Genomic DNA, 54,063 nt, shown 5'->3' with positions numbered 1-54,063 from the left:
CCGCTGCGCACTTCGTGCGGCGGGGGTCCTGCCGTCCTGCGGAAAGATTTGGGGGCAAAGCCCCTGGCCTCCCCTATGTTAACTTCACTGGCGGCGGCTACAGGAACCTACGCTCTGGAAAGTCGCCGGGCTGATTTTTTGGCTTCTATTTGACAAAGGCGCACTTCCCAGCATCTCATTCGCCCTATAGCTCTGTTTTAATTTCTAATTGATGATCGATGCGTGGCGTCATCTAATTATCTCCGCTACTCAAAACAGCCCCAAGTTTACGTACTAGCGTCTCAACAGTAATTCCGAGTGCATCCGCATAGACAAACTGCTCATAAACCCTAAGGCTGCGTTCCCCGGTCTCGACCTTTGAGATGAACGACTGAGGTACCCCCAGCTTCTTTGCAAGTTCAACCTGAGTGATACCTTGCTCCCGACGAATCTGGGAAAGGCATTTTCCGCATGTCCTGTTAGCATCAACGTTCATGCCGTTTACGCTATATTCCATTTTGATATATCCCAAACTGGGATATATTTATGTCACCAGCCATTCCGCTTATCAAAAATGCCCATCGCAGATTCATAGCTAGGAAGGAGCCTCGATAAACATGAATGACGAGATGAAGGAGCCCGACGAGGAAAAGGCACTCAGCGAGTCCGACGAGCGGAAGCCAGATTTCAAAGCCGAGCAGTTTTCTGATGGTGCTAGCGACATCCCCTCCTCTGAAATTCCGCCATCAAACGAAGATGACGGCGCACGCAAAAATGAAGAAAACGACTCACTTCTAACGCGGGCCATTCATAAATTAGGCAATAAAAAACGAGCGGCAATCGCAGCTGCCGTGGCAGTTGTCATCATCTTCAGTTTGCCCATGCTGTTTCCTCAATTGTTTTGTAGCCACAAGCTATGGGCCAATGCAACCTGCACTAGCCCCCGTGTATGCAAAAGTTGCGGCAAAACCGAGGGAGAGCCTCTCGGGCACGAATGGGAAGAAGCAACTTGTACGACACCGAAGACCTGCCAGCGTTGCGGCGAAACGAAAGGGGAGCCACTCGGACACCAACCGGGCTCGTGGACTACCGAAGTTGACTACGTAGACGCCACCTCAAAGGAAATACGAGAATGCGAAAAATGCGGAGAGGTCGTTGACACCCGCAACGAAAAGGAAATTACTTCCTTTCTTGGCGACGGATCGTTTTCAATTTCACCTGAAGGCTTTATTGAACGACTTAACGAGGAATTCTCCGATATTCCCAATTGCAGCAGTATGAAGGCGAGTTACGAGTTAGACGATAGCGGCACGGGACTCGAGCTTCAGATAAAAAATGGCTCTACGCTTGCCGGTATTGGAGGTTTTTTCTCGGACTCGAGCAGTCAACTACTATTCAGCTATCTTGGATCAGAAAACTGCTTCAAAAACATAGTCATGTACTTCGAAAATTCAGATTATGCCGCGGCGACAGCATTAGCAACCATACAAGCAATTGATCCAACACTCTCATTTTCCGACGCTAAGGAGATTGGCGCTGCCTGCGTAGGTACGCCAACTGTCAAAAATGGAATTACGTACGCAATCTTAGCTTCAAATGGAGAATACTGGCTGAGCACCCGAATTGAATAATTTACTTTAATTGCTAAATGCAGGCGCCTCTTACTCGCGGCATATTAAAGTTCAACCCCTGCTAGCATCGTCAATCGAAATATGCCCCGCCGAGCACTTTAGCTTGGCGGGGCATTTCAATACGTAGGCGGATTTTGATACCTAGAAGGCCCACATGCCCCCACTAGGCAGCCGGCTTCGCTGCTCAAATTGCTCGAACTGCAACTTGAGCAATCAGCGGCCAGCATCTCTTTTAGGCTGCGCTAGTTTCTTTGTATTCAAAGACTGGCTCTAAGATGTCTTCGATGCTGCAGTGCAGGACTTTCGCCATATCCCTTACGGTTGTTACCGATGCTTCGTTGATGTTTCTCTGGCGCTGTTCGTACATTTGGATTGAGCGGAGTGATACGCCCGATTCGTATGCCAGGTCTTGTTGGGTTTTCTTGAGCCTCTTTCTTGCTTGCGCCAGTTTAGTTTGACGAGGTGTTTTCTTCGCCATATCGCAAATAAGACGCGCCACACGTTCCTCTGAGGCTTCATGCCAGGGATAGTACAGACCGCGCAGCGCATCAAATGGAACGACATGCAGCAGATCTTCGAAAGACTCCCCTAAACGCCACTGCAGGTATGCCAGCATCCAGCCCGCCCAATATTCCGGCGTCTTCTCAAATCGATAGGTGCAGTCCGGTATAGGCCTGTTTTGATAGCCCGATCTTTCAGCGATAAGCGCGAACAGCTCAACGCCCGATTTTCCCGATACGACCCATGCGTTGCCGCGTTCGAACTCGCGAGCTACGCCGCTGAGGCAAAAGAGTTCAGCAACTTCCGATCCCTCTGCTCCATAATCATTAACGGCATAGTCAAAGCAGTCGCCTAGGTTGTTCATTGCGTCCTCGAGGTAATAGACGGGATATGTCCTACTCGGCCCACAATCCGTTAACTCTTGGATCATTTAAATCAACCCTCCCTGCCATCAAATCCCTAATGTCGACACCCTCGGTGTCAAATCCGTTTATCGTATCCAGATACTTACGTCGAGCATTCTGTTCTCGCTCAAATCGTTTGGGATAAAACTCAGCTCCCGAGGCCTGCTTCCAATCGCGGAACCTGATCGCCGAGAACGCGCGCTCACTCATAAGAGCGTATTGGATGCCCAAATCGCCCAAACGCATAATGAGTTGCAGTTGCCTGAGCGAGATCATGCCGTTAACGAACTGTCTTGCAAACGAAAAGTAGGAATCGTCGGCGCGATAGCCTCGAATAACATCATAGGGAGAAATATCAATCAGGCAGTTATCCAGCAGATAGCGAAGTCCTTCGCGTGCCAGCGGCGTCGAGACATTAAACTCCCGGTTGTCGGCCAAAATCGCAAGCCAATTAAGAATTGAAAACTCCCCGGACTCCAAATCCAAGACCGCGAGACCATCCATATCGAGCTCATATCGATTCGCGATACCATCGGACTCGGTCCGGCATGCCCATTCCATCGCCATTTCCTCATGTGGCGTGCAATAAAACCCACGTCCATAGTCGTTGAACTGCTTACATCTATCCAGCGACGGATGCTCGACAACAACCTCCGACCCGTGCCACAGCTCCATATCGGCCTCCTAAAAAATATCACCACAGTGATAGTTTACCAATAACTATCACTGAGGTGATATAGATAAGAGCTTTTGAGGGGTTGCAGCTCGATTAGAGGCAGGCCTCGGCGATGCGGCGCTTGAGTTCGTCGATGCCGGTGCCGGTCTGGGAGCTCGTGATGATTACGTTCTCAGCCGGGACGTTGAGCTGCTTTTTGATGGCTGCCGCTTGGCGGGCCTGCTGGGTGCGGCTGAGCTTGTCGGCTTTGGTGAGGCAGACGATAAAGTTGAACTCGTTGCCCTGCAGGTAGTCGATCATGTCATGGTCGAGCTTACTGGGGTCGTGGCGAATGTCCACCAGCGACACAACCAGGTTAAAGCTGCGCTCGGAGTCGAAAAAGTCGCCGATAAGCTCGGCCCAGCGGTCGCGCTCGGCCTTAGAACGACGGGCGAAACCATAGCCCGGCAGGTCGACGAAGTGCACGTCGTCGGCCTCGAAGAAATTGATGTTGCTTGTCTTGCCCGGTGTGCTCGAAACCTTGACCAGGTTCTTGCGGCCAAAGAGCTTGTTCATAATCGACGACTTGCCCACATTGGAGCGGCCGACAAAGCTCACTTCGGGGCAGGTGGACTCGGGAATCTGCGAAACCTTGCCGTAGCTGGCGACGAACTTGGCAAGCTGGTAGTTAATGGAATCGGCCATGGACACTCCTTGGTCGTAGGTTCTTACAAAAGAGCGCGCTATTGCGCAGCGGCAATGCGGCGGACGATATCGAGCGTGATGTTACTTGCGACACGCGCGTACTCGAACAGATCGAACTCTCGGTCGCAAATTGCATCGTACGCCTCGTCACAATTATCGCTGATAGCGCGCAACACCAGGCAATCGACACCATTTTTGGTTGCGACATGGGCAATCGCCGCGCCCTCCATGCCGACACAATCGGCATGCGTCGCTTCGATAGCGTCGTTACGCATGGCGGCGCCCGTCACAAAGCGGTTACCCGTGGCAATCGTGCCGACCAGGAACTGTTTGGTGCCCTCGTTCGAAGCGACTGCATTTGTCGAAGCGTCAACGAACCCACGCTCAGCAAGCACGTCGACGGCAATATCGACCAGCGCGGGCGTCGAACCAAACTCCTCAAGCCCCGGTGCGGACTCGGCGATAAGCGCGGTATCGGTATCCAGATAGCGTAGGCGTTTGCCAATGACCACGTCGTCGATATGGAGCTTGGGGTTCAAACCGCCCGCAATGCCCGAAAACACAACAGCCTGCGGAGCATACTTGCTAATGAGGTGCTGTGTTGCAGCGGCGGCGTTCACCGTGCCCATGCCCGCCGTTGTGGCGACAACTGTCAGGCCGTCGAGCTCGCCGCTCACAACGGTCAAGCCTGCCTCCCGTGCCTCGCAAACGTCGCTCAGCTCTTCCTTAATCTGCATGATCTCTTTTTCGAGCGCACCGATAATCGCGATGGTAGCCATACCATTCCCCAAACCTATACGAAATTCTCAACCACGGTATGGTACCAGCATTTTGTTTGACCTCGCCAAACGAACACGCTAAGCCAGTGCAGCTCGCGTATCAAACAGCGCCTTTGCAATCGCGGCCGTAACCTCACTCGAGCGGTCGCTCCACGGCATCGATGTCATGACGCTCATGACATAGGTACGGCCATCGATGTCGATAGCAGGCATTTCTTTCCAAAGATATTCAGTCGCGTTTAAGGTGTCTCTAAACAATAAACAGGCGTTTCTATGCAAAAACACCGATTCTGTTGCGCATCTCTGCCCAAAACGCAGTTGCGATGAAATAGTTCCTGTTTGGGCGGTATTAGCCGATAAACAAGAACTATTCCACCGCAACTTGACGGGGCTCTTTAGCAATCAACTAGGTGCCCGGGGGCACTCATTTAAGTCTGTCCCCAATGAGTGCCGCTAGCCGATGGCGTTTTTGAGTTCCGTGCGGCGCTTTTTCATGCCGGTCATAACGGCATTGCGCAGCTCGGGCATGCGCGCGGTATTCATCTGAGGCACGCCCTCAAGCTTATAGGGAATCCCCAGCTGCTCGTACTTGACGACACCCATCGTGTGATACGGCAGCATCTCCAGGCCCACCACGTTATGCCACGGGGCAATCAGGCGGCCGAGCGCCTCACACTCCTCCACCGTGTCGGTAATGCCCGGCACCACCACGTGGCGGATAACGACTTTAATCTTGCGACGCGCGAGTTCATCACCAAACGCCAGAATGCGTGCGGGGTCGCAACCGGTCAGCTTTTTATGCTCGACGGGATCGGCATGTTTAATATCGAGCAGCACCATGTCGGTCTCGTTGAGCACAGCATCGAACTTCTCGGGATGGTTGGGGTCAAACGCATATCCGCAGCTGTCAAGGCAGGTATGCACGCGGCCATCGGGGTTGTTGTGCATTGCACAGAACAGGTCGGCCAAAAACTCGGGCTGCAGGAGCGGCTCGCCGCCCGAAACCGTAATTCCGCCGCTGCGGTAAAACTCATGGTTGCTCTGGAACTCGTCCATCAGGTGCTCGACGGTCACCATGGTGCCGCCGTTAACCGACCAGGTATCGGGGTTATGGCAATACGCACAGCGCATGGGACAGCCCTGAACAAACACCACAAAGCGGATGCCGGGACCGTCGACCGTTCCCATCGTCTCGATCGAATGCACGCGACCCAGGGCATACGCAGAGTCCTCGGGATGAGCGTCCACACCCTCAAGCGTCATCTCAGCCATTCCCGCAACCTTGCCTCTCTTTGGTTATTGTCAATTAAAATGCCAGAGTCATTCTAGCCCATACGCATGATGGTGAAACGGTTTAGCGATCGATTGGGTTGTCCTATTTGGCCCCACGCAAGAGCGGCGGGAAGGTTGTCGCAACCCGCCCGCCGCCGTGGCAATAGATATCGATTACGCCAGCCCTTACGCCTTGAGCGTCAGCACCGCACCAAAGGCGGTCGGGCCACAATGGCTCGAGATGACGCCGCCGACCTGAGTCCAGGTGATGTCCTTAAAGCCGAGTTCATGCGCGTAGACCTCCATATCATCGCGCAGCTCCTCGGAAAGGCCTACCGAATACGCCAGGCCAATGTGCGAGTAGTCAATCTCGCCCTTGGCAACCATGTGGTCAATAAAGGCACGGGCGCATTTGAGCATAGAGCCGCGGAATTTCTTGGTTGCCACAAACTTGCCGCCCGTCACTTCAATGCAGGGCTTGATCTTGAGCAGATGAGCGCCCAGGAACGCAACGTTGGACAAGCGACCGCCCGCCTTGAGGAAGGCAAGATCGGTAGGAACAAAGACCAGCAGCACGCGGTCCATGACGGAATTAGTGAAGGCGAAAATCTCGTCGACGGTGGCATCGGGGTGAGCCTCGATGTATTTGGCAGTCTCGACGGCAACAAGCGACTGGCCTACCGAGACAAAGCGCGTGTCCATGGAGAACACGTAGTCGCGGCCCTTAGCTGCAATCTTGGAGGACTGATGCGAACAGGTCGTGACTTCGGAGTACGCAAGATGCAGGATGGTCGCGTCGGGCTTCTCGGCATGGATACGGTCGTACACATGAGCAAAATCCGCAGGCGCGCAGCCGCTGGTCTTGGGCATCACGCCAAACTCGTTGCAACGCGAATATATTTCGAGCGGATCGATCGAACCGTCCTCGACGGTCTCGTCACCAATCGTGACATGCATAGGCACGCGCACGATGCCGTAGCGCTCGCAGAGCTCCGGCGTCACATCCGAACCAGACTCAACCACGATTACGTACTTGCCCATTATCATCACGACCCATCTCGACGTTGATTATTTATTACGCGCGCACGCCCGTCGCCCAATTGAACAACGACTCCCAAGCACCAGAGAGACGCCGCCCTTCGCCACAACAAAGGACAGCGTCTCCCTGAAATACTCCGTGCTTGCATGAGATTCTACACGGTTTAGTAATGAGTGTTACTTACTCCGCAAACGGTAGCTATATGCGATAAACGGTAGCCACCAAGAAAGCCCGTGTATCCAAAACGCCATGGTCACTCACAATGCGGCTAGCGAGCCAGACGGTAAAACTCCATCGAGGCGTCGCCCTCGGCGCGCAACTGCATCGCAGGCGCCGCAGACGAATAGGTGCGGCTCGTAAGCGCAACCTCGCCGTCGTTGACAAATACCTCGAGCATCGTGGCATCCGAAAGGACTCGCAGGCAGTAAAGCTCGTCGAGCTCAACCGACCTCTTGTCGCGTCCATAGCCCTCATCGCCCATATCAAGTGTGATCATTCCGTTGGCAAAGCACACGACAACACCCTCACGAACCTCCAGCTCAATGGACTTCGTCCCCCGGCACGACACGACGGCATCAAACAGTCGACCAGGAGAGTCGACGGTCTCTCCGGCGGTCACCGAAACACGCTCCTTGCGCAGTTGCTCAACCTCGCGCGCGGGCCACTGGCAGAGCTTACCGTCGCGCATATTCAGCACCCTCGGCACGGTAAGCGCGCACTGCCATCCGCGTTCCACCGTCGGGTTTTGAGCCGTTGCATCGGGGCAGCCGGCCCAACCGATCATAATCCGTCGACCGTCGGCATCTGCAAATGATTGAGGGGCATAGAAGTCAAAACCTGCATCGACCATCTGGGGCTTGCCCGATTCGACAATGGCAAAGCAAGGCTTTTCCCAATCGGCCTTGATGCGGAACCACACGCACTGATGCGGGTTTCGGTAACGCCAACCATCGACGGGCACGCCCTGTGGGCAGCAAACGAGGATTAACTCGCCATCGAGCTCAAACAGATCCGGGCACTCCCACATAAAACCGAACTTCTCGCCGAGTTCAATACGCGTCGCATATTGCCAGCACTCAAGATCGCGCGAGGTATAGACAAGCACGCAACCGCGGTCGTCTTTTGTACGAGCACCGAGAACCATGTAGTAGATACCGTCGTGCTCCAGGATCTTGGGGTCGCGCACGTGCGTACCGATATCGTCGGGGTAATCGAGCGGCCCAACAGCCATACGTTTCTCGCCCAATTCGTCGGGGTTCTCGGCGACCATGTGAATCTGATTTTGCTCGCGCCCTGTCAGCACATAGTCGTAATCGTCGCGATCAAAATGCTTGACGTTGCCGGTATAGAAGTAGTGAATCTTGCCGTCGTGTACAAAGGCAGAACCAGAATACACTCCGCTCGAATCCAAATCGGAATCGGGGAACAGCACAGGGCCACGATTCTCGTACGTCACAAAATCCTTTGTTGTCAGATGATTCCAAAGCACTGGACCGCCATGCGCAGCATCGAATGGATCGTATTGGTGATAGATGTGATACGTATCACCAATCTGCACCAAACCGTTGGGGTCGTTGAGCCAGCCAAGCTCAGGCTCCACATGGAACAGGAGCCTATCGGGGTCGGACGCGATGCGACCCGCCGTCTCATCCTGTCCGGCACGCCACTGCTCATAGTCCGCGCGCGTCACCTTATTTTTTTGATTTAACATCGCCGTTGACTTTCTCGTCTATGGGGAAGGACGCTCGACTCACACGAGCCGAACGCCCTTCCTCAAATGGACTTATCCGCACATTACGCTGAACGGCTCAACTAGAAGCTAACGTCGAAGCCAGCGCCAGCGCCCTCTTCATCGGTGGTCGGCACGCCCTTTGCCTTGTTGTAGGCAAAGATCAGGATGATCGGGACGAAGAAAGCGATCAGATTGCCAGCCACATACCACACGAGGGTCTCGGGCGTGACGATGAGCAGGCCAAGTACGCCGGTCAGACCCTGGCCGATAGCGCGCACCTCAAAGAGCTTCACGAAGGCACCGCCGCAGCCTGCACCGATGCAAGCGCAGATGAACGGAATGATCGAGTAGCGCATGTTTGCAGCAAAGATAGCGGGCTCGGAGATTCCGACCAGCGTCGGGATAAAGGACGACATGCAGATGTTGCGCTCTTTGGAATGCTTCTTGTGAATGAGATACATGCCGATGGCGCCGCCGCCCTGGGCGATGATGGAAACGGACCAGATGGCCTGAATGTAGTTGAAGCCAGTCGTGGCAACGAGATTAGCCTCGATACCCTGAATGAACTGGTGCGTACCGGTAACGACGAGCGGCTGCAGGAACGCGGCGAAGACAAAGGCACCAAAGACGCCCATCCTGTTGTACAGGACGTCGATCACGCCAGCGAGAACATCGCCGATCAGGTTGCCGAGCGGGCCAAACACGGTGAACAGGGCGACGTTGGCAAGAATCAGGGTGACGGTCGGGACAAAGACGAACGAGACGACCTCGGGGATGTACTTCTGGGCAATCTTCTCGACCTTGGCCATGAACCAGGCGGTCAGGATTGCGGGGAACACGCCGCCCTGGAAAGCAACCATGGGAATGGAGAGCGGGCCGAAGTTCCAGTACTCAGCGCCCGTCGGATCCATAACGAACGTGTTGCGGTTCATAAGGCTCGGGTGAACCATGACGATACCGACGAGGATGCCCAGAATCGGGTTACCGCCAAAACGCTTCACCGCGCTGTACATAACCAGGACAGGCAGGTAATCGAAGGTGGTGGCGATAATGGCAAAGAAGCTTGCGAGGTTCTTGAGGAACTCGCTGTGGTCGGCAAGGCTGCCCTCCATGCCAAAGAGGCCGTTGGCAACGATCAGCGACTTAAGGCCGATGATGATAGCAGCGCCGACGAAAGCGGGAATGATGGGGATAAAGATGTCCGAGAATACCTTGAGGACCGAGAAGAACTTGCCCTTCTTGTCCGCCTCGGCGCCCTTGACCTCGGAAGCGCTGATCTCCTTGACGCCCGTCAGAGCCATAAACTCATCGTAGACCTTGTTAACGGTACCGGTACCAAAGATGATCATGAGCTGGCCGCTGTTGTACAGCACGCCCTTGACGCCATCGATGTTCTCGAGCTCGGCCTTGTTGTACTTGCTCGTATCCTTGAGCACCAGACGCAGACGCGTAACGCAATGCGTGGCACCCTCGATGTTCTCCAGACCGCCGACGTTATCGACGACTTGCTGAGACACTACTTTGTAGTCCATGTTCCTCTCCATTCCCTTACGAAATCATAAGACGTTTTGTGGCCATTACAGAGATGCGATCGTTGCATTTGCGCACTTGAGCGTACCGTCGGTGACCGTCAGCGCCACACCCTGGCCCTGCTTATTGCAAAAGCGAGCGTTAAGCGCAACATCATCGACAAAGATGGTCGCGATATCGTCGTCAACGACCAGGCGCACATGATGAGTGCCCTCGCCCTTGAAGAACAACGGACGCTCGAGGCCCATGTTGTTGACCTGGAACCACGGATACTGGGGGGCCGCCGTAAACTCGAGCTTGCCCTCACGCAGGTTGGCGCGGAACTCATAGGCTAGACCGGACTCGGCGTTCTCGGCGAGCTTTACCGAGAAGCCGGCAGCGTCACCGGCGAGCTCGATGTCGGCGTCGAGCATATAGGTGGAACCGGCATCCGCAGCGAGCACCTGCTCGACCTTGCCCGACTCGCAGGAAAGCTTAAAGGCCTCGACTGCCTTAGCCTCGCCAAAGGCGCCAAGCATGCTGTCGGGGAGTTTGGTGCCAAGCGTTCCGTCGGCACGCTGAACGATCTCGAGGGGCATAAAGGTGCCACCCCACAGGTAAGAGCTGGGGTCGCCGCCCTCGTCACGCGTAGGAACCCAACCAAAGAGAACGCGGCGCTCGCCATCAAATGCGGTACGTGCGGCATAGTACGCGCGGCCATCGAAGGAATCGTCCGCAGGAGTGATCCAGGGACCGTTGATAGAGCGAGACATGCGGTAACGGGTCTTGTTGCCATCACTGTACTCAGAGAACACCAGATACCACCAGTCGCCCATCTTAAAGAGATCGGGCATCTCGAACATGGTGTACAGGCCCGGATTCCACCAGTCGCCTTGGAACTCCCAGGTATCCAGGTCCTTGGAGGTGAACTTGACCAGACGACCGGTCATCAGACGCTTGTCCTCGCCCACACGCGTGCCGAGGATGAGCATGTACTCTTCGTTCTCCTCATCCCAAAGCACAAAGGGATCGCGCCAGTTGCGGTCATCGTAACCCTCCTGGGGCGGAAGCAGCGTCTCGGCGATGTTCTTCTCCCACTTGACGGCGTCGTCACTCGTTGCGTGAAGAAGAACCTGCTTCATCAAACGTGCGCGGACCTTATCGCGATTGCAACCAGTGTAGAGCGCATGGTACTTGTCGCCCACCTTAAACACCGTGCCGGCATAAACGTACTGGTCGACCTCCTCGTCGCCGCCACGCTCAAGGCTCTCGCCAAAGTCCTTGTAGTTGACGAAATCCTTGGTCGTCGCGAGTGCCCAGCCAAACGGCTCTCCGAAAGGTTCGGGGTTACGCGTGTCACGCTGATGATAGAGATAGAACGTGCCATCCTCGCCGTACGGCATGATGTCGCCTACCCAAATTCCCTCAGGCTGGTAATACACCTTATGCATCCGAGACTTCCTTTCCGTCGAGATACTAACTCGGTACATCTGCAAGATATGTCAATCGTTTTCATATGTCAAACGTTTTCATATCCATACGTCTTTTCGCAGTTCCAGTCGTCGGCAAACGGTTGACATATGCCGGCGAACGGTTATCGGTGGCGTTTGAGGGATTCTTTTAGCACGGGATGAACTACGCGGTTTTGCCCTCAATAAGTTCAACGGGGAGTTTTATATTCGATTCGGGCTTATCGCCGTTAATCAGAGCGATGATGGATTGCGCCGCGAGCTCTCCGATGCGATCGATATCTTGGCGTACGGTTGTTAGGTCAGGCATAAACGTCATGGTGCGGCGGGCACCATCCGCGCCCACGACCTTAATATCGTCCGGAGCACTCAAGCCGCGCTGCTTCATCATGTTGAGGCAGATGGCCGCCATCGTGTCGTCTCCCGCAAAGATGCCGTCAATATCGGGGTTCTCATCGAGGATCTTCGCGACGACCGCGCCCTTTTCGTCGTCGGGCTTAACGAACTCGACCTCACGAACAAGCGCGGACAAACCGGCCTGCTCAACAACATCGAGGTAGGCATCGGTACGCTTATTGGCAGGCATGCGCATGCGGCTATTGCTGCGCAGGCACAGGATACGCCTGCAGCCGTCATCAATCAGACGGCGCGTGGCGAGCTCGCCGATGCCATAGCTGTCACTTGCAATCTGGACAGAGCCCTCGCCAAGATCGCAGTCGATGCCAACCAGGCTCAAGCCCATCTCGGCATATGCTTCGGCACCGATATTGAGGGAGTTGACGATTACGCCGTCGACCATATTGCGGCGGAGCATGTCAATATAGGAACGCTCAAGATCGGGTCGATTGGCGCTGTTGCACAGCAACATCTTAAAGCCGTTTCCCGCCAACGTGCGCTCGACCGCCTGGACAACCTGAGCATGGAACGGGCTGCTCACAAAGGGAACGATCATGCCGATAAGGTTCAGGCGACCGTTGAGCATGGCACGGGCGATATCGTTGGGCGTGTAATTGATGCGCTCCATCGCCGCATGGACTTTATCGCGGGTTTCCTGACTAATGTAGCCGCGATTATTAAGCACGCGAGATACCGTAGTAGGCGAAACCCCCGCCACCGCTGCAACTTCCTTGATGCCAGGCTTAGCAGAATCCTTAGAACGAGCGCCCTCGCGAGCCATAGCACCCTCCCCTCATCAACATGTCATACGTTTACATACGAACAAAGCATACCCCAACAACAGTGGGAAGACGGTAACAGTACAAGTAAGTAAACGACTCATCCAAATAATTAGGAGAGTTCCGCCTAAAGGGTGACTACACAGGACCCCGCCGGGGCTGTTTGGGCTACCTCCCAAAATATTCCGCAGGACGCAAGAAGCCCTCGCCGCACGAAGTGCGCAGCGAGGGCTTCTTGCATGTCCGAGGACGTTTTGGGAGGTAGCCCAAACAGCCCCGGCGATCCTGCGGGAGTTAAACCCCTTTAGAACTTGTTGTGGAAGGTACGCGAAATGACCTCGTCCTGCTGCTCCTTGGTGAGCGTGTGGAAGTTCACGGCGTAGCCGGAAACGCGAATGGTCAGCTGCGGGTACTTCTCGGGGTGAGCCTGAGCGTCGAGCAGCGTCTCACGGTTGAAGACGTTGATGTTCAGGTGGTGGCCACCCTTCTCGGCGTAAGCGTCGAGCATGTGGACCAGGTTATCGGCCTGAGTCTCGGAAACTTCAGAAACCTTCATAATGTGTCTCCTTCGATCGATAGGCGCCGGCCGAAACCGGCGCACTAATCAGTAATCGTTATTGTTAGTATAGCACTAACAATAGTTACTCGCCCAGCTGATCAAGGTCGATATCGCCAAAGAACACCTGGTCCTCCTTGCCGAGCGCACCCGGGATGATGGAGAAGGTGTTGGAGATGCCGTCCTGAGCATCGCGGAACGGGAGCTTGGAAACCGAAGACAGCGAAGCGATGGCGCCGTGGCTATCGCGCTTGTGCATGGGGTTAGCACCCGGGGCGAAGGGCTGGCCAGCCTTGCGGCCATCAGGCGTAGAACCGGTCTTCTTGCCGTACACGACGTTGGAGGTGATGGTCAGAACCGAGGTCGTGGGCACGGAGTTGCGGTAGGTGTCGTTCATGCGGATGTACTCCATGAACTGGTGCACAACGTCGTGAGCGATCTGGTCGACGCGGTCGTCGTCGTTACCGTACTTGGGGAACTCGCCCTCGGTCTCGAAGTCGACGATGATGCCGTTCTCGTCACGGACGGGGTGGACCTTGGCGTATTTGATGGCGGACAGGGAGTCGGCCACGACGGAAAGGCCAGCGATGCCCGTAGCGAACCAACGGTGCACGTGCTTGTCGTGCAGAGCCATCTGGATACGCTCGTAGCAATACTTGTCGTGCATGTAGTGAATGATGTTCAGCGAGTTGACGTACACGCCAGCGAGCCACTTCATCATGTCGTTGTACTTGGCCACAACGTCGTCGTAATCGAGCGTGTCGCCCTCGACGGCGCGATACTTGGGGCCGACCTGCTTCTTGGAGACCTCGTCAACACCGCCGTTGAGTGCGTACAGCAGGCACTTGGCCAGGTTGGCGCGGGCGCCGAAGAACTGCATCTCCTTGCCAATGCGCATGGAGGACACGCAGCAGGCAATGCCGTAGTCGTCGCCGTGATAGACGCGCATGAGGTCATCGTTCTCGTACTGGATCGAGGAGCTGGCGACAGAAGTCTTGGCGCAGAACTTCTTGAAGTTCTCGGGCAGACGGGTCGACCACAGAACGGTCATGTTGGGCTCGGGGCTGGTGCCCATGTTCTCGAGCGTGTGCAGGTAGCGGTAGCTCATCTTGGTAACGAGCGTACGGCCGTCAACACCCATACCGCCGATGGACTCGGTGACCCACTGCGGATCGCCGGTAAACAGGGCCTGGTACTCGGGGGTACGGGCAAACTTGACCATGCGGAGCTTCATGATGAAGTGATCCACGAACTCCTGGATCTGCTCCTCGGTGAAGGTACCGTTGGCAAGGTCGCGCTCAGCGTAGATGTCGATGAACGTAGAGGTGCGGCCGATGGACATAGCGGCGCCGTTCTGCTCCTTAACGGAAGCGAGGTAGGCGAAGTACATCCACTGGATGGCCTCCTGCGTGTTGGTAGCAGGGTTGGAAATGTCGAAACCATAGGTCTCGGCCATCATCTTGAGCTCGCCGAGGGCGCGGATCTGCTCCTGCAGCTCCTCACGATCGCGGATGTTGTCGGCGGTCATGACCGTCGGGGTGGAAGCCTTCTGGGCCTCCTTGTCCTTGATCAGGTAGTCGACGCCGTACAGGGCGACACGACGGTAGTCGCCGATGATGCGGCCGCGGCCATAGCCATCGGGCAGACCGGTGATGATGTGGGCCGAACGGCAGGCACGCATCTCGGGGGTGTAGACATCGAAGACGCCGGCGTTGTGAGTCTTGCGCTCGAAGGTGTAGCGCTCGACAACGTTCTCGTCGATCTTGTAGCCGTGCTGGCTGGCAGCCTGGCAAGCGATGCGGATACCGCCGTTGACGTGCAGCGCGCGCTTGAGCGGCTTGTCGGTCTGGAGGCCGACGATGGTCTCCATCTCGCGGTGGGCGTTATCGATGTAGCCAGCGGGGTGGCTCACGATACCTGTGACGGTCTTGGTGTCCATATCGAGGACGCCGCCCTGCTCGCGCTCCTTGAGCAGCAGGTCGAGAACCTCGCCCCACAGCTCCTTGGTACGCTCGGTCGGGCCGGCGAGGAACGACTCGTCGCCCTCGTAGGGGGTGTAGTTCTTCTGGATGAAGTCTCGGACGTCAACCTCTCCCGTCCAGATGCCTTCCTTGAAGCCTTCCCATGCCTCCTGCATTGTGTAACCACGCTCCTAGTTACGTGTAATGCGGCGCTCTCTCACACCGCTGCTTATTGAATTCTTGAATTATCGGCTTGCACTACCGGCTTCTTCCGTTCTTCACCACACGTTGGTACAGGGAAAAACGTTTGTCCACCTTGGAACTGCAACCCAAAACCCAAGATTTCACCCGTTTGAGAAGGATAACATAGCCACCCCCTTCATCAGGGCTGTTATATGTTTCTTTTTTTATACCATAAGGTTGTTTTTAACAAATCCGCAGGAAACGCTCCCACCATCAGCTACCGTTCACCGATTCGCTTGATATTTCCCCTTGCCTTTATACGTCCTTCACTCTAGCTGTTATGCCAGCTTTAGCAGAGTAAAGTGCCCCAGAGACCCCACAGAAACTACAGGGCGGCCACGGGATTTCCCCCGGGGCCGCCCTGTGGCATGGCTAGTTATTTAGCTTTGATTGCCGCTTGGCATTAGGCGGCTGCGGCGGCCTTGTCGGTCGTTGCCTTGCTGTGGCCCTGGCCCTCAAAATGCTTGTAGCACCAGCTGGTGACCAGCGGGGTCAAAATGGCCGTCACGATAGCACATGCTGCGACCTGCGCCGTAGCCGTCGCGAGCACCGCGCCGCCGTACATGGCCTCGTTGACGCTTGCCATGGCAGCAGGCGTGGCCACATTGGCTCCGGCGCAGCTCGAAATGGCCGCACCTGCGACACCCGTACCGCCCGTGAGCTTATCGACCGCGATGACGGGAATTGCAAAGACCACCGAGCAGATCACGCCGAGCAGGATGCCGGGAAGACCACCGTTGATAAGCTGGCCAAAGGTCATGGTCGATCCCATGGCAAAGAAGACGAGCACGATGATGGCGGAAAGTGCCGGTGCCATCATCTTCTTAAAGCTGGGGAAGAGGTTACCCAGGATAATGCCGACGACGATCGGCAGGATGGCGCCCACGAGCGACCAGCCGATCGGAGCCTGACCGGCAGCGCCGAGCACGATCATCGTGACCGGAGGGCCGACAACCAGCGTGGTGATTGCGACGGCACCACGTTCGGCCTCATTGCCCATGGTGCCCATCAGTCCAGCGTACATAGCGTTGTTCGCACCCGTGCAAGCGGCCAGCATCACCATGGCCGAGATACCAAACAGGTTGTCGTTGAACACATAAAGGATGAGCAGCGACACGGCAACGACCACGATCTGCTTGACGGCGATGATGATGGCGCCGCGGGCAGCGGCGGCAGGAGCGCTCTTAAACGAAATCGTCGTACCGACGATGAGCAAAAAAGCGCCAACAAGCGGGCCTGCGCCCTGCTGAGTCATGCCAAGCGTAAAACTGCCGAGCGTTTTGAATAGGTCGGGGAACAGCGTGTTGAGCAGGCAGCCCAACAAAAGCGGCACCAAAATATTGGCACCCGGGATGGAGGACATCTTAAAGAACGGCTCCTTTGCCGCCGGCGCCTCCACCGCAGTCGATTCACTCATTTATATCTCCTTTTGATGCGTGCGACACGCGGTCACACGCTCCTGTGCCAGAAAGAAGGCGACGGTCCCGAGTCGCAGGAGCCGTCGCCGAATTAACGTCGCGGGGTATTACCCGTCCAGAACGATGCCACCGTCGCAGTCACCGATCTCGCCGTTCACGAAGCTGGCAAGGTCGGAGGCAAAGAAGAGCACCATCTGCGCGGGCTCGCTTGCCTGGGCGGCACGGCCCAGAGGAATACCGTTGATGATGCGCTGAGAGTTCTCGTCAGAGAGAATCGAGGTCATATCGGTAAGGGTGAGCGACGGGCACACGGCGTTGCAGCGGACGCCAAACTTGCCGCCTTCCTTGGCGACTGCCTTGGTTAGACCGTTAACACCGGCCTTGGAGCTCGCGTAAGCCGCGGTGCCGAGCAGGCCGCCACCGATCTTGCCCGCAACGGAACTCACGTTGACGATAGTGCCGGCATGGGCCGCCTTAAAGTGCGGGTACACAGCATTCATCATAGTGAAGGTACCGTTGAGGTTGATGTCGATGGTACGACGCCACTCGGTGTCATCGATCTCGTCGAACTTCTTGGTGCTGATGACGCCAGCACAGTTGATCAGGATGTTGGTTTGCGGCAGGTCCGTAAAAATCTGCTCGACGGTCTCACGCGCCTTGGGCGCATCGGCAACATCGAGCTGATAGAACTTGTTGCCCTCGCCAAGCTCGACCACAGCGGCCTCGCCCTTGGCAGCGTTCCTTGCGATGAGCGCGACGTGTCCGCCGCCCGCGACGATGCCCTTGGCGATCTCGAGGCCAATGCCCTGAGTGCCGCCGGTAACGATCGCGGTTTTGCCCGTGAAGTCAAATGCCATGACTCCAACCCCCTTGATTCAGGTGTCTCCTTGCGGGAAGTTGGAGCATCGCACGTGGCGATAAATGAGTCCCAGTCGTCATGGTGGTGACAACCCCTCGCCTAACCGCGGGCATAGTAGTTCTTTGAAACGCTTCAGCAATTGAATTTTTTAACTCTTTATGCGCTCTTTATATTGCCCACTGCATGAGGCCCGAATATGCGGGTATCATCTTTCACCGAAAATAGTTTCTAGTGTTAGGGGTTTTCGGTGGAAGATACCGATTTCCATGAGCTTGGGCGTCAACTCTTAACTGAGTTTGGCAGCATGCATCAGCGCATTTCGCACTTTGCGGACAAAGCTCTCGGCGGCGAGATGGCCGTCATGCGCGCTCTCATGCTCGCTGGCGGCTCGCTCACGCCGAGCGAACTCGCCAATCGTGCCTGGGTCTCGAGCGCCCGCATCGCCAATATCCTACGCGCTCTCGAAGCCAAGGGCTGGGTTGAGCGTGAGCACTCAAAGACCGACCGTCGTCGCGTACACGTCACGGTGACCGACAAGGGATTCCATGATCTCGAGATCAAGCGTCGGGAATTCGAGGACCGCACCGCGGCCTTCCTTGAGCAGTTCGGCGAAACAGATACCCAAGAGATGGTGCGCCTTCTAAGACGTGCCAACGAAATTATCGACCGCAACCAAGAAAGGAGAGATGCCGAGTGAGGATTCTCAAGCTCTTTAAAAAGCATGTCCTGGCACTGTTCGCAGCTATCGTACTTATCGTAATCAGCTGCAACGCCGATCTGGCGCTGCCTACCTATATGAGCGACATCGTCGACGTGGGCGTGCAGCAAGGCGGCATCGCCTCGCCCGTGCCCGACACCATCCGCTCCGAATCGCTCGACGACCTCGAACTCTTTATGAGCGCCAAAGACGCCAAGACGGTAGAGGCTGCGTTTGGCAAGGCAGACAAAAACGGGATTCGCACGTACAAGGGCACCGAGGACGAGCGCGCCGACGGCAGCAAGCTCGCCGACATTATGAGCCTGCCCGAGACCGTCGTCCTTTCGCTCAACCAAGGCATCGACGCCGACTCCATGGGCGACATGACCGGCACGTCCAGCGAGAAAGACAGCGACGCCGCTCAGGCCATGCCCACGCCCGAGCAAATGGCGGCGATGACGCCCGAGCAGCTCGCCGAGATGCAGCAGAAGGCCACGGCGGCCCAGAACATGCAAAAGCAGATTGATGCAGACGGCGGTAAGATCACCATGAAGAGCCTGCGTCTGGGCATCGAAGGCGGTCTGGTAGACCAAAGCAAGCTCGTCGAAAGCGCCAACGAAATGGCAGATAAAATGGGCTCCATGTCGGGGTCCATCGTCACCCAGCGCGCCGTGACCTACGTACAAGAAGAGTACAAAGCGCAAGGCATCGACCCCGCCGACGTGCAGAACGCCTACCTGGGCCGCATGGCGACCACGATGTTTGGGCTGTGCCTCGTGTCGCTCGTCGCCACCATCCTGACCGGCGCCGTGGCTTCGCGCACCGCCTGCTCCATCGCCCGCGACCTGCGCCGCGAGACCTTCAACAAGGTTATGCACTTCTCGCCGGCCGAGGTGGGCAAGTTTAGCCAGGCCTCGCTCATCACCCGCTGCACCAACGACATTCAGCAGATCCAGATGGCCGCAACCCTGTTTATCCGCATGTGTCTGATGGCCCCCGTCATGGGCATCGTCGCCGTCACGCGCGTCCTGGCCAACCATACCGGCCTGGAGTGGACCATCGCCGTGGCCATCATCGCGGTCTCGGCCGTCGTCGGCGTGCTTATGGGTCTCACCATGCCCAAGTTCAAAAAGATGCAGAGCTTTGTGGACCGGGTGAACCTTACCGCCCGCGAGCTGCTCGACGGTCTTATGCCCATCCGCTCGTTCAACCGCGAGGAACATGAGCTCGAGCGCTTTGACCAGGCGTCCCTCGACCTGATGACCACGCAGCTCTACACCAACCGCGCCATGAGCTTTATGATGCCGCTCATGATGCTCGTCATGAACTGCATCACCGTGCTTATCGTCTGGTTTGGCGCGCAGGGCGTGTCCGACGGCGTGATGCAGGTCGGCAACATGATGGCGTTTATCTCCTACACCATGCAAATCGTCATGGCGTTTATGATCCTCACCATGGTTTCGGTCATCCTGCCCCGCGCCGAGGTCGCGGTCGAGCGCGTGGAAGAGGTCATCACTTGCCCCACGAGCATCAACGACCCTGCCTCGCCCAAACTGCCTGCTGCCAGCGCGCCGCGCGGTGAGCTCACCTTCCGTGACGTGAGCTTCCAGTATCCCGCTGCCCGCGCCGACGTCATCAGCGGCGTGAACTTCACCACGCACGCCGGTCAGATGCTCGGCATCATTGGCTCCACGGGCTCGGGCAAGTCCACGCTCGTGCAGCTGATTCCGCGCCTGTACGACGTCACGGGTGGCAGCATTTCGCTCGATGGTATCGACGTGCGTGACATGACCCTTTCCGAGCTGCGCCGCCGCATTGGTTACATCCCGCAGCAGGGTCGCCTGTTCTCGGGCACCGTCGAGAGCAACCTTAAATTTGCCGGCGACATGGTGAGCGATGATGACATGCACCGGGCGGCACGCATCGCCCAAGCCGAGGACTTTATCGCCGAGCGCGAGGGCGGCTACGACTCCCCCATCAGTCAGGGCGGCTCCAATGTCTCGGGCGGTCAGCGCCAGCGTCTGGCCATCGCCCGCGCGTTGGCCAAAAAGCCCGAGGTCGTGGTGTTCGATGACTCGTTTAGCGCACTCGACTACAAGACCGACGCTCGCCTGCGCGAGGAGCTGGCAAAAAACGTTACCGACGCCGCACTCGTGGTCGTGGCCCAGCGCATCGCGACCATCATGCACGCCGACCAGATCATCGTGCTCGACGACGGCCACGTGGTGGGCACCGGTACGCACGAGGAGCTGCTGCACAGCTGCCCGGCGTACCTGGAGATCGCACAGTCACAGCTTTCCGCCGAGGAGCTGGGGCTTACCCAAGAAGAGATTGAAGCCGTTATGGAAGGAGGCGAGCGCTAATGGCAGACGAAACCAAGACTCAGATTCCCAAGCCCACCCGCCAGCGTGGACCCATGGGCCGCATGGGCGGCATGCGTCGCGGCGAAAAGGCCAAGGACTTTAAGGGCACCATGAGGCAGCTGCTCGGCTATATCGGCCAGCACAAGATTGCCGTGTTTGCCGCCGTCGCCTTTGCCGTGTGCTCGGTCGTCTTTAATATCGTGGGACCCAAGGTACTCGGCCAGGTCACCACCAAGCTATTCGAGGGTCTGGTTGCCAAGGTCAACGGCACCGGCGACGTTGACTTTGACTGGATCGCCAAGACGCTCGGCTTTTTGCTCTGCCTGTATCTGGCGAGCTCTGTTTGCAGCCTGATCCAAGGCTGGCTCATGACCGGCGTCACGCAAAAGATCTGCTATCGCATGCGCAAGGAGATCGCCGCCAAGATCGCCGTCGTTCCGATGAGCTACTTTAACGGACACAGCAAGGGCGACGTGCTCAGCCGCATCACTAACGACGTCGATACGCTGGGCCAGTCGCTCAACCAGAGCGTGACGCAGCTCATCACGTCGGTGACGCAGATTATCGGCGTCCTCGTCATGATGCTGTCGATCAGCCTGCCGCTCACCGGCGTCACCGTGCTCACGCTGCCGGCCGCCGCGATAATCCTGGTCGTGATGATTCACTTCTCGCAGCCGTACTTCCGCGAGCAACAGCAGGTTCTGGGCGCCGTCAACGGCATTATCGAGGAGGACTTTGCCGGCCAGAACGTCATTCAGGTGTTCGACCGCGCCGAGGCCTCGATCGAGGAGTTCGACCGTCAAAACGACCGACTCTTTATTAGCGGCTGGCGTTCGCAGTTCCTGTCGGGCCTGATGATGCCGCTTATGAGCCTGGTGGGCAACATGGGCTATGTGGGCGTCGTCGTGGTGGGCGCACAGCTCGCGTTGACCGGCAATGCCACGCCCGGCGACATCCAGAGCTTTATCCAGTACGTTCGCAACTTTACGCAACCCGTACAGCAACTGGGCAACGTGAGCAATACGATGCAGTCGATGGCCGCTGCCACCGAGCGCGTCTTTGAGTTCCTGGCCGCGCCCGAGGAGGAGCAAAAGGCCGACGCGCAGATTCCCGAAAAGCGCCCCGGCCACGTGGAGTTCGACCATGTCAAGTTTGGCTACACGCCCGACAAGACCATCATCCACGACTTTAGCTGCGAGGCGCAGCCCGGCCAAACCATTGCCATCGTCGGCCCCACCGGCGCCGGCAAGACCACGCTCATTAAGCTGCTGCAGCGCTTTTACGACGTGGACGGCGGTTCGCTGCGCGTCGAAGGCGTCGACGTGCGCGACTGGGACCGCGCGGCGCTGCGCGGCGAGTTTGCCATGGTGCTGCAGGACACCTGGCTGTTTAACGGCACCATCCGCGAGAACATCCGCTACGGACGCCCCGATGCGACCGACGCCGAGGTCGAGGCCGCCGCACGCGCCGCACGCTGCGACCACTTTATCCATACGCTCGCCGGTGGCTACGACTTTATGATCAACGAGGAGGGCACTAACCTGTCGCAGGGTCAGCGCCAGCTCGTGACCATCGCCCGTGCCATTTTGGCCGACCGCCCGGCGCTGATTCTAGACGAGGCGACTTCCAACGTGGACACCCGCACCGAGGAGCTTATTCAGCGCGCCATGGATGCGCTGATGCAGGGCCGCACGAGCTTTGTCATCGCGCACCGCCTGTCCACAATCCGCAACGCCGACGTAATCTTGGTGATTCGCGACGGCGACATCGTCGAGAAGGGCACACACGACGAACTGCTCGCCCAGGGCGGCTTCTACGCCGACCTGTACAACTCGCAGTTCGACGAGGCGGCGTAAAACCGGCGGCAAACAACCGCAATACCCAAAGAATGGGGGCGCAGGACAACCAGCGCCCCCATTTTTCGTTCTGCGGCCCTTGGGCCGCATCCCCTGGAGCCGAATTGACGGTCCTTTCCAGCCCCTGTGGGCAAAAAATGGCAAATATGAGTACTGTTACCTTTTTAGTAACAGCCAAAACAGCCCCATATGCTGCCCGCACGGCTTGCAAGCGCCCCTAAATTACTCAAATAGTTCTATAGCGGGCTTATATGTGTTAAGGTTAATGAACATATTTTCTGTTATGTCTATTATCTTATGCCGGCAATATGACACTACGATAGCAACAGTACTCATATTTGCCATTTTTTGCCCACAGGGCCTGGAAAAGGCCAACAGGGTAGTCATTGGGGACGTTCTTAAACGACCAGTCAAACAAGAACGTCCAACGACTACTTAAAAACGGGAGATTATCCACTCTCATTCTGCGAGCACTCATTTAAGTCTGTCCCCAATGAGTGCCCGGCAGCAACGGGACCGCCGATGTCTTGGCAGAGTCAGCGAAAACCCGCGTAACTAAACCCGCTCCGCGATCTCGTGAATGAGGTAGTCGGTCTTTTCCCAGCCCAGGCACGGATCGGTGATCGACTTGCCAAAGACACCGCCGTCGACCGGCTGGTTGCCGTCCTCAAGGTAGGACTCGATCATAAAGCCCTTGACCAGCCTTGAAATGGCTTCGTTGCGGCGGCAGCTGTCGAGCACCTCCTTGCAAATGCGATACTGCTCCAGCGGACGCTTGCCCGAGTTGTCGTGGTTGCAGTCGATGACCGCTGCCGGATTGGCATAGCCGGCGTGCTCGGTATAGCGCTCGGCCAGGCGCTCGAGGTGCTCGTAGTGGTAGTTGGGGTAGGTGCGCCCATCGAGACCGATGTAGCCACGCATAACGGCGTGCGCGAGCGGATTGCCGTCGCACTCGACCTCCCAGTTGCGGAAGATAAAGCTCTGATGCGCCTGGGCGGCGTAGATGGAATTGAGCATGACGGTGGTGGAACCGGCAGTGGGGTTCTTCATACCCACCGGCACCGAAATGCCACTCGACACCAGGCGATGCTCCTGGTTCTCGACCGAGCGCGCGCCCACAGCGACGTAGCTCAGCAGATCGACAAGGTACTGATAGTTAGAGGGGTAGAGCATCTCGTCGGCGGTAAAGAAGCCGGTCTCCTCGATGACGCGCAGGTGCATGTGGCGAATGGCCTTGACGCCCTCGAGCAGGTCATCGGGCGCCTCGGGGTCGGGATTGTGCAGTAGACCCTTGTAGCCGGTACCCTTGGTGCGCGGCTTGTTGGTGTAGACACGCGGGATGATGATGAGCTTGTCCTTGACCTCCTCGGCGGTTTTGGCCAGGCGGTTCATGTACTCGAGGACCGAATCCTCCCGATCGGCAGAGCATGGGCCGATGATGAGCACCTTGCGCGCGTCCTCGCCGGTAAAGACCTTGGCGACCTCGGCGTCGAATGCCTGCTTCTTAGCGGTAAGCTCGGCGGAAAGCGGCATTTCCTCGCGGATCTCCATGGGGATCGGCAGCCTGCGTTTGAAATCCATGGCCATAGGGGCCTCCTCAATCTATAGAGAGAGCAAAAAGCGTATTGTCGAGTGCTCGGCATTATCCGCTGTCGCACGCTAAAGTGCAAGCACAGCCTACTAAAAAGGGAATGAATCGACACAAGGGCCCGCTCACCACGAGAGTGGATAATCTCCCGTTTTTGGCCCATGTTCGCGCTCAAAGTGGGAGATTATCCACTCTCGTCGGGCAAGCGTCCGAAAATCCTCACTCGTGACCCCTTTTCCTCCGTCCCCGAGGGATCGGGGCTCGCCTGCCGAATGATTGATGCGGCCGCCCTGCGTCCATGTCACACTCAGAGGTGGCCTGACCCAACTTGGAAGGAGCCTTCATGAGCCTTGACAACGTAACCCTGCGCGCCGCCACGCTCGACGACCTGACCGGCATCGCCGCCATCTACAACCAGCTGTGGTGCAACACGCTGCGCAACCGCGGCGACGTCGAAGCTGCCGATTTCTGCGCGCGCTTTAACATCGCTATGCAGCTGCAACGCTCACCTATCGCGCTTGTCGCCGAGGCCGAGGGCCGCATTATCGCCGCCTGCTGCATCGGCATCTTCGAGGACGGCAAGCCGCGCACCAACCCCACGTGGGAGTCCTGCTACAACGAGATGCTCGCCCAGGCAACCGAAATGGCAAAGGCTGCCGACGCCAAGCTCGAGGGCTCGCTCTTCGGCGACAGTCGCGAAAAGGCCACGGCGGATCGCTTTGCCGCCACAGGCAACGAGTATGCCCAGGGCCAGCTCAACCTGACCATCATCGTGCCCGAGTGGCAGGGCAAGGGGCTCGGCCGCGCGCTTATCGACCTTGCGCGCGCCGAGCTCGCCAAGGCAGGCTGCACCAAGTTCTTCCTGATGAGCGACTGCAACTCCGACTGGCAGTTCTACGAGCACCTCAACATGAAGCGCATCCTGGAGGATCACAGTCAAGACACCGGCGACGGTTTTATCGTCTACATGTACGGAGGCGACACGCAGGGCTAACCCGCTAAGCAAGTACCAAAACCACCACAAAAGGCGCCCATCCCCCTTGTGGTGACAGGTTTTATCTGGGCGAACGTTAAGACCGCCGCGGGGGAGCTGCTTTCCCTCGCGGCGGTTTACTAACCGTGAAAACCAAGTGAGTAGGCTTTTGGCGGGATCCCGAGCACACCCCAAAACGCCGCAGCTCTGGCCTGCGGTTTTATCGAGCGTTTGTCGCGATGTGCTCGGCAGATCCCAAAAAGTCTACTCACTTGCATCCGAGACGCACCAGGCAGGCAAAAAACCGCCGCGAAAGGGGCCCGTCCCCCTTCGCGGCGGTTGTTCATCGCGGTTTTGCGACGGCTTTGCGGTGGTTTTGCCCGCCTGCTACTCGCTGTAGCGAGTGGCGATGGCAACTCGCACCATGCCGGCGCTCATGAGGTACGTTGCCATAGGCTGTAGTAGCGCATGTCATAATCCTACAGCAGCATTCGCCATAATCTGACAATAGAGTTTTCCACAATCTATAAGTAGCCCAGGTCGGGACCCTATTTAACAAACCAAATTCTCGCCCAACGCCATTTCCTCTCCTGGTGACCGGTTCATTTTGGCGGGTTTCATCTGGGCAAACGCCAAAACCACCACAAAGGTGCCTGTCCCCTTTGTGGTGGTTTGAAGCTCTCCTGGGCGGGATGCTAGACTTGCGGCATATACATTCGCGCCAAAGCACGGGTCGCATACAGGAAAGGAGATGCCATGGCGCCTATCGCACCGCTCAAGATGCTCGTCGCTCCTGCCGCCAAGGCCATCGCCCACCTGAGCGACTCACTTACTTACGATGAGGTCCCCTGCATCGCCGAGGAGCGTTCGGACAGCCGCCCGTACCTGGGCCACGTCCCCTACTTTGCGCCTAAGCTCGTTTCCGATCCCGAGCACCGCGAACAGTAATCCAAGATGCACCAAGCGCTGCGTAACTCGCGGCGCTACTGTTTTGGTGCAAAATAACCTGACCCCTATGCGCCAACGCCGGGATTGTCGATGCTGCGGCCGCGGCGCGATATGAGGCGCGAAACCTCGCCCAGCAACACGCCGATCACCACACCCATGAGGATCGGCAACTTTGACATCTCGGCGGGCGAGCTGTTAAGCGGCACGATTGTCGCAACAATGGAAAGCACGAGCTCTACCACCGGCATCGCAAGCGCCACCGCGAGCACCTTGCCCTCGAAAGGCGCACGGAACACACGCGAACGATTATCGTGCTTGCGCAGACGCCAAAACGCTGGGAACATGGGGATATAGCTCATGAGCAGAAAGACGACGTTCATCGAGAAGAAAACCCAAAAGACGTCGGAACCCTCACCCAGCGGAATCTGGAGCAGCAGCATCAGACTGGCAAAACAGCCGTTAATGAGCGCCGAGCCGTTGGGCATGCCGGTCTTTTTGGACACCAACGCAAAGGGACGCGGCATGTTGCCATGGCGCGCGGCATAGCTCGCTACGTTGTTGACGCCAAAGCTCCAGCAGATCATATTGGCGAACAGCGTCACCAAAAAGGCCACGCCCACGACCATCGTCAGCGGGTGGGTGCGCCCCACCATAGCGGCGACTGCGTCCACAATGCCCGAATCGAGTGAAAGCTGCTCGGTGGGAACCGCGGCTCCAATGCCAATGCCACAGATGATGTAGATCGCCGCAATGGCCACGCCACCGGCAATAACCGCCTTGGGGATATCACGCGACGGGTTCTTCATCGTGCTGGCAAAGGTCGCGACCACTTCGAAGCCCATAAAGTTGAACAGGATAATCGATAGGTACGTCAACGAATTGGTGTCGCCCAGATCTGGAATGAAGGTCTTAAACGACATGTCGTTGGCAAAGCCGTTATTGCAGGCAAACCAAATGCCGACGATTCCCACCACAGCGGTAATGAGCACCTTGATGACGGCACCGCCGTCCATGACCCAATCTGCCTCGGCCACCGGCTGCATTGCCATGACCGTGACGCCCCACACAAAGACAATCTCGATGGCGATTCGGATCCCGAGTGAAAACTCGATACCCCACACCGCATTAATGACACTGGGGAACATGCAGGCGATACTTGCCACCCACAGCGGAAAGTTAACCCAGTAGCACCAAGAGCAGCGGGCGCCCCAACGGTCGCCCAAGCCCAGGCGAACCCAATCGTACAGGCCGCCCTCGGAATCAAACGCCGTACCGAGCTCGGCCACCACCAGGCCATAGGGAAGCAAAAACGTAATGATGAGGAAGATCCACCAGAAGAACTGCACGTTACCCATGGCAGATGCCGGAGCGGCCGCCTCGATGGTAAAGACAACGCAGATAACCGAGAGGATGACCTCGAACAGGGAGAACTTTTTACCTGCCACGACACGCTCCCCCTACAGCAAAAAGGATGGCATCTGTACCGAAGGCGCAGCCCAAGGTAGGGTTGCAGGCCGCGTCACCGGTGCAGGTGCCATCCCAAAGAGAAGAGAGGATGCAATTGTTGGACCAACGCTCGCGGAACAGGCGCGTGTAGATAACGATACGCTGGTACATAGATACTCCGATCAAAACGGTCGCGTTCACGACCGATAACTTTCGGCAATTGAAGACGCGTCTGACCTGGGAAATTCAAGCGAACAATTGGCCTAACCCGCAAAAAATCCCAGGCCAGACGCGTACTCAATCAAAGAAAAGGGCACTCCGAAGTGGAGGCAACGGAGTGCCCAAAGAAAACCCAACCGACCAAGACATCGGGCAAGCCGACCATCAATGCCCCAAGATGGTTCGATTCGCCGATTGTCCGATTGATCGGCTGGGTTTTCGAGGTGCCCCAGGTCGCCGCGAAAGAGGAGCGAAGCGTACTTTGGTACGCGAGCGACGGTTTGAGCGGCGAGATGGGGTGCCTCGGAAAGTCAGACGATTAAGCGGACGGCTCCTGCTGAGTAATGCAGTGGATGTTGCCGCCACCGAAGACGACCTGCTCGGACTGAACGCCGACGCACTTGTAGACACCCTCGCCCCAGACCTCGTCGTAGATCTTCTGGAGCGTGTCGACGGCCAGCTGGTCGTTCTCGTCGCCGTACTGCGGGACGATAACGCCGTGGTTGGTCACGAGGTAGTTCATGTAGGAGGCGATCAGCGGCTCGTCGGGGACGCGCGGCTCGGCGTTCTCGTCGGCGTCGATGGTGTCGCAGGAAGCCTGGTCCATGAACAGCGGGTTCACGGGCATGCAGAGCTTGTAGACCTTCATCTTGCGGCCCTTGGCGTCGACGGCGTTGGAGAGGGTCTCGTAGGCAGCGTGGCACTGCTCGTAGAACGGATACTCGGGATCGTCGATCCAAATGCAGGCCATGACGCCCGGCGCGATGAACGTGGCGACGTCGTCGATGTGGCCGTTGGTCTCCTCGGGGTCGATGCCCTCCTTGACCCAGATGACCTTCTCGACACCCAGGTAATCCTTGAGGTGCTCGTCCATGTAGGCGCGAAGCTCCTCGCTCCAGGGCTCAAACTTCTTGCGGTACTTGGGCCAGATGGACTCGGGATCCTCTTCCTCCTCCAGAACCGCAGAGCAGGTGCGGCCCGGGGAAAGCAGGCACTGGTCGGTCACGACAAGGGTGCCCTCGCCGTCGACGGTGATGGAGCCGCCCTCGAGGATCATGTCGTCGGGACGATAGCGGCGGCAGCCGGAGAGCTCAGCCATCTTGAGGGCGATCTGCTCGTCCTTGTCCCACGGGAAGTACAGGCCGTCGACGAGGCCGCCGTAGGCGTTGAAGTGCCAGTGGTTGGCGCGCTTCTCGCCCTTGCCGTTGATGACGTAGGTGGCGGCAGTGTCGCGGAACCAGGCGTCGTCGGTGGTCATCTCGATGACGGTGACGTTCTCGTCGTTCTCGAAGACGGCCTTGCAGTTGGCGTAGTCGACCTGGTTGGCGCACATATAGACCGGGGTGAACTCGGAGATGGCGCGGGCGATGGCGGCATACTGCTTCTGGGCCGGCTTGGCGCCGTGGGCCCAGGTGTCGGTGCGGTGGGGCCAGCCCATCCACACGCGATCCTGCGGGGCGAACTCGGCGGGCATGAAGAAGCCGTCGGCCTTGGGGGTGGACTCGGACTCGGTGATCGTACGCATAAGATTTCCTCCAAATCGAACGATCGCTTGCTGCGGGCGGGTTACCCGCAGCCTAAAACCAAGAGATGGTAGGCGCCCGTTCCCCGGCAAAGGTCGGGGCGCCCGGTGCCGGTTTTCACGGAATCGCACCGGCAAGCGACGACGTAACCAAGTGCGCGGAGACAAAACGCACGAAGGATACGGAAGAGAGATTGGGGTGGGCGGTGGTTACCGGAGCTATCGCTCACACCCACCCCGGGGGAATGGTTAGCAAACCTGTCGCTTGGACACGCCTCCGAAGAGGCTAGAGTGCCCGGAGTCGGGAGCGACAAGCCCGACGAAGCGCGCGTTGGTACACGAGGAGGGTTGGAGCCCCAGAACCGGGTGCTCTAGTTCTCCTCGGCCTCGGCGGCCTCCTCAGCGAGACGCTGGGCTGCGAGCTCAGGGGTCAGACCCTTGTACTCGGTCTCGCGGCCCTTAGCGCTGACGACGCGGACGACCTCGCCGATGAGCACGAGCACGATGAAGATAACGATCATCGGGACCTTGTCGCCAATTTCAGCAGCGGAGAACGGGATCAGCGTGGCAACGATGGCAAGAACCAGCTCGATGCAGGGGATGGCCAGCATGACCTTCATCATGGCGCCCTTAAACGGGAACGTGAAGATGCGCTCACGGTTGGGGTCGTTCTTACGAAGGTTGAGGAACGCCGGGAACATCGGGATGTAGGTCAACAGCAGGAAGACGACAGAGGTGCCAAAGAGCATCCAGAAGACACCGTTGGAGATGGCGTCGATGGGAACGAGCTGCAGGCACAGCACCAGGGAGGCAACGACAGCGTTGACCAGGTTGGCGCCGTTGGGCATGTCGTCATCCGAGATCATCGAGGCGAAGACCTTGGGCATGTTGCCGTGCTCGGCAGCGTAGCGAGCAACGGAGTTAACGCCGAAGGACCAGGCAGCCATGTTGGCGAACAGGGTGATCAGGAAGGCGATGCAGATGACCTTAAAGATCATGGAGTCGCCCACCATGGTCTGGACTGCGACGATCATGCCGTAGTCGGGATCGATGGAGTCGGCCGGCACGGCGGCGCCGATGCCAAAGCCAGCGAACAGGTAGATCACGGCGATGGACAGGCCACCGACGATGATGGCCTTGGGGATATCGCGAGCGGGATCGGCCATGTCGTCGGTCATGGTGCAGATGACCTCGAAGCCCATGAAGTTAAAGATGATGATCGACAGGTAACCGAGAGCGTTGGTGTTGGTGAGCTCGGGCAGGAAGGTGGCAGCGGACATGTCGTTCGCAAAACCGTTCTCCATGGCATACCAAATGCCCAAAGCGCCAACGATAACGGCGACGGCGACCTTGATGATGGCGCCACCGTTAAGGACCCACTCGGAGTCGGCCGCCTTGGAGCGGCCCATGAGATAGACGATCCACACAAAGGCAAGATCGATACCCATCTTGGCGATCAAGTTGAACTCGACGCCAAAGACCATGCCCATAATGTCGGGGAACATGGTAGCCAGCGAGGCGATCCACAGCGGGTAGTTGACCCAGTAGTAGTACGAGATGCGGGCGCCCCATTTGTCGCCCAGGCCATCGCGTACCCAGTCGTAAATGCCGCCCTCGCCGTCATAGGTGGTACCGAGCTCGGCAACAACCATGCCGTAGGGAAGCAGGAAGGTCAGGATCAGGAAGATCCACCAGAAGAACTGCTGGTTGCCAATGGCAGCAGCAGGAGCGGCGGCCTCGCAAACGAAGACGACGCAGATGATGGTCGAAATGACCGTCAAAAAGGAAAGCTTTTTCTTTCCGTCGCTCATGATGAGCTCCTTCGCTCAGTCTTGGACAGATCCGAGGCCCTAAGGTATTAAGGCAATTGCTTGGGCCTCGGTGAGCGGGCGACAGGAGACGAGCATCCGCCGCCCGCAAACGTGCGTTTAGCAGGCTTAAGGCTTAGAGCTGCTCGAGAGCTTCGAGAGCGACGTGGAGCTCAGCCTTGGCGGAGTACTCGACACCCTCGTCGTTGAGCGGGGTGCGCTTGCCCAGGGCGGCAAGGAGAGCACGGATGGAGTGCTTGCGGTTCTCGGCCTCGACCCAGCACAGGGAGCGCTCGGGATCGTCCATGACCTCGTCGACGACCTCCTCGTTGCGGGTGGCCGGCAGGCAGTGCATGAACTTGGAGTTGGGGCCGGCGAAGTTCATCATGTCCATGGTGACCTGATACTTGGGATAGAACACGTCCATGTAGTTCTCGCCCGAGACCTCCTCGTCGTACAGGCCATACCACACGTCGGTGTAGATGAAGTCGGCGCCCTTGATGCACTCGATGTCGTCGGAGATGACGACAGAGCCGCCGGAGACCTTGCAGTTCTCCTCGGCGATGGCCATCATCTGCTTGCCGAACTCGGCGCGCTCTTCGACGGTGCCAACGTGTAGGCCGCCGTCGGGGATCTGGTGGCCCTTAGGTCCAAACTGGACAAACTTCATGCCGACCTTGGAAGCGATGAACATGAGGGAGACGCAGACCTGGGTGGCGTCGCCGATGAAGGCCAGGGTGCAGTCCTCGATCTTCTTGCCCTCGGGGAGGTTCTCGAGCATGGTCATGAGGTCGCCCATCTCCTGCGTGGGATGGTTGAACTCGGACATGCCATTGATGACGGGCACAGCGGAACCCTTGGCGAGGCCGACGACGTCCTTGTGACGGTCAACGCGAGCCATCATGATGTCGAGCAGGTCGCCCATGACGCGAGCGGTGTCGCCCAGGGACTCGTGGCCACCGAGCTGAATGGTGCCAGGGCCATAGAACTGAGCATGGCCGCCGAGGTCGCACATGGCGGTCTCGAAGGAAAGACGGGTGCGGGTGGAAACCTGCTGGAAGATCATGCCAAGGCTCTGGTTGCGGAGCAGGTGCGGATAATAGCCGTCAACCTTGATGGCCTTCTTCATTGCCAGGCCAAGATCCTCGATAGCCAGGATCTGCTCTTTGGTGAAGTCGTTGGTGTCGATGAAATCCTTAGGCAGCGCCATGTCGATTCCTTTCCGCCGGTCGTGCCGACTATTGCTATGAGGCGCTCGAACATCACGCCTCGTGTTGACAAGACCATCATTCACCCGTATGCAATTTTTACCTAGTTTATTCGGGATTAAAGACCGTTCACGGAGTTACATCCCCTCTAAACCAATATAAACCCGCAGGTAGCCAGCTTGCAGGGGGTTTACTATCTAGAACCGCGAACGGTATACGGCTATGCTGTATCTCGGCGCCTAATCCGCAATGGAACGAAGGGTTGAGACGTCTATATCCCACAAGGTATACAGGGCTCGGCCATAGATGAAATGAGATGGGACGGTGGCAGATGAACACCCTGATGTTCTTCTATACCCTAGCGATACTCGTGATCTGTATTGTGACGGCAGTGCTTTCGCTTGCCGCCTATGCCTCGTCTCGTCGACGCTTCTTTATCTATGGCAGCGGCGTTTTTATTTGCTATGCCATCGAGATGACCGAGATCTTCTTTTTTGAATACACGTTGCAAAACCAGAGTTTTCCAGCCAGCGACTATTACTCAATTACCATGCCTGTGTTGCGGACCCTTGTGGCGACCGCTTCACAAGCTTTTATCTGGCTCATTGCCATGGATTTGTTCGACAAGCATTCAAAAAAGCAGTTTGTCATTCCCGTCGCAACGTTCTTGCTGAGCGAGCTGCTGATTATCGTCGCTGTCCCCTACGGCCCCATTCATCAATGGCTCTACTACACGATGCGTCAGGTATTCCTTGTTTTCGTGGGGCTATATATCTTTTGGACGGCACGCAAGAGCACACAAGTCGAGCTGAAGGCACGCGTTAACAACCAACAAAAGCACCTGATTATCGGCGCTATTCTGGTCGGTTGCATCGTTGCCGAGGATTTCTACAACATTCTGATTGTCCCCATGAGTCTGGCGCCCTCTTGGCTGCAACTATATCTGTCCGAGCGCAACTTTAGCGAAAACGTCTTTGCCTGCTACTTTGCGATTCTGCTGATCATCTACTCCTACCACGTGCTTTCAATCCGCATGCAGGAGGCGCCCGAGGAAAAGAACGTCAGCGATCTTGATCGACACATCGAAGAGCAGATGCCCTTCTATCGCAACGCCTACAAGCTCTCCAACCGTGAGACCGAAGTTATGCGTCTGGTTGTGCTGGGCAAATCGAACCAAGAGATCGCTGACGAGCTATTCCTTGCCGTGGGCACCGTCAAGACCCACATCCACAACATCCTGGTCAAAACCGAGCAGCAAAACCGCACGACGTTGATCCTCCACTTTTGGAAGCGATAACCTGCCAAAAAGGGACAGGTTTATTTTGGCAGGTTTTATCTGGACAAACGTCGGCCGCTGCGAGGGAGTTGCCTTCCCTCGCGGCGGTCTTCTAGCAGCAAAAACCAAGTGAGTAGACTTCTTGCAGGAAGCCGAGCACACCCCAAATCGCCACAGCGCTGACCTGCGGTTTTACCGAGCATTTGTCGCGATGTGCTCGGCAGATCCAAAAAAGTCTACTCACTTGCATCTGAGGCGTACCGGAAAGGCAAAAAACCGCCGCGGAAGGGGGCCGACTCCCTCCGCGGCGGTTGTTTGCGTTGGTTTTGCGACGGTTTTGCCCGTCTGCTACTCGCTGTAGCGGGTGGCGATGGCAGCTTGTACCATGCCGGCGCTCATGAGGTACGTCACCAGGAAGTAGCCACCATAGGCTGCCAGGAAGATCGCACAGGTGAGGCCCACGGTGCCGCCGATGCTCATATTTCCGAATATGCTCACCAGCTCGATGATCACCTTAAGTGCCACAAAGGAGTGCGCTAGGCCCACTGCCAGCGGGAACAGGAAGAATACCGCTTGCTGCGCCATCACCGAATGGCGAATCTGGCGGTCGTCGCAGCCGATCTGTGCCAGCACACGATAGCTGCGGCTGCCATCGGCCACGTTGGAGAGTTGCTGGATCGACAGAATCGCCGCGCATGCAACGACCAATACAAAGCCGATGTAGATGGCTAGGTAGCTAATAAGACCGTTCATTTGCGCTGCTTGCGTGTACATCTCGGAGCGTGTGATGAAGGTTCCCCACGACCCCGGCTTCTTGCCGTCAACGAGCAGATCGTCGAGCAGAGTGTATTTAATGCTCTCGTCTGCCTCGGTCGTATCCATCCCCTGTTTGTAGTTAACGAGCAGGCTACTGGAATACGGCTGCAGATTAAGTTGGGACAACAGCTCGTCGGCAACGACGACGGTACCCGGATTACTGCCCATCGCCGAGTTGGCGATGGCCGCCGTATCTTCGTCCGACTTATCGGTTGCGGGCTTGAGCGTATGCCCGCCCAAGGTAAGGGCATGGCCACCAGCCATATACTTGGTGTACAGGTCGACCAGCTCGCCGCCCATATCACACGTGAGCAGATACTGGTCGTGACCGATGTGCACCGGCTCCTCACCCATCATCTGACGCAGTTTGTTGTACTGGCTCGCCGGCGTCACAAACAGACCCATCGTATCGGCATTGCTACCCCCGAACGCCTTGGGAAGCTTTTCGCCCATGATCTTGCACATCTCACTTGGGGTCACCGAAGGATTCGAGCCGCCAAACGGGTAACTCAGATACGAATCGATCTGCACATGCTCACCGGCAACATCGGCGATATCGACCTTCTTGCCGGTCTCGTCGTTGTTGTCCGCCGAACTGTCCCTGCCGTGCCATGCGGGGTACAAATCGACCGTTGTATCGGCCGGCACCATGCGATCGGCTTCATCAGACGGATTGACGTACTCTTTGTAGTAGTCGAACGTATCGGGCGTGTAATAGACATACGTCTGAGACACGTCTACAGGGTTATAGCGCTCCAGGTTTTCGTTCATCACGTTGGCAATCGACATACCGCACGTCACCGAGGTGATGGCCAAAAACAGGAGCATCGCGATGACGCCCATCGAAAAGCACACCGTGTTGACCTTGGCCGCAAGCTGGCGCACGGTAAACATGTTGAGGCCGCGCCAATACACGCCGCGCAGGCTCTGCAGCAGCTTGATGAGCATGCCCGAGAGTCCCCAGAACAGGGCAAAGGTGCCCACGGTAACCATAGCGGTCGTAATACCAAACTGGTTCATGGCCTCTTGCAGCTTGCTGTCCGTCGCGGTTAGCGGGAACCCATCACGTAGCAGACGGTAATAGGCCACGCCCACAAGCACCACGCCCACGGCAAAGATGGCAATCGCGATCCAGGGGTTGCGTGTCTTGATGCTCTCGTTGCGACGCTCGGCACCCATAAGCTCGATGAGTTTGGTACGACGCACGGCACGAAGGTTCAGCAGTAGCGTGAGCACAAACATTACGAGCATGCAGGCAAGGGTCAGGTTGAACGCATGCACCGAGAAAAAGAAGTGGAAATTGGCGATCTGTGTCTTAAAAAGCGAGGCCGTAAAGAACGTCATGAGCTGGGAGAGTCCCACACCCAGCACAATGCCGACGACAAAGGCCACGACCGATACTATCACGGTCTCGAGCGCCATGATCGTGGCGACGCGCCCGCGCCCCATGCCGAGCACCTGGTACAGGCCAAACTCCTTTTTGCGGCGTTTCATGATGAAGTTATTGGCATACACCATCAAAAAGGCCATGACACCGGCCAAAAAGTACGTCAGGTCGCCGAGCATGCTGCCCATTACCTGCGCCAAGCCCTTTTCATCGATTCCGGCGATGTCGACCTGCATCGAGATGGTGTTAAAGGCATAGAAGACCGTGACGCCTAGGGTGAGCGTCAGCAAGTAGACGAGGTAATCGCGGCCGGCGCGGCGGACGTTGCCCCAAGCGAGTTTACAGAGCATCGGAGCCCTCACCGCCCATCATGGCAACGACCTCCATAATGCGGTCGAAGAACTCTCGGCGGTCGGTATCGCCGCGGCGCAGCTCGGTGAAGATCTTGCCGTCGCGAATAAACAGCACACGGCTCGTGTAGCTGGCGGCAAAGCTGTCGTGCGTGACCATGAGTACCGTGGCGCGCAGGCGGCGATTCAGGGCCTCCAGGCTCTCGAGCAGCAGACGAGCGCTTTTGGAGTCGAGGGCGCCGGTGGGCTCGTCGGCCATAATCATAGTGGGGTCGGTGACGAGCGCGCGAGCCGCGGCAACGCGCTGCTGCTGACCACCGGACATCTGGTAGGGATACTTGTCGAGCACCTGGCTGATGGACAGGCGCGCTGCCACATCCTGCACGCGGGTCGAAATCTCTGCCGAGTTTGCGCGGGCGATGGTGAGCGGCAGGGCGATGTTCTCGCGTGCCGTGAGCGTATCGAGCAGGTTGGAATCCTGGAAGATAAAGCCCAGCTCCTCGCGGCGGAACTGCGAGAGCTTGGCCTGCTTCATGCGCGTCACATCCTGGCCGTTGATGCGGATGGCGCCACTCGTGGCGGCATCGATGGTCGACACGCAGTTGAGCAACGTCGACTTGCCCGAGCCCGAGGCTCCCATGATGCCGACGAATTCGCCGCGGTTGACGGTAAAGTTGACGTCGTTGAGCGCGCGGGTCACGTTGCCCAGCGCTCCATATACCTTTTCGAGATGCGCGACCTCCAGTACCGGGGTCGCCATGTGCGTGGTTTGCATACCGAGTCCTTTCTTGCGATTAGTCTACGGCATCTATAGTCGCAGGGAGCCGAGTCGGCTACCATCGATATGGCTTACGCTTGCCTTACCGTTGTGTAAGGTACGGGTAGCTAGCCTGTCACTTGTTGATGTTGAGAGAGGACTCCTGTTGAAGACTGTTCATGTTGCCGCTGGGATCATTCGCAAGGAAGGATCTGACGAGCTGCTTGCCGTGCAGCGCGGCTATGGCGACATGCGGGGACTTTGGGAGTTCCCAGGCGGCAAGCTCATGCGCGGCGAGACGCCCGAGGACGCCGTGCGCCGCGAGCTCATGGAAGAGCTGCAGGTGAAGGTCACCAACCTGCGTGACTTCTACACCGTTGAGTACGACTACCCCGATTTCCATCTCTCCATGGAGTGCTACTACTGCTCGCTCGCCGATGAATCCGATGAGCCCCAGAAGCACGACCGCCAGCTCGATATCCGCTGGATTCCGCGCACCTCGCTTGCCACCGTTGAGTGGATGCCCGCCGACAAAGGGCTTATCGATGCTCTGATTGAGTTGAGGGAAGATCGGCTTGAGGCCAACGGCACTGCCAACTACGCCGACGCCACCGCGACCGACGAGCCCTCCACCGAGCCCAAGCGCGCACCTAAGCGCCGCAGCAAGAAGCGTCCCAAGCCCGGCCTGCTCGACGGCATCGATACCTCGGACCTCTCCGCTGACGAGCGCGAACTGGTCCGCCGTCGCGCCGCCATCAAAAAGTCCATGAAGGGCAACAAGCGCGCCAACACCAAGCCCGAGCTGCTCGTACGTCAGCGCCTACGGGCCGCGGGCCTTACGGGCTATCGTTTGGAATGGAAGGTACCCGGCAAGCCCGACATCGCCTTCCCCGGCCGCAAGATCGCCATCTTCGTCAACGGTTGCTTTTGGCACCGCTGCCCCAAGTGCAACCCAAGCCAGCCCAAGCGCAACGTTGAGTTTTGGGAGGCAAAGTTCCGTCGCAACGTCGAGCGCGACCGTGCTGCTGTGGCAGCGCTCACTCAAATGGGCTGGACGCCCATAACCATCTGGGAATGCGAACTCAAAAAAGACCGCATCGACGCCACGATGGAAAAGGTCATCGAGCAGGTGCGCGCCACAGAGCCGCAGCGCTAACAGCGAGCATTCACACGCTCCGCACGTCCGCGCCACATCCACGTCACAAACCTTAGAAAGCCCTTAAGCTCAAAACCTTTCAAGAGTGTTACTCGATACCTCTGAACTGCAGTTTCATCGTAACATCAAACCAGGTTAAGCCTTTCTTTAGCGCTTCTTTTCAGCAGCCGCGGCATAATACTGCCAACGCACGGGACCTAGCAGCACACCCCGTGCGCAACCTTTTGGTGGACATCGAGGAGGCCGCATAAGCATGCATTCTTCCAATGACGCAACACAGCAGCCATCCCTAACACATGCAGACCTTTTCTCCTTCCCCCCGACACAGAGAAATGGCCTCCTCGACTCCCCCACCACAAAAGCAAAACGCTCAACCGACCAGAACCTCAACTTGCGAGCATCGTTCGAAAAGCTCCAAGCATCCCTAGACAAGGCGTTCCCCGAACAGGCAAGAGCAATCTAAGCCCATCGCGCTTTATACTGATGCCATGCGAAACATGGATCACATAGAATTGCACCGCGGAGGACGCGAGGAAGCGTTTCCCGAGACCGCCGATGACTGGCCCTATATTGCCGAACGCGCAGAATTCGCTCGCTATCCGGGCAATTCCGTCCCCTGGCACTGGCATTCCGAAGTTGAGCTTTTCTACATGGAGCAGGGAGCGATTGACTATCGAACGCACGCGGCTCATGAGCACGTACGCTTTGAGGAAGGGTCCGCCGGCTTTATCAACGGCGGCGTTTTGCACAGCACGCTGCAATCACCCAATTCGGCGCCAGCCATTCAAATGCTGCATATCTTTCAGCCGTCGATGCTCGGCGATCCCGCGGGACGCCTTCAAAAGCGCTATATCAATCCTTTGCTGCAATGTCGAGGCGTCGATGTGCTCAAATGGTCGCCCACCAACCCCGACGATATGCCCTTTATCGATTTGCTAAAGAGTTCCTTTAACCACGACCTTCAACAGCCGCAGAACGAGATGGCGCTTCGAAATAGTTTGTCAGAGCTCTGGATTCAGATTAACGCCAAGACCGAACCGCTCTTTTCTTCCGACGGCGCCTCTTGGATGACCAGCCGCGACGTACAGTTCAAGGCAATCCTGGACTTTATCCGCGCAAACTATGCAGCCGCTATAGATGTGCCCCAGATGGCATCTGCAGCCGGCGTAAGCGAAAGAGAGTGTTACCGCATTATCGAAACTTGTGCAGGAACGACCCCGGCGGCATATCTACGCGCATACCGCATAAACCGTGCTTGCGAACTTTTGGCACACACCACGAGAACGGTACAGACAGTCGCGCGCCAATGCGGATTTATAACAGCAAGCCATCTTGGCCAGGTATTTAAAGAACAAATGGGGTGCACTCCTTCGAGCTATCGAGCAGCGAGGCAGAATCTCGATAGCACCAGGCAGAAATCCCGCTAGCCCTTCTTCTGTCACTGCATCAAACTTGCAGGCAAACAACAGAGAGGAGCAATCATATGAAGCACTTTGACCATATCGTATTTGACGTTGATGGGACATTGGCAGATACAGAAGAAAGCGTTCTGTCATCGCTTGTCCAGATTGTCCAAGAAGAGACCAGCAAAACGCTTCCCCGACACGAGCTTGACTTTGCCCTCGGCATACCCGGCAAGGATGCCCTTGAGAAACTTGGGATCTACTCGCAGGCAACGTTGGATCGCTGGTGCCAAGTTGCCGCCAGCTTTAAAAGCACCATCAGCGTGTTTCCAGGTTTGCTTGAAGTCATCGCAACGCTCGCCGATAGCGGCTGCAAACTTGGCATCGTCTCCTCACGTGCGCGCGACGAATACGCAAAAGAAATTGCACCCCTTGGTTTCGATAAGTATTTTGAGCACATCATCCTTGTCGAAGACACAACCGAACATAAACCCGCACCCGCACCCATGCTCGAATATCTCCGACGTGCGGGCGCGAATCCTGGCAACGTCGTCTACGTTGGCGACACCGTCTACGACGAACAATGCGCAACTTCAGCAGGGGTCAGTTTTGCCCGAGCAGCATGGGGATCACACCAAGATATCCCAAACGCCACCTACAACCTCAAAACCCCCAACGACCTACTAACCCTAACAACCAAATAACCCACGCGCCCCACCCTTTCAGCCCTAACGCCACAAGGGCGATTGAACAGGACAGCTTGGGCGGGCCCCCGCACTTAGTTTCCAAAATCATTCCGCAGCGCGAAGGCTTCTTATTATTTTCCGCCCTAACGCCACAAGGGCGACGACCTCGAGTAGGTCAACCTGGGAGGGACGAGGGTTTAGTTCCCCAATCTTTCCGCAGGGGGCAAAAAGCCTCGTCGCACGAAGTGCGCAGCGAGGCTTTTTGCATGCCCGAGGACGATTGGGGAACTAAGCCCTCGTCCCTCCCCGGGATATGTAGCGAGTCGGAGTACCCTTGCTGTTACTCTGCTTTGCCCACAGAGTTGAGGTTGGTCATGCGGATCTTAACCAGCTCGGTGATCTCGCGCATGCCCTCCTTGGCCGGCTTCTTGGGATCGAAGCAGGCGGGGTTCTCGGCCATGTAGGCCATGAAGCCCTTGGTGTAGGCCTGACGCAGCTCGGTGGCGTAGTTGACCTTGCAGATGCCGTTCTTCACGGCCTCGGCAACCTGCTCATCGGGCACACCGGAGGTACCGTGCAGAACCAGCGGCACGTCGACGGCGTCGCGGATGGCCTTGACCACGGACTGCTCGATGTGCGGATCGCTCGTGTACACGCCGTGGCTGGTGCCAACGCCAATAGCGAGGGAGGTGCAGCCAGTGCGCTCGACGAACTCCTTGGCCTCGGCCGGATCGGTGTAGGGGCTCTCGCCCTCAACCGCGGGACCGTCGTCCTCCTTGCCGCCAACCTTGCCGAGCTCGGCCTCGACGGGCACGCCCATGGCGCGGCCAGCGTCGGCGACGGACTTGGTCAGGGCAATGTTGTCCTCGAAGGACTCGTGCGAACCGTCGATCATGACAGAGGTGTAGCCAGTGCGGAAAGCCTGCATGCAGCGGTCATAGCCATCGCCGTGATCGAGGTGCAGAGCGACGGGCACGGAAGCGCGCTCGGCGGCAGCCTTGACCATGCCGTAGAAGTAGTCCAGACCAGCGGTCTTGATGGTGCCCGGGGTGGTCTGCATGATGACGGGGGACTTGGTCTCCTCGGCAGCGGCCAGAACGGCCATAACAAACTCGAGGTTCTCGACGTTGAACGCGCCGACGGCGTAGTGGCCGGCCTGAGCGTCCTTGAGCATCTTTTCGGTGGTAACAAGTGCCATGAGCGTTTGCTCCTCTCCCTCGCCCGCATCTGGACATCGGGCGTAGTTGTTCACAAGGCGTTTTACCTTGTGTTTTGCTGCACTTATTGTATGAAATTCAGCGGCTTTGCACGTGCGAGATATTGAGCCCATGCAGGTCAATACAGCCGTTTTTGAAAAGTAAACGGAAGGAATTGGAGCCGAGTGGGCGTGTTCGATATTGAATTTTGGGCGTTCGAGGTCTTTCTTTTATAGAAAAAGTAAGTAATCGAAAGGCGTTTTCTTACTTAAAAAGAAAATGAACGAAAATAGACTCAACACAATTCCTGCAAATTTCAGACGATGATGGAGCGGATATGGCCCATGCAACAACCCGAGCTTTCGCCGATGAGCGTCGTGCCGCCATTATGGAAATGCTCGAACATAACGCCTCGGTGCAGGTAGCAGAAATCGCCCAGACCTTTGGCGTGTCCTCCGTTACCGCCCGCGCCGACCTAGACGCGCTCGCCGAGTCCGGCAAGCTGCGCCGCACGCATGGCGGCGCCGTGTCGCTCCAGAAGCGACTGACCGTATCCACCCAGGATCGCCGCATCAACGTCAATGTCGCCGCCAAGCAGGCCATCGCACAAAGCGCCATCGAACTCGTCAATGACGGCGACACGCTGCTCGTCGACTCGGGCACCACAGCGCTCGAGTTTGTCCGGCTCCTCGACCAGCGCGATGGCATCACCGTCATCACGGCCGACATTACCATTGCCGATTACATCGACGAGAGCATGCCCTCAGTCGATGTCGTCATGCTGGGCGGGGCACTGCGCAAAGGTCATCGCTATCTGTACGGCCCACTTACCATGCAAGCGCTCCAAATGGTCCACGCCGACCTTGCCGTCATGTGCCCCGGCGCCTTTGTTCCCGGCTGCGGCTTTACGACCGACTTTCCGCAGATGGCCGAGACCAAAGCGGCTATGGTCGGTGCCGCCCGTCAAAGTGTCGCCCTCATGGACGCCAGTAAGGTCAACGGACGCGGCATGTACCGCTTTGCCGAGCTGACCGACGTCAACGCCATCGTGATGGACCGTGACCCCGATCACGCCGTCGCCACCTCAATCGCCGAGATCGTCGACAACGCCCGCCCAAATCTCCTCATCGCCAGCGCTTAAACAAAAACCACCACAAAGGCACCTTTGTGGTGGTTTGAGCGTTAAACGTGAGCGTATCGCTACTTGGAGAGCTCGTTAGCGAGGGCCTCAATCTGGGCGCGCGATGCGTCGCTGAGCGAACCTAGCACGGTCACCTTGTTCTGCGTCAGGGTGATGTCCTTCATGCCCTCGAGCTCCTTGGTCATAACCTTGGCAGCGGCGGGCGCCCAGGAGCCGGCCTCGACAAGCGCCACGGTACGGTTCTGGTAGGCATGCTCGGCAAGCGTATGGATAAAGGTGCTCATGAACGGGAAGATCTCGCCCTGATAGGTGATGGAAGCGAGCACCAGACGGTCATAGCGGAACGCATCCTCAACGGCCTCGGCCATGTCGTCGCGAGCCAAGTCAAAAACGGAGACCTTCTGGCCGCGAGCCTCGAGCGCAGATGCAAGCTCCTCAACGGCAGCCTTCAGATGGCCGTAGACGCTCGCGTAGGCAATGGTGATGCCCTCATCCTCGGGCTGATAGCTCGACCAGGTGTTGTAGGTGTCGAGGTAGTAGCCCAGGTTCTCGGTCAGCACGGGGCCATGAAGCGGGCAGATGATCTGGATGTCCAGGTCGGCGGCCTTCTTGAGCACGGCCTGCACAAACTTGCCGAACTTGCCCACGATGCCAAAGTAGTAACGGCGCGCCTCGCAGGCCCACCCTTCCGGATCCTCGATGTCGTTGGCGCCAAACTTGCCAAAGCCGTCGGCACTAAAGAGCACCTTGTCGGTAGCCTCGTAGGAGAAGAGTACCTCGGGCCAGTGAACGTTGGGGGCGCCGACAAAGGTCAGGCTGTGGCCACCCAGATCAAGCACGTCGCCCTCTTTGACAACCATCTTGCGCTCGGGGAAGTCGGTGCCAAAGTAGTTGACCATCATACGGAAGGCGCCCATGCTTGCCACAATCTGCGCCTGGGGATAGCGCTCCATAAAGGCGGCGATGCCGGCGGAGTGATCGGGCTCCATGTGATGGATGACCAGGTAGTCGGGCGTGCGGCCGTCGAGTACGGTCTCGAGGTTGCCGAGCCACTCGTCGACAAATCCGCCATCGACCGAATCGGCGACAGCGATCTTCTCGCCCAAGATAACGTAGCTGTTGTATGCCATACCGTTCTCGGACACGTCGTACTGGCCCTCGAACAGGTCGATGTCATGATCGTCAACGCCAATGTAGCGGATATCCTTGGTGATCTCCATCAGGCAAAGCCTCCTAGATAGACAAATGAACCCGTCTATCATAGCACTCGCCTTCATAGTCACGGCTATCTGCCGGCATCCTTACCGATTGTTATTGATATGCAACGCCGAGCCGTTGACCTGCGAAAACTATGCGCGCGGCGCTGCCGTGGTGTGTCGAACGATGAGCTGACCGGGAATGCGAATGGCAACGGTTTTGCCCGCCGTACCCGCCTCGGGAACCGCATGCTCGAATACCTCGCGCCCACGCTGATGCAAGTCGAATCGAACGGTCGTGAGCTCGTTATGCGCGACAAAGTCGTCGAGTGAGTCATCGACACCCACCACGCTCACGTCCTCGGGCACGCGCAAGCCGCTGTCGCGCAGCGCTGCAATTGCGCCATTTGCCATCTGGTCGTTTGCCGCGTAAATCGCCGTCATGGTGCGATCGTGCTCGGCCAGATATCTGCCGGCCTCGTAACCGCTGTTGGCAGACCAGTCGCCCTCGAGCGGCTCTGCCGGCTCGATGTGTTTACGCTCGAGCGCATCCTGCCAACCGGCGCGACGAAATTGCTCGTCGACCGAGAACGACGGGCCGCCAATATAGCGAATCTGCTCGTGCCCCAGCTCAAACAGATGGTCCATAAGCAACAGCGAGCAGCCGTAATGATCGGAGTCGACCGTAGTCACCCGCGGGTGCGCATACATGGTGACGATAACCGTGCCGATACCCGGTAACGGATCAAACGTCTCAAAATCGGGCGCCATACGGCTCATGCCGATGATGATGCCGTCCACGGGCAGCGCGGCCATACGACGCGTTGCCTCGGCAAGCGAGAATTCCTCGGTCTTGGACATCTCGACCAGCGTGATGGCGCAATTATGCTCGCGAGCTGCGCTGGCGATGCCGTCGATCATTGAGAGGTTCCCAAACTTGGTGACATCGTTGACGCACAGACCGACCGAATGGTAACGGCCGTCGCGCAGCGAGCGACCGGCATAACTCGGACGGAAGCCGAGCTCCTGCATGGCGGCTTGCACGCGCTGGCGCGTCTGCTCGTTGACGTTAGGGAGGCCGTTGGCAACGCGCGAAACCGTCTGCTGCGAAACGCCAGCAGCGCGGGCGACGTCGGCCATGGAGACCGGACGCGTACCTGTATCGTTGGACGGGCGCCTTACCACAGGATCACCTTCACCCTCGCGAGATCTGAATAGCGTGCATGCCGGCCCGGGCAGAAATACGCCCCGCGCCGAAGCCCGCTATCGTCGGACGCATGTTAACGTACTCTACTTTTTCAATCCGCAACTCTTCTGCTCTATAAGTCCATACGGCAATACCGTTCACGGCTGGATTTCTACCGATTACCAGATTCTCAAAAAGTGATAAGTGTTGTGTTATGAGTACGTTAACATAGCCCGTAACGTGCGGCATCGTAGATGCTGAGTTTATGCCACTTCAGATTGTTAACGTACTCACTACGACGGAAAACTCGTCAGTATGCGCCAAGGAAAGGACCCTCATGACCACCCCCGACGAAAAGACACTCGCCACGCTCACCAAGCTGTTTGAGGAGGAGTTTGGCCCCATCGGCGATCGCCAGGTGCTCTATGTGCACGCGCCCGGCCGTTCCGAGATCAGCGGCAACCACACCGATCACGAGGGCGGTCACGTTATCGCCGGCTCGCTCGATGTCGCCGTCGACGGCATTGCCGTGGCGACCGATTCCAACAAGGTTCGCGTCGCCGACGAGGGCTATCCTACGTTTGAGATCACGCTCGATACGCTAGACGTTCAGGAGTCCGAGAAGGGCACGTCCGCAAGCCTCGTCCGCGGCATGGCCCACGAAATCGCCTCTCTGGGCGTTGAGCCCCAGGGCTTCGACTTTGCCTTCACCTGCTCCGTCCCCTCGGGCGGCGGTCTTTCGAGCTCCGCTGCTGTCGAGGCGGCATACGGTCGCGCCATGGAGACGCTCTGGGACGCACCCGCCATCGAGCCCGTCGCGCTCGCCCAGATGAGCCAGCGCACCGAGAACAACTATTACGGCAAGCCCTGCGGTCTGATGGACCAGGCCGCCGTTTGCTTGGGCGGCCTCGCCTACATGGACTTTGAGGATCAGGCTCAGCCTAAAACCCAGAAGCTCGAGCTCAACTTTGAGGATCACGGTTATGCGCTCGTGCTCGTTAAGGTCGGTGCCGACCACGTGGCCGCCACCGATGACTACGCCGCCGTTCCGCGCGAGATGCAGGACGTCGCCGCCGAGTTTGGCAAGGCACGCCTGTGCGAGGTCGACGTTGCCGACTTTGACGCCAAGCTCCCCGAGCTGCGCGCCAAGCTGGGCGACCGTGCCTGTCTGCGCGCCGTTCACTACTGGTACGAGAACGGCCTGGTCGACAAGCGCTGGGCAGCCCTGAACGCCGGCGACATCGACCAGTTCCTGGTCCTGACGCGCGAGTCCGGCGCCAGCTCTGCCATGTACCTGCAGAATGTCGTTGCCAAGCTGGGCTCCGAGCAGCCTTCCATGTATGCCCTGGCGCTGGCCGAGCACGTGCTCGACGGCCGCGGCGCCGTTCGTATCCACGGTGGCGGCTTTGGTGGCACCATCCAGGCCTTCGTGCCGCTCGACCTGGTCGACACCTTCATCGCCAAGATGAACGGCTGGCTGGGCGAAGGCTCTGCCCGTCACTACGCCATCTCTGACAAGGGGGCTTACGCGGCATGGCTGTAATGACTGACGTGCGCGAGGCCGCGCAGAACCTGATCGAGTACGCTATCCACCGATCGATGATCGGCCAGGACGATCGCATCTGGGCATACAACACCATTTTGGAGTGCATCGGCGCCACGGGCCCCGCACTCGACATGACTTGGGCACTCCAAGTTGAGAAACTCTCGCTCTTGCACCCCGATACCCTGCCTGACTTTGACCTGGAGGGCACGCTCGCCGCGCTTGCCGAGGCCGCCGTTGCCAACGGCGCCGCCGAGGACACGGCGTCGGGCCGCGACCGCATCGCCATGCGCATCATGGGCGCGCTGATGCCGAGGCCTTCGGTTGTAAACGAGGAGTTCGACGGCCGCATGGGCGTCAACGAGCCCCGCGCCGCGACCGACTGGTTCTACGGTCTGTGCTGCGACGCCGGCTACGTGCGCCGCGCCGCCATCGCGCGCAATATCAAATGGAACACCCCCACCAACTGGGGTGACCTGGAGATCACTATCAACCTGTCAAAGCCCGAAAAGGACCCGCGCGATATTGCCGCAGCCGGTGCCGCCAAAAACACGGGCGAGAAGTATCCCGCCTGTCAGCTCTGCATCGAGAACGAGGGCTACCCCGGACGCTCCGCCGCAGCCGACGGCGGCGCTCATCCCGCCCGTCAGAACCTGCGCGTTATTCCCATCCAGCTCGACGGCGAGCGCTGGGGCTTCCAGTACAGCCCGTACGCGTACTTTAACGAGCACTGCATTGCCATGAGCTCCGAGCATCGCCCGATGCACGTCGACCGCAAGGGCCTGACCTGCCTGCTCGACTTTGTCGACCTGTTCCCGCACTACTTTATTGGCTCCAACGCCGATCTGCCCATCGTGGGCGGCTCGATTCTGTCGCACGACCACTTCCAGGGCGGTGCGCACGAGTTCCCCATGATGCATGCCGCCGAGGTCTCGCAGTTTAGCGTGCCCGGCTTTGACCAGGTCACCGGTACCGTGCTGCAGTGGCCGCTCTCGGTGCTGCGCCTGCGCTCGCATGACCGCGCCCAGCTGCTCGACGCTGCCGAGAAGATTATCCTCGCCTGGCGCGAGTGGACCGATGAGTCTGTGGGCGTCATCGCGCACACGGCCGATGGCGTGGCGCACAACACCGTGACGCCCGTCATCCGCCGCGTCGACTCCCGCGGCAATGCCGGCGGCGAGATTTACGAGGCCTACCTGGCGCTTCGCTGCAATATCACGACCGACGAACATCCGCTGGGCGTTTTCCACCCGCATGCCGAGTACCACCATATCAAGAAGGAGAACATCGGCCTGATCGAGGTCATGGGCCTGGCGATTTTACCGCCGCGCTTGGTCCCCGAGCTCGGCGCTGTCCGCGAGCACCTGCTGGCGGCCAAGGCCGATGCCAGCTACGACCTTGCCGCCGCGCTCGAGGGCGACGACCTTTGCCACAGCCACGCCGCATGGGCCGAGGACGTCTATGCCCGCCGCGCCGATGAGCTCACGGCGGACAACGCCATCGATATCCTGCACGAAGAGGTCGGCGTGGTGTTTGGCCACGTGCTCGACAACGCCGGCGTCTTTAAGTGGGACGAGGCGGGACGCGCCGCCCAACAGCGCTTTATCGACTCGCTGTAGAGCACGGGCCCGAACGTTCAACAGCAGCCCACACGACATAGCCACCTACACGACAACGGTGCCCGCCGGCAATATCGCCGACGGGCACCGTTTTTTGAGTGTAGTCATCGGGGACGTTCTTAAACGACTAGTCATTAAAGAACGTCCCCGATGACTACTTGCGACAAGGCAACGCCGATGTTTTGGCAACGACAGCGAAAACCCGCCAGAGCGAGCAAGGTGCCTTGAAACGAGGCGGCATTGACCTTCTGGTCATGCCGCCGAAGTTGAAAGGCAGATTGCCGCTCTGGCGGGTTTGCAGCGTCGAGCCGTTACGGCGTTTGGTAAAACGCCGTAACCTTAAAGTTCAGTCACGACAACGTTGTTGAAGATCTCGTCCCAGCGGTCCATGACCAGGTGGCCGGTCTTGGGATCCATGGCGTTGAGCTTGCCGCAGGTATTGGCGGTCTTGAGCACCGTGACGTCGTCGGCGCCAGCAGCAATGGCATGTGCAAAGCCGGCGATGGTCGAGTCGCCGGAACCCGTTGCGTTCACAGCCGCAATCGCGGGCGTCTTGGCGCGGAACGCGCGACCCTCATGGAAGCCCACCGAACCGGCAGCGCCCATCGAAACGACAACCCAGGGGATACCGGCAAAACGGTCATCGGCGGCAAGCGCCTCGCGCAGGGCATCGACATCATCGGTCGTAAAGGACGTACCCAGTAGGCCGTTAATCTCGGTCAGGTTGGGCTTTACGAGCTCAGGCTTAGCGTCGGACTCCAGCGCGGCCTCCAGCGATGCACCCGAAGTGTCGAGCAGCACCTTGGCGCCCGCCTCCTCGGCGATCTTGACGAGCTCGGCATAGTAGCCGGCATCGACGCCACGCGGCAGCGAGCCCGAAAGCGTCACAACGTCCGCCTTCGCTGCAAGCTCGGCAAACTTGGCCGTAAAGGCCTCGAGCTCGGCCGGAGCGATCTGCGGGCCGCTCTCCAGCAGCTCGGTCTGATTACCCTCGTGCAGAATATTCAGGCAAATGCGCGTCTCACCGGCGATGGGCACAAAGTCGTTCTTGACGCCGTCGGCATCCATAAGCTCGGCCATATAGGCACCCATGTGTCCGCCGAGCAGACCGGTCGCGAGCACATCGTCGCCCAACTGCAGCAGCACACGGCTCACGTTGAGGCCCTTGCCGCCAGCGGTCTTTTCGGGCGTCACACGGTTCACGTCGTCGATGATCAACTTGTCGAGCTGATAGCGCGTATCAATCGACGGGTTCATGGTAACGGTCAGAATCATGTTGAACTCCTGTTCCGGGGCGGCATAACCCGCCCCAAACATACGATAACTCGTTAAAGGATCTCGATCTCAAAGCCGCGGGTGACGGTCTCTCCCGGCTTGGCCTCCAGGCAGCCACGCTTGTGCTCCAGAATATCGTCCTCGTCGGAGCAGGTGGACAGGCCGCCCCACGGTTCCACGGCCACAAAGTCACCCTCGGGCTTGCTCCACACAATCAGGTACGGCATATCGGGGAACGTCAGGCGCACGCCCTTGTCCTCGGTCTTCTTGGTCAGCGTAACCACGCGGCTCTCGAGCACGTCAAAGATGGTCTCCGCGAAGTCGAAGAGTTCGTGGGTAAGCGGCAGGTCATGGCCGATCATGGGGTTCTTGCTGCGATGCTCAACATCAATCAGGCCCGTCGAGGGAACGGCAGTACAGAGCTCGGTGGCCTCACGCTGCTCAAAACGAAGCTCGTAGTCGTCGTAGGACTCGCCCTCGTCAAGCGGGCACTTAAAGCCAGGGTGACCGCCCACAAAGAACGGCATGTCCTCGGTGCCCTCATTGGTCACCTCGTACGACACGGCCACCTTCTCCGCATCGATCGTGTAACGAGCAACGATCTTAAACGGATACGGGTACTGCTCGAGCAACTCGGCATGGTCGGCAGAGCTTAAGCTCAGCGCAACCATGTTGTCGCTCTGCTCCTCGAGCTTCCACTCCTGCTTGCGAGCAAAGCCGTGGCGGGCGAGCTTGACCTCGCGGCCGCCCGTGGTCATTGCGCGACCGTCACGAAGGCCGCCGCAGATCGGGAAACAAATGGGTGCCTGGCCCGACCAGACCGCCGGGTCACCCTGCCACAGGTACTCACGGCCGTTGGCCGCAATAGAAGTGAACGACCCGCCCGCCGTGCTCAGTGCTACGCGGATAGAACCGTTATCAAGAACAAACTCCATAGGAGCCTTCCCTTTCTTACGACAGCCCGCCAAGTCAATAGGGCTGATAGAAAACCGGCCCGCGCCCCCTCACAGAAACGCGAGCCGTCAATTGAAAAGCTGCAAATCGCCAAGTACAGCCAAGAGCGAAGCACTCAAGCCAAGCAAGCAAACGTGTTATCGGAGCAGCTCGCCGTATCGGAAATCTTCGCAACAACAGCGGTAACCCCACAGGTCACCTCAACGTCAGCGAGAAGCCAGCTGGTGAGGCAAGGTGCCGTGAAGCGAGGCGGCATTGACCTTCTGGTCATGCCGCCGAAGCTGAACGGCAGATTGCCCACCAGATGGCTTCGCAGCGTCGACCCGTTACGCGGTTTGGTAAAACCGCGTAACCTCCTTAGTCGTGGTACTCGCCGCGGTCCCACTTCTCGAGGAACTCGTCAAAGAAGTGCGGGTCAGCCTGAGCCTCGGCGTCGGCCTTATTGCAGGCATCGATCTTGGCGATCAGGGCATCGTGCTCGGGGGTCTTCTCGTAGGGCTCCTCCAGGAAGGCAAGCATGATATCGGCCATCAGGAACTCGCCGGTAATCTTGCCGCCAAAGCCCACGATGTTGGCGTTGAGCTCGCGACGGGCATACAGGGCAGAGGTCATGTCGCGGACCAGGGCGCAGCGGGCGCCGGGAACCTTGTTGACGGCGTTGGTGATGCCGATGCCGGTGCCGCACAGGGCCACGCCAAAGTCGGCCTTGCCGCTGGCAACAGCCTCGCCCACGGCCTTACCGTAGATGGGATAGTGCGTACGGGTGTGGCTGTAGGTGCCGCAGTCGAGCACCTTGTAACCAGCCTGCTCCAGGCGGTCGGCCAGATAGATCTTCTCGTCCGTAACGATATGGTCGCAACCGATTGCGATGGTCTTCTTCATCAGAACGTCCTTTCGTCTGAATTCACAAGTTGAGGTAGAAGTTCGAGTTCTCGGTGGCTCTCGTTAGGCCATCTTGTTGAGCATGTCGACACGGATCTGGTGACGGCCGCCGGCGTACTGTGCACGCAGGAACTCGCGGGCGATCTTCTTGGCGACCTCGGTGCCCACAACGCCCGGGCCCATGGTGACCATGCGCGAGCCGTTGTGCTCGCGGGTCATGTAAGCGGAACGCTCGTCGGAAATGTTGGCGACGACCATGCCCTTGATCTTGACGGCGGCCATATAGGAGCCGACGCCGTACTTATCGAATGCGAAGCCCTGGGAATCCTTGTGCTCCAGCAGGTCCTTGGCAACGGCGGTCGCGGAATCGACAAAGTCCGCGGCAGGGGTCTCGGAATAGTCGACGACCTCGTGACCGTCGGCGATGAGCATCTCCTTGATGGACTCCTTCATCGACATACCGTCGGCATCGGAAGCGATTACAACCCTCATGACATCCTCCTTGAGAGATACGCAGGTGCGTAGTTTCTGTTTGGAAGTGTTGAATCGCGTTCAGGTCCGGGCATCTGAATGTGCGGTTCTTCACTGTTCATGTTTATTTGAACACATTCGAACAGTAACTGCAACAACTATTTGTTTATCTTTGTTCTTTTTTGAACAAATATCGTTCACGGATGATTGCTGACCGTTTGAGCCGGGCGCGGACGTAGCGACCATGTGTTCAACAAACAAAAGGGCGGCCAAGAACGTGTCTCGGCCGCCCTTCGGCGGTATTCCCCGGTATATACAGCTGTTTTAGCTACTCGGACTGCCCACCCTATTTGGCGTGCTTGGACGGAGCACTCAGAAAGCGGCCCGTCAAATAGTTCGCCGGGCCGGAAATATCGATCCCCAGCAGTACGTGTCCCAGCCACAGGAACGCCACGAGCACCAGCAGCGGGATAACGCACGAAGTCACGATCATCACGATGACGCCTTCGATGAGGTCGGTCACCTGCTGCACGATCTCGTCGGTCATCTGCTTGGCACCGCTGGTCACCGACGTAACAAGGCTCGAGGCCCCATCAGTCAACTGCTCGAGCACGTTTTTGGACTCCGTGGCCTCGGATTTTTTCTTGTTCGATTTTGAGCTGGTCTCGGCTGACTTGTCCGTGGTGTCGGCCGCGTCCGCAGCGTCCGCAGCCTTTTGCTCAGCTTGCTCAATACTTACGCGATACGTTTCATCGACCTTCTGCGACACCCAAACGCTTGCAGGCACCAACGCCATGCCGATCACGGCAACTACCAGCACGCGTGTCGCCACACGGCGCAGGACAGCGCTCGTGCTCCAGCGCCCGTGAATGCCGAGCGACACCGCAAAGAGCACCAACGCAAACGGGATTAAGATGCCCAAGCCAACCGACCACAAAATGGTTAGCAGGTATTTCTCGAGGTAGAGCACGGCAAGCACGATACCAAGGTTGCCTGAAAGCTGCGCGAGCTGCTCGGCAACCGGCGTTCCCGTATCACCCGGCAGCGCGGTAATGCCCGCAGACAGCGCCACGCACGAGGTCGTGAGCGCCAGTACGTTACCCTTCTTTTGGTCGATGACCTCGATGGTGGAGTCCCAAGTTTTGGTATCGGCGAAATGCGGACGAGCTACAAAGCCCGACAGCAGCGCCAGGACCACGAGCGCAACGATAAAGCCAATCTGCAGCTTTTTGTTTGCGCACACGACATCGGACAGACTGGGCTGCAGCTCGGTTACCGCCGTGTGCTCGGTTATCTGGACAGGACGCCCATGAGCCATCTCGTGCGCATCTTTCTTTTGAATCAATCCGTTGTCCGGCATTTGGATACCTCCTCATTCCGGCCTGTATTGCGGATGGAAGTATACCCACCGAGCAAAAATCGAACGGGAGGACGAACGGAGCGCACCAAGACTGTCCCCAATGACCAGTCGTTTAAGAACGTCCATTACAGTCGAAATTGTCAGCCCGGGACCGTCTCGGGCTACGATTGAGGCGCGCCCAGAACGGGCCGCCGACCGGGCGCCCGCGCACGGCCGAACGTCCCTGCCCCCGAGAGGGCCCGTTGGGTGCTGCCGGCGCGGGACGCGCCGCCCCCGACGGCTGATAGGAAAGTGCCGGGCAGGCGCCGCGGCTGGTAATGTGAGTGCCGAGGGGGAGGCCATCCGGTCGAACGACTACCGGAAGGATACCACCGTGAAAGCGCCATCCACCAGGCCCGCGGCCGTGCTCGGCCTGGACGTCGGCAAGTCATCGCACTGGGCCTGCCTGATCGACCGCGACGGGGAGGTGCTGGCCAGCGCCCCCGTCCGCAACAGGGAGGCCGAGCTCGACGCGCTGTTCGCCTCCGCGCCCGCCGGCACGCTCGTCGTCGTCGACCAGTTCCGCAACATAGGGTCCCTCGCCGTGCGGCGCGCCCGCGCCGCGGGGCTGGCGGTCGCCTACCTTCCCGGCCTCGCCGCCAGCCGCGCCGCCGGGCTGTTCGCCGGCGAGGCCAAGACCGACGAGCGCGACGCCGAGGTGATCGCGCGGACCGCCCTGGGCGTGCCGGACTCCCTGTCGGGGGTCCCGGGCCGCGGCGAGGCCCTCGAGGCCGCCCGCGCCCTCTCGTCGCAGCGCGACCACGTCGTCGCCTGCGCGACCAGGGACAAGAACCGCCTGCGCGCGGTGCTGCTCGAGTCCTGCCCGGCCCTCGAGGCCGCGGTCGACCTGTCGGA

The 54,063-nt window shown here is 58.3% G+C and carries 45 protein-coding genes; 14 read left to right on the top strand and 31 right to left on the bottom strand.

Features of this window, described 5'->3' with window-relative positions:
- Positions 1-232 precede the first annotated feature (232 nt).
- A complete protein-coding gene (locus DXD48_RS07840) occupies positions 233-496 on the bottom strand; it encodes a helix-turn-helix domain-containing protein (protein ID WP_233502327.1) in 264 nt (87 codons plus the stop codon).
- Between the two features lie 100 nt (positions 497-596).
- Between DXD48_RS07840 and DXD48_RS07835 the strand changes: the two genes are divergently transcribed.
- Positions 597-1,610, top strand: coding sequence for a hypothetical protein (locus DXD48_RS07835; RefSeq protein WP_117564734.1), 1,014 nt, complete (start codon positions 597-599; stop codon positions 1,608-1,610).
- A 232-nt stretch (positions 1,611-1,842) separates the two neighbouring features.
- On the opposite strand, the gene DXD48_RS07830 is transcribed toward DXD48_RS07835, so the two are convergent.
- The 15 genes from DXD48_RS07830 to DXD48_RS07765 form a co-directional block, all read right to left on the bottom strand.
- Positions 1,843-2,541: a helix-turn-helix transcriptional regulator gene (locus tag DXD48_RS07830; RefSeq protein WP_233514977.1), complete on the bottom strand. Its 699-nt coding sequence runs from the start codon at positions 2,539-2,541 to the stop codon at positions 1,843-1,845.
- The gene (locus DXD48_RS07825; RefSeq protein ID WP_117564732.1) at positions 2,507-3,190 is read right to left on the bottom strand and encodes a DUF3990 domain-containing protein; all 684 of its coding nucleotides are present in this window, start codon (positions 3,188-3,190) and stop codon (positions 2,507-2,509) included. The genes DXD48_RS07830 and DXD48_RS07825 overlap by 35 nt, the downstream gene beginning before the upstream one ends.
- 94 nt (positions 3,191-3,284) lie before the next feature.
- Positions 3,285-3,875 carry a ribosome biogenesis GTP-binding protein YihA/YsxC gene (yihA, locus tag DXD48_RS07820; RefSeq protein ID WP_055252447.1) on the bottom strand — a complete coding sequence of 197 codons (591 nt, stop codon included), beginning with the start codon at positions 3,873-3,875 and terminating at the stop codon, positions 3,285-3,287.
- A gap of 38 nt (positions 3,876-3,913) precedes the next feature.
- Entirely contained in the window at positions 3,914-4,654 is a 741-nt protein-coding gene (gene mtnN / locus DXD48_RS07815; protein ID WP_099432169.1) for a 5'-methylthioadenosine/S-adenosylhomocysteine nucleosidase, read from the bottom strand.
- A 78-nt stretch (positions 4,655-4,732) separates the two neighbouring features.
- Complete coding sequence (locus tag DXD48_RS10320) at positions 4,733-4,867, bottom strand: hypothetical protein (RefSeq protein WP_255413212.1); 135 nt, start codon at positions 4,865-4,867, stop codon at positions 4,733-4,735.
- 240 nt (positions 4,868-5,107) lie between these two features.
- A complete protein-coding gene (gene pflA / locus DXD48_RS07810; RefSeq protein WP_117564730.1) occupies positions 5,108-5,926 on the bottom strand; it encodes a pyruvate formate-lyase-activating protein in 819 nt (272 codons plus the stop codon).
- Positions 5,927-6,112: 186 nt separating this feature from the next.
- Complete coding sequence (locus DXD48_RS07805) at positions 6,113-6,967, bottom strand: DegV family protein (RefSeq protein ID WP_117564728.1); 855 nt, start codon at positions 6,965-6,967, stop codon at positions 6,113-6,115.
- Between the two features lie 266 nt (positions 6,968-7,233).
- Positions 7,234-8,676, bottom strand: coding sequence for a glycoside hydrolase family 32 protein (locus DXD48_RS07800; RefSeq protein ID WP_117564726.1), 1,443 nt, complete (start codon positions 8,674-8,676; stop codon positions 7,234-7,236).
- A gap of 101 nt (positions 8,677-8,777) precedes the next feature.
- Positions 8,778-10,229: a PTS transporter subunit EIIC gene (locus DXD48_RS07795; RefSeq protein WP_117564724.1), complete on the bottom strand. Its 1,452-nt coding sequence runs from the start codon at positions 10,227-10,229 to the stop codon at positions 8,778-8,780.
- Between the two features lie 45 nt (positions 10,230-10,274).
- Positions 10,275-11,657: a family 43 glycosylhydrolase gene (locus DXD48_RS07790; protein ID WP_117564723.1), complete on the bottom strand. Its 1,383-nt coding sequence runs from the start codon at positions 11,655-11,657 to the stop codon at positions 10,275-10,277.
- A gap of 184 nt (positions 11,658-11,841) precedes the next feature.
- Complete coding sequence (locus tag DXD48_RS07785; protein WP_117564721.1) at positions 11,842-12,852, bottom strand: LacI family DNA-binding transcriptional regulator; 1,011 nt, start codon at positions 12,850-12,852, stop codon at positions 11,842-11,844.
- A gap of 302 nt (positions 12,853-13,154) precedes the next feature.
- The gene (gene grcA3 / locus DXD48_RS07780; protein WP_055252439.1) at positions 13,155-13,406 is read right to left on the bottom strand and encodes an autonomous glycyl radical cofactor GrcA3; all 252 of its coding nucleotides are present in this window, start codon (positions 13,404-13,406) and stop codon (positions 13,155-13,157) included.
- Between the two features lie 85 nt (positions 13,407-13,491).
- Positions 13,492-15,543, bottom strand: a complete 2,052-nt coding sequence (pflB, locus tag DXD48_RS07775; RefSeq protein WP_089572355.1) for a formate C-acetyltransferase — start codon at positions 15,541-15,543, stop codon at positions 13,492-13,494.
- A gap of 470 nt (positions 15,544-16,013) precedes the next feature.
- Positions 16,014-17,027, bottom strand: a complete 1,014-nt coding sequence (locus tag DXD48_RS07770) for a 2-keto-3-deoxygluconate permease (RefSeq protein WP_117564719.1) — start codon at positions 17,025-17,027, stop codon at positions 16,014-16,016.
- 108 nt (positions 17,028-17,135) lie between these two features.
- Positions 17,136-17,885 (bottom strand): SDR family NAD(P)-dependent oxidoreductase, encoded by a 750-nt coding sequence (locus DXD48_RS07765; RefSeq protein ID WP_089572357.1) that lies wholly within the window; start codon positions 17,883-17,885, stop codon positions 17,136-17,138.
- 249 nt (positions 17,886-18,134) lie between these two features.
- On the opposite strand from DXD48_RS07765, the gene DXD48_RS07760 reads away from it, so the two are divergent.
- The 3 genes from DXD48_RS07760 to DXD48_RS07750 are packed head-to-tail and all read left to right on the top strand — an operon-like array spanning position 18,135 to position 22,803.
- Positions 18,135-18,584, top strand: a complete 450-nt coding sequence (locus DXD48_RS07760) for a MarR family winged helix-turn-helix transcriptional regulator (RefSeq protein WP_117564717.1) — start codon at positions 18,135-18,137, stop codon at positions 18,582-18,584.
- Positions 18,581-20,947 carry an ABC transporter ATP-binding protein gene (locus tag DXD48_RS07755; RefSeq protein WP_117564716.1) on the top strand — a complete coding sequence of 789 codons (2,367 nt, stop codon included), beginning with the start codon at positions 18,581-18,583 and terminating at the stop codon, positions 20,945-20,947. Before DXD48_RS07760 ends, DXD48_RS07755 begins: the two co-directional genes overlap by 4 nt.
- On the top strand, positions 20,947-22,803 hold the full coding sequence (locus DXD48_RS07750) for an ABC transporter ATP-binding protein (protein WP_117564714.1): 1,857 nt from the start codon (positions 20,947-20,949) through the stop codon (positions 22,801-22,803). The genes DXD48_RS07755 and DXD48_RS07750 overlap by 1 nt, the downstream gene beginning before the upstream one ends.
- Positions 22,804-23,358: 555 nt before the next feature.
- On the opposite strand, the gene DXD48_RS07740 is transcribed toward DXD48_RS07750, so the two are convergent.
- Positions 23,359-24,390 (bottom strand): 3-deoxy-7-phosphoheptulonate synthase, encoded by a 1,032-nt coding sequence (locus DXD48_RS07740; protein WP_117564710.1) that lies wholly within the window; start codon positions 24,388-24,390, stop codon positions 23,359-23,361.
- Positions 24,391-24,734: 344 nt separating this feature from the next.
- Here DXD48_RS07740 and DXD48_RS07735 point away from each other — a divergent pair, with 344 nt between their 5' ends.
- On the top strand, positions 24,735-25,385 hold the full coding sequence (locus DXD48_RS07735) for a GNAT family N-acetyltransferase (protein WP_117564708.1): 651 nt from the start codon (positions 24,735-24,737) through the stop codon (positions 25,383-25,385).
- 735 nt (positions 25,386-26,120) lie between these two features.
- Positions 26,121-26,312, top strand: a complete 192-nt coding sequence (locus DXD48_RS07730; RefSeq protein ID WP_117564706.1) for a hypothetical protein — start codon at positions 26,121-26,123, stop codon at positions 26,310-26,312.
- A 65-nt stretch (positions 26,313-26,377) separates the two neighbouring features.
- Here the strand turns inward: DXD48_RS07730 and DXD48_RS07725 are convergent, their stop codons facing one another.
- The 4 genes from DXD48_RS07725 to ptcA all read right to left on the bottom strand — a co-directional run bounded on the left by DXD48_RS07725 (position 26,378) and on the right by ptcA (position 32,517).
- The gene (locus DXD48_RS07725; protein WP_117564704.1) at positions 26,378-27,757 is read right to left on the bottom strand and encodes an APC family permease; all 1,380 of its coding nucleotides are present in this window, start codon (positions 27,755-27,757) and stop codon (positions 26,378-26,380) included.
- A gap of 539 nt (positions 27,758-28,296) precedes the next feature.
- Positions 28,297-29,502 carry an agmatine deiminase family protein gene (locus tag DXD48_RS07715; RefSeq protein WP_117564700.1) on the bottom strand — a complete coding sequence of 402 codons (1,206 nt, stop codon included), beginning with the start codon at positions 29,500-29,502 and terminating at the stop codon, positions 28,297-28,299.
- Between the two features lie 368 nt (positions 29,503-29,870).
- Positions 29,871-31,310, bottom strand: a complete 1,440-nt coding sequence (locus DXD48_RS07710) for an APC family permease (RefSeq protein WP_117564698.1) — start codon at positions 31,308-31,310, stop codon at positions 29,871-29,873.
- Between the two features lie 133 nt (positions 31,311-31,443).
- On the bottom strand, positions 31,444-32,517 hold the full coding sequence (gene ptcA / locus DXD48_RS07705) for a putrescine carbamoyltransferase (RefSeq protein WP_117564696.1): 1,074 nt from the start codon (positions 32,515-32,517) through the stop codon (positions 31,444-31,446).
- Positions 32,518-32,846: 329 nt separating this feature from the next.
- On the opposite strand from ptcA, the gene DXD48_RS07700 reads away from it, so the two are divergent.
- Positions 32,847-33,812 carry a response regulator transcription factor gene (locus DXD48_RS07700; RefSeq protein ID WP_158548960.1) on the top strand — a complete coding sequence of 322 codons (966 nt, stop codon included), beginning with the start codon at positions 32,847-32,849 and terminating at the stop codon, positions 33,810-33,812.
- A 327-nt stretch (positions 33,813-34,139) separates the two neighbouring features.
- Here the strand turns inward: DXD48_RS07700 and DXD48_RS07695 are convergent, their stop codons facing one another.
- Together DXD48_RS07695 and DXD48_RS07690 are read right to left on the bottom strand one after the other, a co-directional pair.
- Positions 34,140-36,344 (bottom strand): FtsX-like permease family protein, encoded by a 2,205-nt coding sequence (locus DXD48_RS07695; protein WP_117564693.1) that lies wholly within the window; start codon positions 36,342-36,344, stop codon positions 34,140-34,142.
- Positions 36,334-37,119 (bottom strand): ABC transporter ATP-binding protein, encoded by a 786-nt coding sequence (locus DXD48_RS07690; protein WP_117564692.1) that lies wholly within the window; start codon positions 37,117-37,119, stop codon positions 36,334-36,336. The genes DXD48_RS07695 and DXD48_RS07690 overlap by 11 nt, the downstream gene beginning before the upstream one ends.
- 148 nt (positions 37,120-37,267) lie before the next feature.
- Here DXD48_RS07690 and vsr point away from each other — a divergent pair, with 148 nt between their 5' ends.
- The 3 genes from vsr to DXD48_RS07675 all read left to right on the top strand — a co-directional run bounded on the left by vsr (position 37,268) and on the right by DXD48_RS07675 (position 40,364).
- Positions 37,268-38,257: a DNA mismatch endonuclease Vsr gene (vsr, locus tag DXD48_RS07685; RefSeq protein WP_117564690.1), complete on the top strand. Its 990-nt coding sequence runs from the start codon at positions 37,268-37,270 to the stop codon at positions 38,255-38,257.
- Positions 38,258-38,754: 497 nt separating this feature from the next.
- Positions 38,755-39,684, top strand: a complete 930-nt coding sequence (locus DXD48_RS07680) for an AraC family transcriptional regulator (protein ID WP_158548959.1) — start codon at positions 38,755-38,757, stop codon at positions 39,682-39,684.
- Positions 39,685-39,740: 56 nt separating this feature from the next.
- On the top strand, positions 39,741-40,364 hold the full coding sequence (locus tag DXD48_RS07675; RefSeq protein WP_089572377.1) for an HAD family hydrolase: 624 nt from the start codon (positions 39,741-39,743) through the stop codon (positions 40,362-40,364).
- A gap of 322 nt (positions 40,365-40,686) precedes the next feature.
- Here DXD48_RS07675 and DXD48_RS07670 read toward each other — a convergent pair whose 3' ends face one another.
- Entirely contained in the window at positions 40,687-41,544 is an 858-nt protein-coding gene (locus DXD48_RS07670; protein ID WP_022095149.1) for a class II fructose-bisphosphate aldolase, read from the bottom strand.
- 335 nt (positions 41,545-41,879) lie between these two features.
- Between DXD48_RS07670 and DXD48_RS07665 the strand changes: the two genes are divergently transcribed.
- The gene (locus DXD48_RS07665; protein WP_117564687.1) at positions 41,880-42,683 is read left to right on the top strand and encodes a DeoR/GlpR family DNA-binding transcription regulator; all 804 of its coding nucleotides are present in this window, start codon (positions 41,880-41,882) and stop codon (positions 42,681-42,683) included.
- A gap of 59 nt (positions 42,684-42,742) precedes the next feature.
- On the opposite strand, the gene DXD48_RS07660 is transcribed toward DXD48_RS07665, so the two are convergent.
- Together DXD48_RS07660 and DXD48_RS07655 are read right to left on the bottom strand one after the other, a co-directional pair.
- On the bottom strand, positions 42,743-43,903 hold the full coding sequence (locus DXD48_RS07660; protein ID WP_117564685.1) for an FprA family A-type flavoprotein: 1,161 nt from the start codon (positions 43,901-43,903) through the stop codon (positions 42,743-42,745).
- Between the two features lie 129 nt (positions 43,904-44,032).
- Positions 44,033-45,019: a LacI family DNA-binding transcriptional regulator gene (locus DXD48_RS07655; protein WP_117564683.1), complete on the bottom strand. Its 987-nt coding sequence runs from the start codon at positions 45,017-45,019 to the stop codon at positions 44,033-44,035.
- Positions 45,020-45,402: 383 nt separating this feature from the next.
- Here DXD48_RS07655 and DXD48_RS07650 point away from each other — a divergent pair, with 383 nt between their 5' ends.
- Positions 45,403-46,608 carry a galactokinase family protein gene (locus DXD48_RS07650; RefSeq protein ID WP_117564681.1) on the top strand — a complete coding sequence of 402 codons (1,206 nt, stop codon included), beginning with the start codon at positions 45,403-45,405 and terminating at the stop codon, positions 46,606-46,608.
- Positions 46,599-48,227 (top strand): UDP-glucose--hexose-1-phosphate uridylyltransferase, encoded by a 1,629-nt coding sequence (locus DXD48_RS07645; protein WP_233502326.1) that lies wholly within the window; start codon positions 46,599-46,601, stop codon positions 48,225-48,227. Before DXD48_RS07650 ends, DXD48_RS07645 begins: the two co-directional genes overlap by 10 nt.
- A 339-nt stretch (positions 48,228-48,566) precedes the next feature.
- On the opposite strand, the gene DXD48_RS07640 is transcribed toward DXD48_RS07645, so the two are convergent.
- The 5 genes from DXD48_RS07640 to DXD48_RS07620 all read right to left on the bottom strand — a co-directional run bounded on the left by DXD48_RS07640 (position 48,567) and on the right by DXD48_RS07620 (position 53,169).
- Positions 48,567-49,502, bottom strand: a complete 936-nt coding sequence (locus tag DXD48_RS07640) for a hexose kinase (protein WP_117564736.1) — start codon at positions 49,500-49,502, stop codon at positions 48,567-48,569.
- 53 nt (positions 49,503-49,555) lie between these two features.
- Positions 49,556-50,437, bottom strand: coding sequence for an aldose 1-epimerase family protein (locus DXD48_RS07635; RefSeq protein ID WP_117564678.1), 882 nt, complete (start codon positions 50,435-50,437; stop codon positions 49,556-49,558).
- 376 nt (positions 50,438-50,813) lie between these two features.
- Positions 50,814-51,338 carry a galactose-6-phosphate isomerase subunit LacB gene (lacB, locus tag DXD48_RS07630; RefSeq protein ID WP_006234831.1) on the bottom strand — a complete coding sequence of 175 codons (525 nt, stop codon included), beginning with the start codon at positions 51,336-51,338 and terminating at the stop codon, positions 50,814-50,816.
- A 63-nt stretch (positions 51,339-51,401) separates the two neighbouring features.
- Positions 51,402-51,830, bottom strand: a complete 429-nt coding sequence (gene lacA, locus DXD48_RS07625) for a galactose-6-phosphate isomerase subunit LacA (protein ID WP_006234830.1) — start codon at positions 51,828-51,830, stop codon at positions 51,402-51,404.
- A gap of 325 nt (positions 51,831-52,155) precedes the next feature.
- Positions 52,156-53,169 carry a hypothetical protein gene (locus tag DXD48_RS07620; protein ID WP_055252625.1) on the bottom strand — a complete coding sequence of 338 codons (1,014 nt, stop codon included), beginning with the start codon at positions 53,167-53,169 and terminating at the stop codon, positions 52,156-52,158.
- Between the two features lie 373 nt (positions 53,170-53,542).
- On the opposite strand from DXD48_RS07620, the gene DXD48_RS07615 reads away from it, so the two are divergent.
- Positions 53,543-54,063: transposase (locus DXD48_RS07615; protein ID WP_147324159.1), on the top strand; the 521-nt coding region annotated here is incomplete at its 3' end.

It is taken from the genome of Collinsella sp. TM05-37 (genome assembly GCF_003436455.1).
GTDB lineage: Bacteria > Actinomycetota > Coriobacteriia > Coriobacteriales > Coriobacteriaceae > Collinsella.
This window is presented reverse-complemented; position numbering and strand designations above follow the sequence as displayed.

Coding starts and splice junctions, on each gene's coding strand:
- DXD48_RS07675 (WP_089572377.1), top strand. CDS start 39,741: ATGAAGCACTTTGACCATATCGTATTTGACGTTGATGGGACATTGGCA.
- DXD48_RS07620 (WP_055252625.1), bottom strand. CDS start 53,169: ATGCCGGACAACGGATTGATTCAAAAGAAAGATGCGCACGAGATGGCT.
- DXD48_RS07645 (WP_233502326.1), top strand. CDS start 46,599: ATGGCTGTAATGACTGACGTGCGCGAGGCCGCGCAGAACCTGATCGAG.
- DXD48_RS07740 (WP_117564710.1), bottom strand. CDS start 24,390: ATGGCCATGGATTTCAAACGCAGGCTGCCGATCCCCATGGAGATCCGC.
- DXD48_RS07830 (WP_233514977.1), bottom strand. CDS start 2,541: ATGATCCAAGAGTTAACGGATTGTGGGCCGAGTAGGACATATCCCGTC.
- DXD48_RS07655 (WP_117564683.1), bottom strand. CDS start 45,019: ATGGCCGACGTCGCCCGCGCTGCTGGCGTTTCGCAGCAGACGGTTTCG.
- mtnN (WP_099432169.1), bottom strand. CDS start 4,654: ATGGCTACCATCGCGATTATCGGTGCGCTCGAAAAAGAGATCATGCAG.
- DXD48_RS07680 (WP_158548959.1), top strand. CDS start 38,755: ATGGATCACATAGAATTGCACCGCGGAGGACGCGAGGAAGCGTTTCCC.
- DXD48_RS07790 (WP_117564723.1), bottom strand. CDS start 11,657: ATGCATAAGGTGTATTACCAGCCTGAGGGAATTTGGGTAGGCGACATC.
- DXD48_RS07710 (WP_117564698.1), bottom strand. CDS start 31,310: ATGAGCGACGGAAAGAAAAAGCTTTCCTTTTTGACGGTCATTTCGACC.
- DXD48_RS07735 (WP_117564708.1), top strand. CDS start 24,735: ATGAGCCTTGACAACGTAACCCTGCGCGCCGCCACGCTCGACGACCTG.
- DXD48_RS07770 (WP_117564719.1), bottom strand. CDS start 17,027: ATGAGTGAATCGACTGCGGTGGAGGCGCCGGCGGCAAAGGAGCCGTTC.
- DXD48_RS07825 (WP_117564732.1), bottom strand. CDS start 3,190: ATGGAGCTGTGGCACGGGTCGGAGGTTGTTGTCGAGCATCCGTCGCTG.
- DXD48_RS07650 (WP_117564681.1), top strand. CDS start 45,403: ATGACCACCCCCGACGAAAAGACACTCGCCACGCTCACCAAGCTGTTT.
- DXD48_RS07840 (WP_233502327.1), bottom strand. CDS start 496: ATGGAATATAGCGTAAACGGCATGAACGTTGATGCTAACAGGACATGC.
- DXD48_RS07700 (WP_158548960.1), top strand. CDS start 32,847: ATGAACACCCTGATGTTCTTCTATACCCTAGCGATACTCGTGATCTGT.
- DXD48_RS07690 (WP_117564692.1), bottom strand. CDS start 37,119: ATGCAAACCACGCACATGGCGACCCCGGTACTGGAGGTCGCGCATCTC.
- DXD48_RS07805 (WP_117564728.1), bottom strand. CDS start 6,967: ATGGGCAAGTACGTAATCGTGGTTGAGTCTGGTTCGGATGTGACGCCG.
- grcA3 (WP_055252439.1), bottom strand. CDS start 13,406: ATGAAGGTTTCTGAAGTTTCCGAGACTCAGGCCGATAACCTGGTCCAC.
- DXD48_RS07635 (WP_117564678.1), bottom strand. CDS start 50,437: ATGGAGTTTGTTCTTGATAACGGTTCTATCCGCGTAGCACTGAGCACG.
- DXD48_RS07640 (WP_117564736.1), bottom strand. CDS start 49,502: ATGATTCTGACCGTTACCATGAACCCGTCGATTGATACGCGCTATCAG.
- ptcA (WP_117564696.1), bottom strand. CDS start 32,517: ATGGCGCTGCCTAAGGATTTCATCGACACCAACGACTTCACCAAAGAG.
- pflB (WP_089572355.1), bottom strand. CDS start 15,543: ATGCAGGAGGCATGGGAAGGCTTCAAGGAAGGCATCTGGACGGGAGAG.
- DXD48_RS07800 (WP_117564726.1), bottom strand. CDS start 8,676: ATGTTAAATCAAAAAAATAAGGTGACGCGCGCGGACTATGAGCAGTGG.
- lacB (WP_006234831.1), bottom strand. CDS start 51,338: ATGAAGAAGACCATCGCAATCGGTTGCGACCATATCGTTACGGACGAG.
- yihA (WP_055252447.1), bottom strand. CDS start 3,875: ATGGCCGATTCCATTAACTACCAGCTTGCCAAGTTCGTCGCCAGCTAC.
- DXD48_RS07835 (WP_117564734.1), top strand. CDS start 597: ATGAATGACGAGATGAAGGAGCCCGACGAGGAAAAGGCACTCAGCGAG.
- lacA (WP_006234830.1), bottom strand. CDS start 51,830: ATGAGGGTTGTAATCGCTTCCGATGCCGACGGTATGTCGATGAAGGAG.
- DXD48_RS07670 (WP_022095149.1), bottom strand. CDS start 41,544: ATGGCACTTGTTACCACCGAAAAGATGCTCAAGGACGCTCAGGCCGGC.
- DXD48_RS07785 (WP_117564721.1), bottom strand. CDS start 12,852: ATGGCTCGCGAGGGCGCTCGTTCTAAGGATTCTGCTAAGCCTGGCATC.
- pflA (WP_117564730.1), bottom strand. CDS start 5,926: ATGGCTGAGATGACGCTTGAGGGTGTGGACGCTCATCCCGAGGACTCT.
- DXD48_RS07665 (WP_117564687.1), top strand. CDS start 41,880: ATGGCCCATGCAACAACCCGAGCTTTCGCCGATGAGCGTCGTGCCGCC.
- DXD48_RS07765 (WP_089572357.1), bottom strand. CDS start 17,885: ATGGCATTTGACTTCACGGGCAAAACCGCGATCGTTACCGGCGGCACT.
- DXD48_RS07660 (WP_117564685.1), bottom strand. CDS start 43,903: ATGGAGATCACCAAGGATATCCGCTACATTGGCGTTGACGATCATGAC.
- DXD48_RS07695 (WP_117564693.1), bottom strand. CDS start 36,344: ATGCTCTGTAAACTCGCTTGGGGCAACGTCCGCCGCGCCGGCCGCGAT.
- DXD48_RS10320 (WP_255413212.1), bottom strand. CDS start 4,867: ATGCCTGCTATCGACATCGATGGCCGTACCTATGTCATGAGCGTCATG.
- DXD48_RS07750 (WP_117564714.1), top strand. CDS start 20,947: ATGGCAGACGAAACCAAGACTCAGATTCCCAAGCCCACCCGCCAGCGT.
- DXD48_RS07715 (WP_117564700.1), bottom strand. CDS start 29,502: ATGCGTACGATCACCGAGTCCGAGTCCACCCCCAAGGCCGACGGCTTC.
- DXD48_RS07730 (WP_117564706.1), top strand. CDS start 26,121: ATGGCGCCTATCGCACCGCTCAAGATGCTCGTCGCTCCTGCCGCCAAG.
- DXD48_RS07795 (WP_117564724.1), bottom strand. CDS start 10,229: ATGGACTACAAAGTAGTGTCTCAGCAAGTCGTCGATAACGTCGGCGGT.